The 55448-nt window shown below is 74.6% G+C and carries 56 protein-coding genes (1 of these 56 running past the window's edge); 28 read left to right on the top strand and 28 right to left on the bottom strand.

Annotated features, from left to right (window positions below):
* Positions 1–588, bottom strand: the 5' end (the start) of a protein-coding gene (gene glgX, locus AB0F58_RS14140) for a glycogen debranching protein GlgX (RefSeq protein ID WP_357142500.1). The gene continues 1530 nt to the left of window position 1, outside the view; the window shows 588 of its 2118 coding nt (coding positions 1–588); it begins with the start codon at positions 586–588; its stop codon lies off the left edge, out of view.
* Between the two features lie 323 nt (positions 589–911).
* Here glgX and AB0F58_RS14135 point away from each other — a divergent pair, with 323 nt between their 5' ends.
* The 4 genes from AB0F58_RS14135 (at position 912) to AB0F58_RS14120 (ending at position 6330) form a co-directional block, all read left to right on the top strand.
* Positions 912–2312 carry a glycosyltransferase family 4 protein gene (locus AB0F58_RS14135; protein ID WP_357142499.1) on the top strand — a complete coding sequence of 467 codons (1401 nt, stop codon included), beginning with the start codon at positions 912–914 and terminating at the stop codon, positions 2310–2312.
* 314 nt (positions 2313–2626) lie between these two features.
* A complete protein-coding gene (locus AB0F58_RS14130) occupies positions 2627–3292 on the top strand; it encodes a response regulator transcription factor (RefSeq protein WP_357142498.1) in 666 nt (221 codons plus the stop codon).
* 131 nt (positions 3293–3423) lie between these two features.
* The gene (locus tag AB0F58_RS14125) at positions 3424–5550 is read left to right on the top strand and encodes a M14 family zinc carboxypeptidase (RefSeq protein ID WP_357142497.1); all 2127 of its coding nucleotides are present in this window, start codon (positions 3424–3426) and stop codon (positions 5548–5550) included.
* 96 nt (positions 5551–5646) lie between these two features.
* On the top strand, positions 5647–6330 hold the full coding sequence (locus AB0F58_RS14120) for a fasciclin domain-containing protein (protein WP_357142496.1): 684 nt from the start codon (positions 5647–5649) through the stop codon (positions 6328–6330).
* Positions 6331–6403: 73 nt separating this feature from the next.
* Here the strand turns inward: AB0F58_RS14120 and AB0F58_RS14115 are convergent, their stop codons facing one another.
* The 4 genes from AB0F58_RS14115 to AB0F58_RS14100 all read right to left on the bottom strand — a co-directional run bounded on the left by AB0F58_RS14115 (position 6404) and on the right by AB0F58_RS14100 (position 11827).
* Entirely contained in the window at positions 6404–7687 is a 1284-nt protein-coding gene (locus tag AB0F58_RS14115; protein WP_357142495.1) for a citrate synthase, read from the bottom strand.
* A gap of 528 nt (positions 7688–8215) precedes the next feature.
* On the bottom strand, positions 8216–10249 hold the full coding sequence (locus tag AB0F58_RS14110; RefSeq protein ID WP_357142725.1) for a sulfatase-like hydrolase/transferase: 2034 nt from the start codon (positions 10247–10249) through the stop codon (positions 8216–8218).
* Positions 10250–10256: 7 nt separating this feature from the next.
* Positions 10257–11672: a methyltransferase gene (locus AB0F58_RS14105; protein ID WP_357142494.1), complete on the bottom strand. Its 1416-nt coding sequence runs from the start codon at positions 11670–11672 to the stop codon at positions 10257–10259.
* Positions 11673–11677: 5 nt separating this feature from the next.
* On the bottom strand, positions 11678–11827 hold the full coding sequence (locus AB0F58_RS14100) for a hypothetical protein (protein ID WP_357142493.1): 150 nt from the start codon (positions 11825–11827) through the stop codon (positions 11678–11680).
* Positions 11828–12033: 206 nt separating this feature from the next.
* Between AB0F58_RS14100 and AB0F58_RS14095 the strand changes: the two genes are divergently transcribed.
* Positions 12034–12447, top strand: coding sequence for a VOC family protein (locus tag AB0F58_RS14095; RefSeq protein ID WP_357142492.1), 414 nt, complete (start codon positions 12034–12036; stop codon positions 12445–12447).
* On the opposite strand, the gene AB0F58_RS14090 is transcribed toward AB0F58_RS14095, so the two are convergent.
* From AB0F58_RS14090 to AB0F58_RS14070, 5 genes are all read right to left on the bottom strand, one after another.
* Positions 12408–13163 carry a helix-turn-helix transcriptional regulator gene (locus AB0F58_RS14090; RefSeq protein ID WP_357142491.1) on the bottom strand — a complete coding sequence of 252 codons (756 nt, stop codon included), beginning with the start codon at positions 13161–13163 and terminating at the stop codon, positions 12408–12410. The genes AB0F58_RS14095 and AB0F58_RS14090 overlap by 40 nt on opposite strands.
* 34 nt (positions 13164–13197) lie before the next feature.
* Positions 13198–14730: a HAMP domain-containing sensor histidine kinase gene (locus tag AB0F58_RS14085; protein WP_357142490.1), complete on the bottom strand. Its 1533-nt coding sequence runs from the start codon at positions 14728–14730 to the stop codon at positions 13198–13200.
* Positions 14708–15454 (bottom strand): response regulator transcription factor, encoded by a 747-nt coding sequence (locus AB0F58_RS14080; protein ID WP_357142489.1) that lies wholly within the window; start codon positions 15452–15454, stop codon positions 14708–14710. The genes AB0F58_RS14085 and AB0F58_RS14080 overlap by 23 nt, the downstream gene beginning before the upstream one ends.
* 92 nt (positions 15455–15546) lie before the next feature.
* Positions 15547–15801 carry a flavin reductase gene (locus AB0F58_RS14075; protein ID WP_357142488.1) on the bottom strand — a complete coding sequence of 85 codons (255 nt, stop codon included), beginning with the start codon at positions 15799–15801 and terminating at the stop codon, positions 15547–15549.
* The gene (locus AB0F58_RS14070) at positions 15798–15995 is read right to left on the bottom strand and encodes a hypothetical protein (RefSeq protein WP_357142487.1); all 198 of its coding nucleotides are present in this window, start codon (positions 15993–15995) and stop codon (positions 15798–15800) included. The genes AB0F58_RS14075 and AB0F58_RS14070 overlap by 4 nt, the downstream gene beginning before the upstream one ends.
* Before the next feature lie 192 nt (positions 15996–16187).
* On the opposite strand from AB0F58_RS14070, the gene AB0F58_RS14065 reads away from it, so the two are divergent.
* The 8 genes from AB0F58_RS14065 to AB0F58_RS14030 all read left to right on the top strand — a co-directional run bounded on the left by AB0F58_RS14065 (position 16188) and on the right by AB0F58_RS14030 (position 22678).
* The gene (locus AB0F58_RS14065; protein WP_357142486.1) at positions 16188–16955 is read left to right on the top strand and encodes a DUF5753 domain-containing protein; all 768 of its coding nucleotides are present in this window, start codon (positions 16188–16190) and stop codon (positions 16953–16955) included.
* Positions 16946–17137, top strand: a complete 192-nt coding sequence (locus AB0F58_RS14060) for a DUF397 domain-containing protein (protein WP_357142485.1) — start codon at positions 16946–16948, stop codon at positions 17135–17137. The genes AB0F58_RS14065 and AB0F58_RS14060 overlap by 10 nt, the downstream gene beginning before the upstream one ends.
* A gap of 66 nt (positions 17138–17203) precedes the next feature.
* Positions 17204–17977 (top strand): methyltransferase domain-containing protein, encoded by a 774-nt coding sequence (locus AB0F58_RS14055; protein ID WP_357142484.1) that lies wholly within the window; start codon positions 17204–17206, stop codon positions 17975–17977.
* Between the two features lie 72 nt (positions 17978–18049).
* The gene (locus AB0F58_RS14050; RefSeq protein WP_357142483.1) at positions 18050–18931 is read left to right on the top strand and encodes an FAD:protein FMN transferase; all 882 of its coding nucleotides are present in this window, start codon (positions 18050–18052) and stop codon (positions 18929–18931) included.
* Positions 18932–18940: 9 nt separating this feature from the next.
* A complete protein-coding gene (locus AB0F58_RS14045; protein ID WP_357142482.1) occupies positions 18941–19888 on the top strand; it encodes an SDR family oxidoreductase in 948 nt (315 codons plus the stop codon).
* A gap of 161 nt (positions 19889–20049) precedes the next feature.
* On the top strand, positions 20050–20997 hold the full coding sequence (locus tag AB0F58_RS14040; RefSeq protein ID WP_357142481.1) for a serine/threonine-protein kinase: 948 nt from the start codon (positions 20050–20052) through the stop codon (positions 20995–20997).
* A gap of 86 nt (positions 20998–21083) precedes the next feature.
* Positions 21084–21509, top strand: a complete 426-nt coding sequence (locus AB0F58_RS14035; protein ID WP_357142480.1) for an OsmC family protein — start codon at positions 21084–21086, stop codon at positions 21507–21509.
* Between the two features lie 338 nt (positions 21510–21847).
* Positions 21848–22678 (top strand): hypothetical protein, encoded by an 831-nt coding sequence (locus tag AB0F58_RS14030; protein ID WP_357142479.1) that lies wholly within the window; start codon positions 21848–21850, stop codon positions 22676–22678.
* A 105-nt stretch (positions 22679–22783) separates the two neighbouring features.
* Here AB0F58_RS14030 and AB0F58_RS14025 read toward each other — a convergent pair whose 3' ends face one another.
* The 4 genes from AB0F58_RS14025 to AB0F58_RS14010 all read right to left on the bottom strand — a co-directional run bounded on the left by AB0F58_RS14025 (position 22784) and on the right by AB0F58_RS14010 (position 26581).
* Positions 22784–23230 carry a response regulator gene (locus AB0F58_RS14025; RefSeq protein ID WP_357142478.1) on the bottom strand — a complete coding sequence of 149 codons (447 nt, stop codon included), beginning with the start codon at positions 23228–23230 and terminating at the stop codon, positions 22784–22786.
* A 69-nt stretch (positions 23231–23299) separates the two neighbouring features.
* Positions 23300–23668: an STAS domain-containing protein gene (locus AB0F58_RS14020; protein WP_357142477.1), complete on the bottom strand. Its 369-nt coding sequence runs from the start codon at positions 23666–23668 to the stop codon at positions 23300–23302.
* Between the two features lie 64 nt (positions 23669–23732).
* Positions 23733–24782, bottom strand: a complete 1050-nt coding sequence (locus AB0F58_RS14015; RefSeq protein ID WP_357142476.1) for a cobalamin-dependent protein — start codon at positions 24780–24782, stop codon at positions 23733–23735.
* Positions 24783–24787: 5 nt separating this feature from the next.
* A complete protein-coding gene (locus AB0F58_RS14010) occupies positions 24788–26581 on the bottom strand; it encodes a SpoIIE family protein phosphatase (RefSeq protein ID WP_357142475.1) in 1794 nt (597 codons plus the stop codon).
* Between the two features lie 239 nt (positions 26582–26820).
* Here AB0F58_RS14010 and AB0F58_RS14005 point away from each other — a divergent pair, with 239 nt between their 5' ends.
* Positions 26821–27159 (top strand): STAS domain-containing protein, encoded by a 339-nt coding sequence (locus tag AB0F58_RS14005; RefSeq protein ID WP_357142474.1) that lies wholly within the window; start codon positions 26821–26823, stop codon positions 27157–27159.
* A gap of 40 nt (positions 27160–27199) precedes the next feature.
* Positions 27200–27583 (top strand): STAS domain-containing protein, encoded by a 384-nt coding sequence (locus tag AB0F58_RS14000; RefSeq protein WP_357142473.1) that lies wholly within the window; start codon positions 27200–27202, stop codon positions 27581–27583.
* 21 nt (positions 27584–27604) lie between these two features.
* Here AB0F58_RS14000 and AB0F58_RS13995 read toward each other — a convergent pair whose 3' ends face one another.
* Positions 27605–27913 carry a hypothetical protein gene (locus AB0F58_RS13995; RefSeq protein WP_357142472.1) on the bottom strand — a complete coding sequence of 103 codons (309 nt, stop codon included), beginning with the start codon at positions 27911–27913 and terminating at the stop codon, positions 27605–27607.
* A 198-nt stretch (positions 27914–28111) separates the two neighbouring features.
* On the opposite strand from AB0F58_RS13995, the gene AB0F58_RS13990 reads away from it, so the two are divergent.
* The 3 genes from AB0F58_RS13990 to AB0F58_RS13980 all read left to right on the top strand — a co-directional run bounded on the left by AB0F58_RS13990 (position 28112) and on the right by AB0F58_RS13980 (position 31111).
* Positions 28112–29086, top strand: coding sequence for a DUF2267 domain-containing protein (locus AB0F58_RS13990; protein WP_357142471.1), 975 nt, complete (start codon positions 28112–28114; stop codon positions 29084–29086).
* A 142-nt stretch (positions 29087–29228) separates the two neighbouring features.
* Positions 29229–30014, top strand: coding sequence for a fused MFS/spermidine synthase (locus AB0F58_RS13985; protein ID WP_357142470.1), 786 nt, complete (start codon positions 29229–29231; stop codon positions 30012–30014).
* Between the two features lie 44 nt (positions 30015–30058).
* Complete coding sequence (locus AB0F58_RS13980) at positions 30059–31111, top strand: AI-2E family transporter (RefSeq protein WP_357142469.1); 1053 nt, start codon at positions 30059–30061, stop codon at positions 31109–31111.
* A gap of 63 nt (positions 31112–31174) precedes the next feature.
* Here AB0F58_RS13980 and AB0F58_RS13975 read toward each other — a convergent pair whose 3' ends face one another.
* Positions 31175–32476, bottom strand: coding sequence for an NAD(P)/FAD-dependent oxidoreductase (locus AB0F58_RS13975; protein WP_357142468.1), 1302 nt, complete (start codon positions 32474–32476; stop codon positions 31175–31177).
* Positions 32477–32791: 315 nt separating this feature from the next.
* On the opposite strand from AB0F58_RS13975, the gene AB0F58_RS13970 reads away from it, so the two are divergent.
* Positions 32792–34324, top strand: coding sequence for a glycosyltransferase (locus tag AB0F58_RS13970; RefSeq protein WP_357142467.1), 1533 nt, complete (start codon positions 32792–32794; stop codon positions 34322–34324).
* A gap of 87 nt (positions 34325–34411) precedes the next feature.
* Entirely contained in the window at positions 34412–34912 is a 501-nt protein-coding gene (gene smpB, locus AB0F58_RS13965) for an SsrA-binding protein SmpB (protein ID WP_357142466.1), read from the top strand.
* Between the two features lie 117 nt (positions 34913–35029).
* On the opposite strand, the gene AB0F58_RS13960 is transcribed toward smpB, so the two are convergent.
* The 3 genes from AB0F58_RS13960 to AB0F58_RS13950 form a co-directional block, all read right to left on the bottom strand.
* A complete protein-coding gene (locus tag AB0F58_RS13960) occupies positions 35030–35302 on the bottom strand; it encodes a DUF6510 family protein (RefSeq protein WP_357142465.1) in 273 nt (90 codons plus the stop codon).
* Positions 35303–35425: 123 nt separating this feature from the next.
* The gene (locus tag AB0F58_RS13955; protein ID WP_357142464.1) at positions 35426–36160 is read right to left on the bottom strand and encodes a ferredoxin reductase; all 735 of its coding nucleotides are present in this window, start codon (positions 36158–36160) and stop codon (positions 35426–35428) included.
* Positions 36161–36191: 31 nt separating this feature from the next.
* A complete protein-coding gene (locus AB0F58_RS13950; protein WP_357142724.1) occupies positions 36192–36782 on the bottom strand; it encodes a sulfite oxidase-like oxidoreductase in 591 nt (196 codons plus the stop codon).
* Between the two features lie 197 nt (positions 36783–36979).
* On the opposite strand from AB0F58_RS13950, the gene mtnA reads away from it, so the two are divergent.
* The gene (mtnA, locus tag AB0F58_RS13945) at positions 36980–37993 is read left to right on the top strand and encodes an S-methyl-5-thioribose-1-phosphate isomerase (RefSeq protein ID WP_357142463.1); all 1014 of its coding nucleotides are present in this window, start codon (positions 36980–36982) and stop codon (positions 37991–37993) included.
* 132 nt (positions 37994–38125) lie between these two features.
* On the top strand, positions 38126–40093 hold the full coding sequence (locus AB0F58_RS13940; RefSeq protein ID WP_357142462.1) for a bifunctional aldolase/short-chain dehydrogenase: 1968 nt from the start codon (positions 38126–38128) through the stop codon (positions 40091–40093).
* 55 nt (positions 40094–40148) lie between these two features.
* On the opposite strand, the gene AB0F58_RS13935 is transcribed toward AB0F58_RS13940, so the two are convergent.
* The 3 genes from AB0F58_RS13935 to AB0F58_RS13925 form a co-directional block, all read right to left on the bottom strand.
* Positions 40149–41165 (bottom strand): TerC family protein, encoded by a 1017-nt coding sequence (locus tag AB0F58_RS13935; protein WP_357142461.1) that lies wholly within the window; start codon positions 41163–41165, stop codon positions 40149–40151.
* Between the two features lie 139 nt (positions 41166–41304).
* On the bottom strand, positions 41305–42336 hold the full coding sequence (locus AB0F58_RS13930; protein WP_357142460.1) for a glycosyltransferase family 9 protein: 1032 nt from the start codon (positions 42334–42336) through the stop codon (positions 41305–41307).
* Positions 42329–43516 carry a glycosyltransferase gene (locus AB0F58_RS13925; RefSeq protein WP_357142459.1) on the bottom strand — a complete coding sequence of 396 codons (1188 nt, stop codon included), beginning with the start codon at positions 43514–43516 and terminating at the stop codon, positions 42329–42331. The genes AB0F58_RS13930 and AB0F58_RS13925 overlap by 8 nt, the downstream gene beginning before the upstream one ends.
* Before the next feature lie 298 nt (positions 43517–43814).
* Here AB0F58_RS13925 and AB0F58_RS13920 point away from each other — a divergent pair, with 298 nt between their 5' ends.
* Entirely contained in the window at positions 43815–44984 is a 1170-nt protein-coding gene (locus AB0F58_RS13920; RefSeq protein ID WP_357142458.1) for a CaiB/BaiF CoA-transferase family protein, read from the top strand.
* Positions 44985–45068: 84 nt separating this feature from the next.
* Here the strand turns inward: AB0F58_RS13920 and AB0F58_RS13915 are convergent, their stop codons facing one another.
* A complete protein-coding gene (locus tag AB0F58_RS13915; RefSeq protein WP_357142457.1) occupies positions 45069–45479 on the bottom strand; it encodes a DUF2267 domain-containing protein in 411 nt (136 codons plus the stop codon).
* A 201-nt stretch (positions 45480–45680) separates the two neighbouring features.
* On the opposite strand from AB0F58_RS13915, the gene AB0F58_RS13910 reads away from it, so the two are divergent.
* Positions 45681–45950 carry a DUF2795 domain-containing protein gene (locus tag AB0F58_RS13910; RefSeq protein ID WP_357142456.1) on the top strand — a complete coding sequence of 90 codons (270 nt, stop codon included), beginning with the start codon at positions 45681–45683 and terminating at the stop codon, positions 45948–45950.
* Positions 45951–45989: 39 nt separating this feature from the next.
* Positions 45990–46652, top strand: coding sequence for a DUF1345 domain-containing protein (locus AB0F58_RS13905; protein ID WP_357142455.1), 663 nt, complete (start codon positions 45990–45992; stop codon positions 46650–46652).
* A gap of 287 nt (positions 46653–46939) precedes the next feature.
* Here the strand turns inward: AB0F58_RS13905 and AB0F58_RS13900 are convergent, their stop codons facing one another.
* Together AB0F58_RS13900 and AB0F58_RS13895 are read right to left on the bottom strand one after the other, a co-directional pair.
* Entirely contained in the window at positions 46940–47605 is a 666-nt protein-coding gene (locus AB0F58_RS13900; protein WP_357142454.1) for a hypothetical protein, read from the bottom strand.
* Positions 47606–47678: 73 nt separating this feature from the next.
* Positions 47679–48644 (bottom strand): pirin family protein, encoded by a 966-nt coding sequence (locus AB0F58_RS13895; RefSeq protein ID WP_357142453.1) that lies wholly within the window; start codon positions 48642–48644, stop codon positions 47679–47681.
* A gap of 239 nt (positions 48645–48883) precedes the next feature.
* Here AB0F58_RS13895 and AB0F58_RS13890 point away from each other — a divergent pair, with 239 nt between their 5' ends.
* Positions 48884–50194: a sulfite oxidase gene (locus tag AB0F58_RS13890; RefSeq protein WP_357142452.1), complete on the top strand. Its 1311-nt coding sequence runs from the start codon at positions 48884–48886 to the stop codon at positions 50192–50194.
* A 219-nt stretch (positions 50195–50413) separates the two neighbouring features.
* The gene (locus AB0F58_RS13885; protein ID WP_357142451.1) at positions 50414–51241 is read left to right on the top strand and encodes an MOSC domain-containing protein; all 828 of its coding nucleotides are present in this window, start codon (positions 50414–50416) and stop codon (positions 51239–51241) included.
* A gap of 19 nt (positions 51242–51260) precedes the next feature.
* Here AB0F58_RS13885 and AB0F58_RS13880 read toward each other — a convergent pair whose 3' ends face one another.
* The 3 genes from AB0F58_RS13880 to AB0F58_RS13870 form a co-directional block, all read right to left on the bottom strand.
* Entirely contained in the window at positions 51261–52964 is a 1704-nt protein-coding gene (locus AB0F58_RS13880) for a protein kinase (protein ID WP_357142450.1), read from the bottom strand.
* A gap of 190 nt (positions 52965–53154) precedes the next feature.
* Positions 53155–54042: a helix-turn-helix transcriptional regulator gene (locus AB0F58_RS13875; RefSeq protein WP_357142449.1), complete on the bottom strand. Its 888-nt coding sequence runs from the start codon at positions 54040–54042 to the stop codon at positions 53155–53157.
* A gap of 127 nt (positions 54043–54169) precedes the next feature.
* Entirely contained in the window at positions 54170–54409 is a 240-nt protein-coding gene (locus tag AB0F58_RS13870; protein ID WP_357142448.1) for a DUF397 domain-containing protein, read from the bottom strand.
* Between the two features lie 269 nt (positions 54410–54678).
* On the opposite strand from AB0F58_RS13870, the gene AB0F58_RS13865 reads away from it, so the two are divergent.
* Positions 54679–55341, top strand: coding sequence for a GGDEF domain-containing protein (locus tag AB0F58_RS13865; RefSeq protein WP_357142447.1), 663 nt, complete (start codon positions 54679–54681; stop codon positions 55339–55341).
* Positions 55342–55448 lie beyond the last annotated feature (107 nt).

Below are 55448 nucleotides of genomic sequence, written 5' to 3'. Positions count from 1 at the left end.
GAGCCGGGTCAGGTACTCGATCATCGGCGGCGAGGCGATCCCGGCGTACGTGCCGCGCAGCTCCTCGGGGATCCCCGGGTGCCGCATGGTCAGCCCGCGCACGTGGGCCTCGTAGATCACCGAGTGGTGGTACGGCGTCCGGGGCGGCCGGTCGTTGCCCCAGTCGAAGTACGGGTTGACCACGACCGACTTGGGCATGAACGGCGCGGAGTCGGCCTCGGACATCCGGTCCGGCTCGCCCAGTTCGTAGTCGTAGACCGCCCGGTCCCACTGCACGTCCCCGTCGATCGCCTTGGCGTACGGGTCGAGCAGCAGCTTGTGCGGGTTGCAGCGCAGCCCGTTCGCCGGGTCGTACGGCCCGTGCACCCGGTAGCCGTACCGCTGCCCCGGTTCGATGCCCGGGATGTACGCGTGCCAGACGTGGGCGTCGACCTCGCGCAGCCGGACGCGCCGCTCCGCGCCGGTGTCCCACTCGTCGAAGAGGCAGAGGTCGACCGCCTCGGCCAGCTCCGAGAAGATCGCGAAGTTGGTGCCCATCCCGTCGTAGGTGGCCCCCAGTGGATAGCGGTCCCCCGGCCAGACCTGCATGTCGCTCCTTCGGGCATGGTTCGGCTGCGGCGTCGTCACCGGCGGAGCCCGCCGACGCGCAGGCCGGTATTGCCCCGCGGCACCCCACGCCAATCCCTCCGGTGGACCCGTGTCCTGAAATACACCCGCTCGGGCGGCTTAAACCTGAAAGTGTCGCTGGTCACCTTCCACCCCGCTCGGGATGCGCGTTTCCCCCTGATGCCTTTTCCTTGGTGCGGGCGCGCGTGACCCGCGCGCCCGCACCCGGCCGTTCGGCCCACCAGCATCCCTTCTTTTCGACACCGCCGTCGGCGTGTGCCTTCCTGCCTGGACGGAGACCAACTGTGACGACCCCGCGGGTCGGCGAGCACCTCGCGAGCCCCTCGGACCGGCCCTGCCGGCCCACCCTCACCTCCCGCCCCCAGATCCCGCAGCCCGCCGGGTCGACATCCCGTCCGCGCCGCGTCCTGATGCTGTCCTGGGAGTACCCTCCGGTGCTCGTCGGCGGGCTCGGCCGGCACGTGCACGCCCTCTCGGTGGCCCTGGTCGCCGCCGGGCACGAGGTCACCGTGGTCACCCGGCACGCCGAGGGCGCGCCGCTGGAGGAGTACGCCGACGGCGTGCGGATCGTCCGCGCCGCCGAGGACCCGGTGACCTTCCCGCTGGCCACGGATTCGCTGCTGGCCTGGACGATGGCCTTCAACCACACCCTCACCCGGGCCGCGCTGCGGGCCGCCGAGTCCGGCGGGTACGACGTGGTGCACGCCCACGACTGGCTGGTCGCGCACACCGCGATGACCCTGCGCGAGCACCTGGACGTGCCGCTGGTGAGCACGATCCACGCCACCGAGGCCGGCCGGCACCAGGGCTGGCTGCCGGAGGAGATGAACCGCACCATCCACGGGGTCGAGCACTGGCTGAGCAACGAGTCCGGTCGGGTGATCGTCTGCTCCGGGTACATGCGCGACGAGGTCACCGGGCTGTTCGGCGTCCCCGCCGAGCGGGTCGACGTGGTGCCCAACGGGGTCGAGCCGCACCGCTGGCGGGCCCCGGTCGCCGCGGTCGCCGCCGCCCGCCGGCGGTTCGCCGGGGACGGCCCGCTGGTCACCTTCGCCGGCCGGCTGGTCTACGAGAAGGGCGTACAGCACCTCCTCGCCGGCCTGCCCCGGCTGCGGGACCGGCACCCCGGGCTGCGCGCCGTGATCGTCGGTGACGGCCCGTACCGGGGCGAGCTGGAGGCCGAGGTGCACCGGCTCGGGCTGGGCGGCACGGTCAGCCTGCCGGGCTTCCTCGGTGGCACCGACCTGCCCGCGGTGATGGCCGCCTCGGACTGCTTCGCGGTGCCGAGCATCTACGAGCCGTTCGGCATGGTGGCGCTGGAGGGGGCGGCGGCCGGCGCGCCGCTGGCGGTCGCCGCGACCGGGGGGCTCGCCGAGATCGTCGAGCCCGGGGTGACCGGCATGACCTTCCGCCCGCAGGACCCGGAGGGGCTCAGCGAGGCGGTCGACGCGCTGCTGTCGGACACCGAGCGCGCCCGGGTGCTCGCCCGCCGGGCCCGCGCCATGGTGCACGAGCAGTACGGCTGGTCGGCGATCGCCCAGCGCACCGTGGACAGCTACGCCACCGCCATCGCCGGCTCGTCGTCCTTCACCACCGGGCAGGCCGCCCTGCGCATGACGATCGGCCGGCCGGCCGCGCCGGTGTTCTCCGGCGGCAACCTGCTCGCCGCCGCCGGCCTGCGCTGAGGTGGTGGCCGGGGACCCCGGTCACCGCGTTCCGCCGGGCAGGGGGCCCGGCGACCACCACCGTGCCGGGCAGGGGGCCCGGCGACCACCACCGTGCCGGGCAGGGGGTCCGGCGACCACCACCGTGCCGGGCAGGGGGCCCGGCGACCGTCCGATGCGGGCCGGCCGCGCGACGATGGGCCGATCGTCGCGCGGCCGGTCCCGTCCGGACCTCCTGATCTGCCCTTACGATCTTGCATCCGCACTGGTCGACGCCGGTATGCATCGGACAGACTCGCAGCATCCGACCGGGACTAGGTCCGAGGGGGTTTCGGGTGCGGGTGCTGCTGGTGGAAGACGACCTGCGGGTCGCGGCGGGCCTCACCGCAGCGCTGCGGCGGCGGGGGCACGAGGTGGTCCAGGCGCTGACGGCCGCGGAGGCGGTGCGGGCCGAGCCGGTCGACCTCGTCCTGCTCGACATGAACCTGCCCGACCAGGACGGCCTGGAGGTGTGCCGGCGGATCCGCCGGGTCAGCGAGGAGGTCGCCATCATCGCGGTGACCGCCCGCGGCGAGGAGCACGACCGGGTGGCCGGGTTGCGGGCCGGCGCCGACGACTACGTGGTGAAACCCTTCTCGATGGTCGAGTTGCAGGCGCGCATCGAGGCGGTGATGCGCCGCACCACCCGCGCCGCCGGGACCGCCCGCGCCGCCACCGCCCTCCAGGTCGGCGACCTGCGCGTCGACCTCGACGCCCGGCGGGTCTGGCTGGCCGGCCGGGAGATCGGCCTGGCCCGCAAGGAGTTCGACCTGCTGGTGGTGCTGGCCCGGCAGGCCGGCACGGTGGTGTCCCGGGACCGGTTGCAGATGGAGGTCTGGCACACCACCTGGGCCACCCGGCACAGTCTCGACGTCCACGTCGCGGCGCTGCGCGGCAAGTTGGACGACGCCGGTCTGGTGGAGACGGTGCGCGGGGTCGGCTACCGACTCCGGGCCGGTTGATCACCGACCGTGACGGGCTCTGGTGCGGCAATCTCAGTTCATCCTCAAGAATCCCAGCTAGCGGCCCCATGGGCGGCCGATTGCGGGTGTGCTGTCGGTACCCCAGCCCTCCCTCCTGTTTGGAGATCCCCTTGAGATACAGACGGACCACGGCCGGTGTCTTCTCCACCCTCCTCGCCGTCACCCTCGTCGCGACGGCGCTGCCCGCCCAGGCGCACGGTCGCCCGGCGCTCGCCGCGGCAGCGCCGCAGGTGGAGCCGAACCAGGTCCGCGACCTGACGGTGGTCCAGGGCGACGGGTACGCCACCCTGGCCTGGACCCCGGTCGACGGGGCCACCGACTACCAGATCGAGCGGACCCCGGTCGCCGACGACGACACGGCCAGCGGGCCGTCGGTGATCAGCGGTGTCTGGCGGCCGAACCGTCAGATCAACAACTCCTCCCCCACCTTCGCCGATGCCGGCTTCGCCCCCGGCGGTCGGTTCCAGTGGCGGGTCCGCGCCCGTCTCGGCACCACCGCGCAGCCGTACTCGGTGCCGGTCGCCGGCACCACCAGGGCGCACTGGGGCGACCCGGACACCCCGGGTCAGAGCCTGCGCACCCAGTGGGAGACCACGCTGGGCGCGCAGTACACCAGCGACGTCGACGAGTACGCCTACACCGCGGCGGTCGACGGGCTGAGCGACCGGGTACGGGTGGTGGAGATCGGCCGCACCATCCAGAACCGACCGATCAACATGTTCGTCATCGGCTACCCCACCCCACCGGCGACGCCGGAGGCGGTGGCCGCGACGAGGCCGCTGCTGGTCAACTGCAACGTGCACGGCAACGAGCCGGGTGACCGGGAGGCCTGCCTCATCATGGCCCGGCAGCTGGCGTTCACCGACGACGCGGGCACGCTCGACCGGCTGTCGAAGACCACCATGCTGATCGTGCCGACGATCAACGGTGACGGCCGGGCGGCCAACAGCCGGGGCAACTCCACCGGGCAGGACCTGAACCGGGACTACTCCCTGATCCGCCAGCCGGAGACCCACGCCTTCGTGGAGATGGTCCGCGACTACCGGCCGATCGCCAGCTACGACGGCCACGAGTACGGCAACAGCAACACCGGTGACCTGCCGATGCTGCCGCCCCGGCACCAGAACGTGGCGCAGGGCATCTTCGACACCTCGCAGGACATGATCGAGGGGCACATGTACACCGAGGGGGCCCGGGACGGCTGGTGGGCCTGCCCGTACGGGTGTACCGGCGCGGGCGTGGGCCTGAGCGAGGAGACCATCCTGCGCAACACCCTCGGCCTGAAGAACGTGGTCAACTCCCTGCTGGAGCTGCGCAGCTCCGGTGGCCCGACCCGGCCGGACGAGGGCAACACCGCCAACAACCGCCGGCGCAAGACGTACTCCGCGCTGTGGACGTTCCACCAGTTCCTGACGTACCACGTGGCGAACCTCCCCGGCATCGCCAGGGCCCGCGCGGAGGGGATCACCTTCCAGTCCGCCAACACCGGACGGATCGTGTTCCGGGGCTCGCGCCCGATCGAGGCGTACCCGGCACCGCACCCGGGTGAGGCCCCGCCGCCGCTGGACGCCCCCACCCCGGAGCGGATCCTGGAGCAGCCGCCGTGCGCGTACCGGCTCACCGAGGAGCAGTACCACGGCGCGCGCAGCGACGGCCCGGCCGGCCGGCAGACCACGGTGGCCCAGCGGCTCGCCGCCCACGGCTGGAAGGTGATCAAGGTCGCCGGCGGGTACCTCGTCCCGCTGTCGCAGCCGGAGCGGGGTCTGGTGCCGCTGCTCCTCGACGGGCAGGCCGTCGAGGGCCTGGTCGACGGCGAGCGGATCGCGCCCACACTGACCGGCACCCACAACGGCCCGCTGACCGTCACCGGCGTGGCCTGCCTCGCGGGCGCCACCGTCCGGGGCCCGATCCGGGTCCAGCCGGGCGCCACCCTGATCCTCAACGGCGGCGCGATCTCCGGGCCGGTCGACGTCAGCGGCGCGGCCGGGTTCGTGCTGACCGGCAGCACGGTGCACGGGCCGGTCAACGTCTCCGGCACCCGGGGACCGGTGGTCCTGGTCGGCAACCGGATCAGCGGCCCGGTCACCGTGGTCAACAGCGCGGGTGCCGCCCCGCTGCTGGCCGGCAACACCGTCTCCGGCCCGCTGGGCTGCACCGGCAACGCCACCGCGCCGGTCAACCTGGAGGTCGGCAACTCGGTCAGCGGTCCCAGGTCCAGCCAGTGCGCACGGCTGTGAACCGCTGACCCTCGTACCGACGACCGTCGTACCGGCAGGCCGGTCCCCCGACCGGCCTGCCGGCGCCCCCTGGACGCCAGTGGAGTGGAGAATCCCGTGACCGACACCCTTCCCCGGGCCGCGACGCCGGCACCCCGCCGCGCCCGGCGGCGCGCCACCCCGCTCGCCGGGGTCCTCGCCCTGCTGGTCGCGGTCGCCGGGTGCACCGGCGGGGGCGACGGCGGTTCCGGTACGACGCAGGCCGACCCGCCGGCCGCGGTCACCGTGACCGGGCCGCTGTGCGACGTGCTGCCCTCGGGCACCGAACCGGGCAACCCGACCTCACTGGCCGGTCAGCCGGCCGACCGGGCCCTCCAGTGGATTCCCGTGCTCACCACCTTCGAGGCGGCGGTCCGCGCCAGCGGCATGGCCGCCGAGCTGACCGGGACCCCGGGGGTGACCATCCTCGCCCCGACCGACGACGCGTTCGCGGCGAAGTTCTCCCGGACCAACCTCGACGAACTGCTCCTGAAGGACACCGCGACGCTGCGCGGGCTGCTGCGCGAGCACGTGGTCACCGGCGCGCTGCCGGTCTCCGGGCTGGTGGCCGCCGGCACGGTGACCACGCTCGCCGGCATCCGGCTGACCGTCACCGGGCAGGGGCAGGGCGCGCGGGTCGACGACGAGGCCGACCTGGTCTGCGCCGACTACCGGGCCGCCGGGTCCCGGATCCACGTCATCGACCACGTGCTGGGCAGCCTGCCCACCACCGCGAACGGCGACGACCACCCGGCGCACTGAGCGGGTACGCCCCGCGCCCGGCACGCCGACGGCCGCCGACCCGTGGGTCGGCGGCCGTCGTCGGGTCGTCGGGTCAGCGCTGCGCGAACGGCACGTAGTCCCGCTCGGTGGCACCGGTGTAGAGCTGCCGCGGACGGCCGATCTTGGTCTCCGGGTCGCCGATCATCTCGCGCCACTGGGCGATCCAGCCGGGCAGCCGGCCGAGCGCGAAGAGCACGGTGAACATCTTGGTCGGGAAGCCCATGGCCTTGTAGATCAGGCCGGTGTAGAAGTCCACGTTCGGGTAGAGCTTGCGGGAGACGAAGAAGTCGTCGGCGAGGGCGATCTCCTCGAGCTGCATCGCGAGGTCGAGCAGCGGGTCCGGCTTGGCCATCCGGCCGAGCACGTCCTGGGCGGCCTTCTTCACGATGGCGGCGCGCGGGTCGTAGTTCTTGTAGACCCGGTGGCCGAAGCCCATCAGCTTGACGCCGTCGGCCTTGTCCTTGACCTTGCGGACGAAGGACTGCACGTCGCCGCCGTCGGCCTGGATGTGCTGGAGCATCTCCAGCACCGCCTGGTTGGCGCCGCCGTGCAGCGGGCCGAAGAGCGCGTTCACCCCGGCCGAGACCGAGGCGAACAGGTTGGCGTTGCTGGAGCCGACCAGGCGGACGGTGGACGTCGAGCAGTTCTGCTCGTGGTCGGCGTGCAGGACGAAGAGCATGTCCAGCACGCGCGCCATCACCGGGTCGACGTCGTACGGCTCGGCCGGCACCCCGAAGGTCATCCGGAGGAAGTTCTCCACGTACCCGAGCGAGTTGTCCGGGTAGAGCATCGCCTGTCCGATGGACTTCTTGTACGCGTACGAGGCGATGGTGGGCACCTTGGCCATCAGCCGGACGGTGGACATCTCGACGTGCTCGCCGTCGAACGGGTCCAGGCTGTCCTGGTAGAAGGTGGAGATCGCGCTGACCGCCGAGGAGAGCACCGCCATCGGGTGCGCGTCGCGCGGGAACCCGTCGAAGAAGCGCCGCATCTCCTCGTGCAGCATCGAGTGCCGGCGGATCCGCTGGCTGAAGTCGTTCAGCTGGGTTTCGGTCGGCAGCTCACCGTAGATGAGCAGGTAGGAGACCTCCAGGAAGGAGGACTTCTCGGCCAGTTGCTCGATGGGGTAGCCCCGGTACCGCAGGATGCCCGCGTCACCGTCGATGTAGGTGATCGCCGAGGAGCAGGCGGCGGTGTTGACGAACCCGGGATCGTAGGTGACCAGTCCGGTCTCCTTCAGCAGCTTGCTGGCCCGGATTCCGGCGGGGCCTTCGACCGCGGACTGCACCGGCATCGAAAGCTGCCCACCGGGGTGATCGAGCTTGACTTCCGTCATCTGTCCCTCGCTTCGCCGGCAGAATCTACGTTGAAGGTGCCTCCGCTTTTTGACGAAGGTGTCTTCGCTTTTACCGTAAACGCGTTCCCTGTGACACCGCCCGTCGTGGCTGAGCGGTGAGGGATGCGTCACGCGATTCCCTACCAGCGCAGGTGGAAACCCCGTCGTGCTGGGACGAAGCAGACGACCGCCGGCGATCGGACGGATTCCGGCAGTGACGACGGATGATGAGCGGAAATCGCCCGAAACCATCCCGACATCGACGGTAATCAGCCGCTGGCGCGGTACGGGAAACACCGTCGGTGACCTGTGGCGGGCGACGACCCGCGCGGTCGGCGCACCCGGCGGTACGTGGGCGAAATCACTCGATGGACGGCCGTCGACCGCCGGGTCGCGGCGGGCCGCCGGAGGAGCTTCCGACGGGCCGGCGGCGGGTCGACCGCGGCCCCGGCAGCGGGCCGGTGGCGGGGCGACGGCGGGGCCAGGACGGGTGGCGGCCTCGGCCGGGTGGCGGTCGGCGGTCGGCGCTCAGGCGACCGGGGTGAGCCGGCGCAGCGAACCGTCCGGGGCGACCCGGTGGACGTGAAGCCGGTTCGGTCCGGCCCGGAAGAGGGCGTCGTCGGTGAGCAGCGCGGCGAACCGCCGTCCCCCCGCGTCGGGTGGGACCACGGGCACGACCGCCCCGACCCGGCCGTTGACCGCGACCGCCAGCAGCGTGCCGTCGGGCACCCGGTCGGGCACCGTCCCCCAGACCAGCGCCGGCAACCGGCCGGCGGCCGGGTCGACGGCGCGGAACGCGTCGAGGTTGGCCACCCGGACCGTACCGTCGGTCGGCGGGTCGCCGACGGTGGTCCCCAGCAGCGGGTGGGGCGCGGGTGGGACCGGCGGGGCGGGCACGCCGCCGGAAAGGGTCACCGGCTGCCCCGGTCGGTCGTAGAAGAGCTTCTCGGCCCGTTGCCGGGGAGCCTGCCGCGCGGAGCGCCCGTCGACCCGCCACGGCACCTCGATCCGGGCCGCCTCGGCCACGGTCGGCAGCAGGTCGACATGCTCCCAGTTCCGGTCGTCGACCCGGCCGGTCCGCTGGCCGGGTTCCTTCACGAACGTCGGCACCCAGGCCACCTCGTCCGGGGCGGCGCGGATCGCGCCCATCCCCCGGCCCTGCGAGCCGGTGGTGAAGCTGACGCCGTGGTCGGCGGTGACCACCAGCAGCGCCCGGTCGTAGAGGCCGGTGGCGCGCAGGGTCCGCAGCGTCTCGCCGATCAGCCGGTCGGTGTAGCCGAGCTGGGCCAGGTGCCGCTGCCGGCCCAGGTCGGCCCAGCCGGGGCCGTCGTCCGGCAGGTCGTCCGGGGACTCGTACCGTGCCCCGGAGGGCAGGTACGTCCACGGGCTGTGCGGCATGAGCAGGTGCAGGAAGTGCAGCGTGGGCCGCGCGGCGGGGCGCAGGTCGGCCAGGAAGCGGGTGAACCGGGCCGGCTGGTGGTCGTCCAGGCTGTCCCACCGGAACTTCGGGTCGGTCGGGGGCGGCTCGGCCGCGTCGAGTCCCGCCTCGGCGGCGGTGGGCTCCCGGTAGCTCGCCTCCGGGTCGATCCGGCTCTCCACCGGTGCGACGAGCTGGCGCAGCAGGTCGGCGCTGGACCGGACCAGCACCCCGAGCCCCTGCTCCGGGCTGCTCGGCTGGTCACAGCGGCTCGGTGGGCAGAGCCGGGTGATGCTCTCCTGCGCGCGGACGTCGTAGAGGCCGCCGAAGGCGGTGAAGAGGTTCTCCGGGTACCGGGAGTAGTGCGGGGCGTCCGGTCGGGCCGGGTAGCGGCCGGTCAGCATCGCCGGCAGGGCGTAGGGGGTCCAGCCGCTGACCCCGGTGGCGTTGCGGTACCAGGTCGACCCGGCGGCCAGTTCGGCGAAGTGCGGGAACCTTGCCGCGTCGATCCGGCCGTCCGGGCCGAGCAGCGAGACCAGGGGCAGTTCGTCGAGGACGAGCAGGACGACCGGTGGGTGACCGCCGGGGCCGGTCGCCGCCCCCGCCCCCGCGCCGTCGTCGCGCGGCAGCACCACCGCCGAGGCGGGCGAGACGAGGACGAACAGGGCGACGAAGAGCGGCGGTCCGGCCGCCGCGACCCGGAGCACCCGGCCGGGCGTGCGCCAGCGCCGGTGCGCCGCCGTCCCGGCCGCACCCACCACGCCGGCCAGCAGCAGCAGCGGCACGCCCCGCAGCGGGGTCACCTCCCGCCCTACCTGGACGGCGAGGGCGGCGAGCAGGAGCGCGACGAGCACCCGGTGCGCCGCCAGCCGGACCCGGCCGCCGGCCAGCCGGGTCAGCGCGCCGAGCCCGGCCAGCGTCCCGGTGGGCACCAGGGCGACCAGGGCGAGCAACGCCACGACCTGCCCGGCCGTCGCCCGGTGGAACAGGAAGAAGTCGGGGCTGCGGCCGAGCACGTCCAGCAGCGGTTGGGTGACGGTCAGGCCGACCAGGGCGGCCACCTCCAGCAGCAGGGCCAGCTCGGCGCGCCAGGCCGGCGGCGCGGGCGCGGCGGTCGGGGCGGTCCCGGTGACCGGGCGTGTGATCGTCCGCTCAGCCACCCACGGTCCCCAGGTACAGGGTCCGGGTTCCCGACGGCAGGTCGAGACGGCGGCTGATCCGGCACCGCGCGGCGAGCAGCCGCTCGAAGACCTCGCACCGGTAGTCCGGGAAGATGCCCACCGGCTTGTTCGCCAGCAGTTGTCGCGCCATCGGGTCGCGGGGGTGCACGAACTCCACCACGATCCGTCCGCCCGGACGGGCCAGCCCGACCAGGGCGTCGACCACCTCCGGCAGGGGCACGTTGCGCCCGATGGCCAGGTGGTGCACGACCGCCAGGGCGAGCACCGCGTCGGCGGCGCTCCGGGCCGCGAAGGAGGCCCGTTCCACCCCGCGCCAGCCACCACCCGGGGACGGGTCGGCGAGGTCCATCACCAGCGGCAGGATCCGCCGTTCCCGCTCGGCGCGCAGCCGGCGGTAGAGCCGGTCGGCCACCGCCGGGTCCTGTTCGACGGCGATCACCGCGTCGGCGTACCGCGCGGCGATCCGGGCGTACCGGCCGTCGTTGGTCCCCAGGTCGAGCACGAGCCGGGGACGCGGCCCGGCCGCCAACGCGGCCTCGACGAAGCGTTCCTTGCCGGCCCGGTCCTCCGCCGAGTAGCCGCAGGTGCGCTGGTAGTCGGCCCAGTGGCTGTCCGACGGCGGGCGGTCCAGCCGGTCGACCAGCCGCTCGATGCCGCCCACCGTGGCCAGCGCCAGGTCCCGCGAGTACCCGGCGGCCCGCAGCTGGTCGCGGACGTCGGTGGTGGTGGCGGAGGCGTGCCGCCGCTGCATCGCCCCGTGCAGGTGCACGTGGGTCGGCACGCCGGGCAGCAGGCGGCGGACCCCCCGGAACAGCGGTCGGAGCTGGTCGGCCTCGATGCCGTCGACGCGGGCGCGTAGCCAGGGCTGGAAGTCCACGCCGAGGTGGGCCTGGAGCAGCAGCGGATACAGCAACGTCTGGCAGAACTGCCGGTAGCCCGCCCAGGGCTCGCCCTCGCGGGCCGGCTCGAACGACCCCACGTCGATGAAGACCGGCGCGGCACCCCGCCACTGCACGTTGTAGGCCGACCCGTCCTTCAGGGTGAACCCGTGCGCGAGGGCGCTGCGCAGGATCTCCAGGTGCAGCAGCGCGGCGTCGCGCAGCATGCCGAACGTCCACTCGTAGGGGTGGGCGACGAACGGGATCCGCTCGTGCCGCAGCACGGCCGTCCAGGGTGTACCGGGGACCGGTGCGATCGGCTCGGTGCCGCAGACCTTGCCGGCGGCGAGCAGGGCGCGGAAGAAGTCCGTGCCGGCCAGCGCCCGGTAGTCGCGGGCGGCCTGCTCGTCGAGACCGCGCAGGACGTCGCCGTCGAGGTGGAAGACCCGGTTGGCCGGGTCACGGAACGAGGCCGGCTCGGCCCGGAGCCCGGTGTCGGGGATCGTCATGCCGGTCAGCGCCGGTCGGCGCGCTGCCGCCGGAACCGGTCGGTCAGCCGGCGCCAGTAGAGCTTGGCGGCCACGGCCGCCCCGGCCACTCCGCCCACCACCGCCTGCACGATCAGGCTGCCGGATCCCGCGTCCAGGTAGGCCAGGTGCATCACCGACCGCTCCCTTCCCTCGCCGTCGTGGAGTGCGTCCGGACGGCATGCATCGCCGGGGATTTGTCCCCTTAAAGCCGGACTTGTCTGCACGTCCACCGTACGCCGCGATCCGCCCGTACGGGGCCACACCGGGCAGCCGGCACCCCTGCCGGTGGTGTCCGATCCGTTCAAGACCTCCGGGCCGCGCCGGCCGTACCGTCGGCGCCATGACACCACGCATCGACCTGGTCGGGATGGCGACCACGGACCTGCCCCGCACCCTGGACTTCTACCGTCGTCTCGGCGTCGACGTGCCGCCCGGCGCGGAGACCGAGCCGCACGTGGAGGTCACCCTGCCCGGTGGGATCCGGCTGGCCTGGGACACGGTGGAGACGGTCCACTCCTTCGACCCGCAGTGGCAGCCGGGCAGCGGCGGTCCCCGGATGAGCCTGGCGTTCCGCTGCGCCGATCCGGCCGAGGTCGACCGTCACTACGCGGAGCTGACCGGGGCCGGCTTCACCGGACACCTCGCGCCGTGGGACGCCTTCTGGGGGCAGCGGTACGCCGTCCTGCACGACCCGGAGGGCAACGGCGTGGATCTCTACGCCCCGCTGCCGGACCCGGCACCGCCGGCGGACTGACCGGGCGACACGACGCCGCCGGCCGACCGGACGGGGGACAGGAGGGCGGTCGGCGGCACCCCGGCCAGGTCCCGCACGTCGCGGGTCAGGTGCGCCTGGTCGGCGTACCCGCTGCGGACGGCCACCTCGGCCAGCGGCGTACCGGCTCGGGCCAGGGCCAGCGCCCGCTGCATCCGCAGGATGCGGGCGAGGGTCTTCGGGCCGTACCCGAACAGGGCCCGGCACCGGCGGTGCAGGACGCGCGGATCGAGCCCCTCCTCGGCGGCGGTCGCGGCGACGGTGGCACCGGCGCGCAGCCGGGCGGCGACCCGGACGCCGAGCGGATCCACGCCCCCGACCCGGCGCAGCCGCGCCAGCGCGACCGATTCCAGCGCCTCCCCCGGTGCCCGCGCCGCCCGCTCGGCCAGCTCGGCCACCGCCCGGTCCCCCCAGAGGTCGGCCAGCGGCACCCGACGGTCCCGCAGCGCGTCGGCGGGGAGGCCGAACACCGCCGGCCCGGCGCCGGGCGGCAGCCGCAGGCCGACCCACCGCTCCCCCGACCCACCGGCGGAGAGCTGCGCCCGCCGGTCCGGCCCGGCCACCAGCAACCCGGCCCGACTGGACCAGAGCAGGTCGAGGCAGCCGTCGGGCAGGACCCGGGTCGGGTCGGCGTCCGCCGGGGCGGTGCTGGTCCACAGCACCGCCCCGGCGAGGCGCGCGGGACGTTCCCGGTACATCCCGCCAGCCTGCCACCCGGCCGACGGTCAGCGGTCAGCGGTGGGGGCGCGGCCCGTCCCGGTCGGAGGGCGGTGGAAGCGCCGTACGACCCGGCAGCCGGACGGCGAACACGGTCCGGCCGGGTCGGCTGTCCACGACGACCTGACCGTGGTGGGCCTCCACCACGGCCGCCACGATGGCCAGGCCCAGACCGGTGCTCCCGTGCGTCCGGGAGCGGGAGCCGTCGCCCCGGGCGAACCGTTCGAAGACCTCCGGCAGCAGCTCCGGCGGCACGCCGGGACCGTCGTCGGCGACGGTCAGCACGGCGTGCTCCGGGTCGGCCCGCAGCGTGGTGGTGACCGCGCTGCCGGCCGGAGTGTGCACCCGCGCGTTGGTCAGCAGGTTCGTCACCACCTGGTGCAGCCGGGCGGCGTCGCCCGGCACCTCGACCGCCTCGTCCGGCAGGTCGAGCTGCCAGCGGTGGTCGGGACCGGCCACGTGCGCGTCGCTGACCGCGTCGACCACCAGCGCGGACAGGTCCACCGGCTCGGTCACCAGCGGCCGGCCCGAGTCGAGTCGGGCCAGCAGCAGCAGGTCGTCGACGAGGCTGGTCATCCGGACGCTCTCCGACTCCACCCGGCGCAGCGCGTGCGCCACGTCGGGCGGGACCTGCGCCCGCCCCCGGCGGGTCACCTCCGCGTACCCCCGGATGGCGGCCAGCGGGGTACGCAGTTCGTGGCTGGCGTCGGCGACGAACTGGCGTACCCGGGTCTCGCTGGCCTGCCGGGCGGCGAGCGCGGCGGCCACGTGCCCGAGCATCCGGTTGAGCGCGGCACCGACCTGGCCGACCTCGGTGCGCGGGTCGGTGTCGACGGCCGGCACCCGGACCGACAGGGCGACCTCGCCCCGGTCCAGCGGCAGCTCGGTGACCCGGGTGGCGGTGGCGGCGACCCGACGCAACGGACGCAGCGTGGCCTGGACGATCACCGCGCCGACCGAGCCGGCGAGCAGCAGGCCGAGGGTGGCGAGCCCGGCCTGCGCGGCGACCATCCACCAGACGGTCTCCTGCACGCCGGCCAGGGGCACCCCGAGGGCGCGGACGCCGCCGTCCCGGCTCTCGTGCGCCACGAACCGGTAATCGCCCCGGTCACCGAGGTCGACGGTGCGGGGCCGGCCGTCGGGAGGCAGGGCGGTGACCGCCGCGACCTGGTCCGGGGAGATCACTTCGTCGTCGCCGCCGGAGGTGAGGGTCCGGGCGGTGACGACCTCGCCGTCGACGGTCCGGGCGACGATCGTGCCGGTCGGGAAGCCGGGCGGGATGCGCAGGTAACGGCCCTCGACGACGGCGGGCGGCCCGCCGGGCGAGGGGTCGGCGGGCCCCCGGGACTGCCGCGTCGGGGCCAGCTCCTCGTCGACCTGGGCGATCAGGAAGTGCCGCAGGGCCACCGTGGTGACGCCGCCGACGCCGACGCTGACCAGGGCGAGCAGCACGACCAGGATGGCCACCAGCCGGGTACGCAGGGACCAGCCGGTCAGCCGGCGCCGCAGCGACCACCGGCCGGTCTCACCGGGCCGGCTTGAGGACATACCCCGCCCCGCGCAGCGTGTGGATCATCGGCTCGCGGCCGGCGTCGATCTTCTTCCGCAGGTACGAGATGTACAGCTCGACGACGTTCGCCTGGCCGCCGAAGTCGTAGTTCCACACGTGGTCGAGGATCTGGGCCTTGCTGAGCACCCGCCGGGGGTTGCGCATCAGGTAGCGGAGCAACTCGAACTCGGTGGCGGTGAGGGTGATCAGGTCCTCGCCCCGGCGTACCTCGTGGCTCTCCTCGTCCAGGCTCAGGTCGCCGACGGTGAGGACGGCCTCCTCGCGGGCGGCCACGGCCAGCCCGGCACGGCGCAGCAGCGCCCGGAGCCGGGCGATCACCTCCTCCAGGCTGAACGGCTTGGTGACGTAGTCGTCGCCGCCCACGGTCAGCCCGGCGATCCGGTCCTGCACCGCGTCCCGCGCGGTCAGGAAGAGCACCGGCACGTTCGGGGCCTGCTCGCGCAGCCGGCGCAGCACCTGGAAGCCGTCCAGGTCGGGCAGCATGACGTCGAGCACCACCACGTCCGGGCGGACCTGCCGGGCACTACTCAACGCAGCCATGCCGTTGCCGGCGGTGGCCACCTGCCAGCCCTCGTAGCGCAGCGCCATGGCGAGCAGGTCGGTCAGGGTCGGCTCGTCGTCGACCACCAGCACCCGGACCGGTCCGCCGTCCGGGCGGCGCAGCTCGACCCGACCGGGCAGGGCAGGCCCATCGGTCACCATGGCTCCCATCCTGACCCGTGAGGCTGTGCGCCGTCTCGGTCTTCGCTGTGCGCCACCTGTACGGCGCGTCGCCACCCGGACGGCTGGCGGGGTCAGCGGGACCGGGCCCAGGCGAGGAAGCGGAACGCCAGGTCGGACCGGGCGGGCTCGTCCGGGCGCTCGGGCAGGTCGGCCGCCGCGTCCGCCATCATGGCGTTCAGGTACATCATCAGGGTGGGCCGGTTCCCCCGGTACTCGACGATCAGCCGCAGCCGGGCCGACGAGCAGGGCCACGGGGCACCGCAGGCCCGGCACCGCCAGGAGGGACGGGCGGCGGTGTGCTCGGGCCGACCACGCCCGGCGGTCATCGCGGCTCCTCCTTCGGGGTGAAGGGCCAGGTCCGGAAGGTGACCGTGCCGCACCCCCGCCACTGCTCGTGCGGCAGGTCGTGGTCGGGGGCCAGGTTGCAGACCGCCCGCCACCGTCCCTCCCCGATGGTGTCCCCGCAGGTCTCCCCGAGGGCGAGGGCCCGCTCGTAGTCCCGGATGCCCAATCCGTCCACCCACCTTCGTGCTGTCGTCCGTCGTGGAGGGCCGCCCCGCCTCCCCTCGGGGCGGCCCGGCAGGCACGACCGCCGCGTTCCACCGCCACCGGCCGCACCGCCTCCCGACCACCCTCCCCCACAGTGGTCAGACAACTACAGCCCGTGAGAAGGTGGCAGGCAGACGTCTTCGCCATCCCGAAGGGAAGCCGAATGAACGATGCGTTCCGGGCCGCCCTGCACGCCACCGGCCACACCACCGAGTCCCTCGCCGCAGCGATAAGAGTCGATCCGAAGACCACTATGCGATGGCTGACCGAGGGACGCGTGCCGTACCCCCGGCACCGGGCGGCAGCCGCCGAGGCCCTCGGCCGAGACATCTCGGACATCTGGCCGGACACATTCCGGCGGAAGGTGCCGCTGTGGTTCCGTCCGTGGCAGGAGATCGAGCGGGAGGCGGTGTCGCTGCGCTCGTACGAAAGCACGGTCCTGCCGGGGCTGCTCCAGACCGAGGCGTACGCCCGCGCTGTGCTGACCGGCGGCGGGCTGCTCGCCCGGGGCGAGGTGGAACGGCACCTGGCCACCCGGCTCGCCCGGCAGGGCATCCTCGCCCAGGACGACCCGCCCCAGTTCACCGCCGTGATCGACGAGGGGGTGCTGCGCCGCCCGGTCGGCGGCCGGGAGACCATGCGCGAGCAACTGTCGGCCCTGGTCACGGCGTGCGCCGCACCGCATGTCCGGGTGCACGTGGTGCCGTCCACCGTGGGCGCCTACGCCGGGCTCAACGGCCCGTTCGTGGTCGCCGAGAGCCCCGACCACCGGCTCGCCGGCTACCTGGACAACCAACTCCAGGGACACGTGGTCAGCGAGGCGGACGAACTGGCGGCGATACTGGCAGCGTGGGAGAACGTGCGCGGCGAGGCGTTGTCCCACTGGCAATCCGTCGACCTCATCACGGAAGTGGCGAAGACATGGACCTGACCGGCGCACGGTGGCGGAAGAGCAGTCGGAGCAGCGGCAACGGCGGCAACTGCGTCGAGGTCGCCGACAACCTGCCCGGGGTGGTCGGCGTCCGCGACAGCAAGGACCCGGACGGCCCGACGCTGGCCTTCTCCCCTACCGCCTGGCGGGCCTTCGTCACCCGGCTCGCCCCACCCGGCTGACCCGCCCACCGCCGCGTCGGCCTCCACGGTGGACGTCGACGCGGCGGTTCGTGGTGGGATGGCCGGATGAGTGGACTCGCGGACCTGACCGCCGCTCCGGACCAGATCGCGTACCTGGACGCCGCCGCCCGTACTCCGGTGGGCCTCGACTACAAGCAGCGCCTGCTCGCCGCGCTCGACGTCCGGCCCGGTCAGACGGTGGTGGACCTGGGCTGCGGGCCGGGCACCGACCTGGCCGCGCTGGCCGACGCGGTCGGCGCGGACGGCACGGTCGTCGGGATCGACCACCAGCCCCGGATGGTGGCCGAGGCCGCCGGCCGGCTCGCCGACCGGCCGACCGTCGACCTGCGGGAAGGGGACCTGCACGACCTGCCGTTGCCCGACGCCAGCGTGGACCGGCTCCGGGTGGACCGGGTCCTGCAACACGTCGAGCATCCGGAGCGGGCGGTCGCGGAGGCCCGGCGGGTGTTGCGGCCGGGTGGACTGTTCGGCATGGCCGAGCCGGACTGGGACACCCTCGCCGTCGCCGACGCCGACGTCACCACCAGCCGCCGCTTCGCCCGGTTCACCGCCGGCCGGGTCCGCAACGCCACGATGGGTCGGCACCTGGTCCGGCTGGCCGACGCCGCCGGGTTCCGGATCCGGTCGGTCGAGCCGGTGGCGGTGCTGTTCCAGGACTTCGCCACCGCCGACCAGATCCTCGGCCTGCGGCGCAACGCGGCACGGGCGGTGGCGGCCGGCGAGCTGACCGAGACGGACGTCGCGCCGTGGCTGCGCCGGTTGGAGACCGGCCCGCTGGTCGCCGGCTTCACGTTCTACCTGGTCGTCGCCGAGGTCTGAGCCGCCCCGGCGCACAGCGGGCACACAGCGTGGACCTGCTCCGGTCCCAGTCTCGCCCGGCAGGCTCCGCCCGTGGAGACCATCGATCGGATCTGTGAGACACGCTGGTCGTACCGGGGTCGCCCGGTCCGGCTGGCGGTGACCGGGGCCCGACGGGCGACGGCGGCGCGGCGGGTGGTGACCGGGGCGCTGGCCGCCCTGGACCGGATCGCCGCGCCGGGGCAGGGTGAACTGGCCCGGGTGCATCGGGCGGCGGGCCGTCCGGTTCCGGTGGGTCCGCTGCTGCGGGACCTGGTGGCGGTCGCCCTGGACGCGGCGCGGGCCAGCGACGGCGCCTGCGACCCCACGATCGGCGCGGCCCGGATCCGGCTGGCCGCCCGGAGTGGACCGCTCCCCGGCTGCGGTTTCGGCACCGGGGTTCCGCCCCCGGTCGACGGCTGGCGGGCGATCTCGCTGCACGGCGACCGGCTGACCGTGCCATCGACGTTGCTGCTGGTGCTGGGTGGGACGGCAACGGCGTACCTGGCGCAACGCTGCGCCACGCGGATCGCCGAACGGTCGGCGGGCGGGGTGCTGGTCGCGATCGGCTCCCGGGTGGCGACCGCCGGTCCGGTGCCACCCGGCGGCTGGCCGGTGCCGGTGGGTGGCCGGACGATCCGGCTCACCGGCGGCGGGCTGGCCACCGCGTCCGCGTACCGCCCCGACGGTGGCGACGTGCTCGATCCGCCGCCCCGGCCGGCTCCCGGGCTGCCCGCGACGGCGGTGACCGTGGCCGCGCCGGACACGGTACGGGCCGCCACCCTCGCCGTCACCGCCCTGGTCCGGGGGGTGGACGGGCCCGGCTGGCTCGCCGGCCAGGACTGTTCCTGGTGGGTCGACCCGGATCGGACGGACGGCCGCCCCGGCGGCGAGGTCGGGGCCGACCCGGCACGGCCGGGGGTTACCCGGTGGTAGTTTTCGGTGATGCGGCAGCGGCGAGGCGGTACGGCGGGCCCACTGGCCGGCAGGGTCGTCCTGGTGACCGGGGCGGCCCGGGGTATCGGTGAGCACACCGCCCGGGTCGCCGCCGCCCGGGGAGCGCACGTCGCCCTGGTCGGCCTGGAACCGGAGCGCCTGGCCGCGCTCGCGGCCGACCTCGGCCCCGGGCACGTCTGGTTCCCCGCCGACGTCACCGACCAGGCGAGCCTGACGGCAGCCGTGGACGGCACCCTGACCGCGCTGGGCCGCATCGACGCGGTGGTCGCGAACGCGGGCGTGGCGAACCGGGGCACCCTGGCGGTCGGGGACCTCGACGCGATGGTGCGGACCGTCGAGGTGAACCTGATCGGGGTGATGCGGACGGCGGCGGCGACCGTCGACGCGCTGATCGACCGTCGGGGCCACCTGCTGCTCGTCTCCTCGGCGGCGGCGTTCGCCGCGCCACCGGGGATGGCCGCCTACTGCGCGTCGAAGGCGGGAGTGGAGCAGTTCGGCACCTCGATCCGGCTGGAGCTGGCCCACCACGGGGTGACCGTGGGCACCGCCCACCCGTCCTGGATCGACACCGACCTGGTGCGCGACGCGCGTGCCGACCTGCCCGCCGTGGCGGAGCTGCTGGCGAAGCTGCCCTGGCCGATGCGGCGGACCACCTCGGTGCGGGAGTGCGCGGAGGCGTTCGTCCGGGGGATCGAGCGACGGCAGCGTCGGGTGTACGTGCCCCGCTCCGTGGGCCTGGTGCAGGCCAGCCGCACGCTGCTGGTCAGCCCGCTGGCCGACCTGGTGATGGCGCGGCACGCCCGGCGGGCGGTACCCGAGTTGGAGGCGCAGGTGCGGAGCCTGGGGCGCGGGTTCGGTGGGACCACGGCGCTGCCCGACGTCCCGGGCCGCACCGGCCCTCGGCCCGACCCGGCGGTGGACGACCCCGCACGGTGAACGTTCGGCCCGACCCGCCGGTGGACGCCCCCCCACGGTGAACGTCAAGATCGCCGGTCGGCGGTTTGTCCTGCTCCGGCCCCGGGTACCGGCTCGGGAGCGGCATGCCCGGTCGACGAGTCATGGCCGGCGGGCACCGGACGAGGGCGAGGAGCGGCGCGATGAGGACGCTGGACGGGCGGTACCGGCTCGAACAGCGGATCGGCCTCGGTGGCATGTCGGAGGTCTGGCGGGCCCACGACGTGGTGCTGGACCGGACGGTGGCGGTGAAACTGATCCTTCCGGGCCAGGACGACGGACCGACGTCCGTGGAGCGGATCCGCGCCGAGGCACGGTCGGCGGCCCGGCTGGTACACCCGAACGTGGCGAGCGTGCACGACTTCGGCACCTCGTCGACGGCGACCGGGCAGCCGGTGCCGTACATCGTGATGGAGCTGGCCGAGGGGGAGACCCTCGCCGCCCACGTCCGCTCCGGTCCGCTGGACTGGCGGATCGCGGCCCGGGTCTGCGCCGAGGTGAGCGCCGCGCTCTCCGCCGCACACGCCCAGGGCATCGTGCACCGGGACGTGAAGCCGGCGAACGTGGTGCTCACCCCGGCCGGGGTGAAGGTGCTGGACTTCGGGATCGCCACTCCCACCGGGACCCGCGACCAGGTTCCGGAGGGCATGGTGGTGGGCACCCCGGCGTACCTGGCCCCGGAGCAGTTGGCACACCACCCGGCCACCACCGCCGCCGACATGTACGCCCTCGGCGTGCTGTTGTACTACTGCCTCACCGGCCGCCTGCCGTACCCGACAGCGTCGGCGGCCCAGCTGCTGGCGACGGGGCGCCGGCAGGCTCCCGAGCCGCTGCCACCGATCGACGGGTTGCCCACCGAGGTGGCCGACCTCTGCCAGCGCTGCCTGGCCGAGGACCCGCTGGCCCGCCCCACCAGCCTGGTCGCCGCGCTGGTGCTGGCCGAGGCGGTGGACGCACGGGTGTACGTGCCGCTGGCCGTGGTGCCGCCCCGGCCCCGCTCCGGGGGCAGCGTGTCGCCGTGGTGCGACCGGGCCGCGGCCGAACCGACCGAGGTGGCGGTGTCGGCGGAGGCCGGCGGCCCACGGTGCTGACCCCGTCCGGGCGTCCGCCCTGAGCCCCGGGGCGGTTTCGCCGGGCGGGTGCCGGGTAGCCGTGCCGGGATGACGGGAGGACCGCGATGTCAGACCCGAGTTCCTGGTTCCACGAGGCCATGGCGACCGCCGAGGGGGGTCACGTCCGCACCGACGACGGCGGGCTCTCCACGGCGCTGGCCTCCCCGCTCGCGCCGCACTGCTCCGGGCTGACCCCGGAGCAGCTGCTCGCGGCGGCCTTCGCCTCGTGCCTGCACCACGCGGCCGTGGAGGCGGCCAAGGACATCACCGACGAGGCGCACACCGTGCAGGTCCGCGCCGAGGTCCGGCTGGGACGCGCCGACGACGGTCGCTACCAGGCGGACGTGCACGCCTCGATCTCCTCCACCGGGCTCAGCCGCGACCAGCTCGCCGGCCTGGTGGCGCACGCCGACCGGCTGTGGCCGTTCTCCAGCGACGACCTGAGCCGGCACCGGCTGACGGTGACCGCGGCGGAGAACGGCCGGCACTGACGGCACCGGCTGACGGTGACCGCGGCGGAGAACGGCCGGCACCGGACGGACGCCGGAGCGGGCCGGCGCGGCGACCTCCGCCGTACGGTCGATGGGGGCCCGGCCGGTCGGCGCTGCCACCGGGCCGGGCGGTGGAGGTGGGGGTCACGCGGCACCACGTGCCGGGTCGCACCGGAAAGGCACCCGAAAGTGCGGCCTAAGGGCTTTTGTCGTTGATGCCGGTCCTGCCGGTTCCGGCGGGACATCAGGGGATATCGAGGACACTACTCCGCTCGATTGTGGTTCATGCCACTGTTCACGCCGATGGCAGCGGTCCCGATCCTTTCTAGCCTCGGCGGGTGCGCCACGACGACTCCGTTGACCAGAAGCTGTCCCCCGTCCGGCCGGGTACCCGTTCGGTCGAGGCAGCCTCCCCCGAACGACGCGTCGGCCGGCACCGCGCCGAGGACCGCCGGCCCCGGGGCCGGGCCTGGCCCGCCACCACCGGCGTCCGGGTGGCGCTCGCCGCCGGGGTGACCTGCTGCCTCGGCGTCGGCGTCGTGGTCGGGACGCAGGCCGTCGGTGGCGGCGAGGAGCCGCTGCGCGAATCCCTGGCCGACCGGGCGGTCAGCGCCGCCGAGGCCGACCGGCGGGCGTCCCGCTCGTACCAGCGCGGGCCGGCGTCCACGCCGAGCGCCTCCACCAGTCCCTCCCTCGCCGCGAAGCCGACGGCCCGGCCACCGCGCCCCGCCCGGCCACAGCCGGTCGCCGGCCTCACCCAACGCCAGATGGACAACGCGAAGGCGATCGTGGACGTCGGCGTCGAGCTGCGGATGCCCCGCCGGGCGCTGGTGGTGGCGATCGCCACCGCGATGCAGGAGAGCCACCTGCACAACCTCGCCAACGACCGGATCGCCGAGTCGTCCCGGTACCCGCACCAGGGCAGCGGCGACGACCACGACTCGGTCGGTCTCTTCCAGCAGCGACCGAGCAGCGGCTGGGGCAGCGTCCGCGAGCTGATGCAGCCGGCCTACGCCGCCCGGGTCTTCTATCAGGCGCTGCGCGAGGTGCCGGGCTGGCCGGAGCTGAGCGTCACGGCCGCCGCGCAGGCGGTGCAGCGGTCGGCCTACCCGGGCGCGTACGCCAAGCACGAGCGCCGGGCCACCACCGTGGTCGACGCGTTGACCTGACCGGCCCCCTCCGCGGTCGGGCCCGGGGATCGGGCGGCAGCACGCCACGGGCGGGACGGCGCCGATGTCTCGGGCCGCCCGGCGACCGGGGCCGCGCCGAGCGCGTCAGGACCGCTTGGGCAGCACCACGACACGGCCGAAGAACTCGTCGATGCGGCGTACCACGTCGTTGAAGTCGTCGAGGTCGATCGGCTTGGTCACGTAGGCGTTGGCCTGGAGGGTGTAGCTGCCGACGATGTCGGTGTCCGCGTTGGACGTGGTGAGCACGACGATCGGGATGGTCCGCAGGTCGTCGTCGCTCTTGACCTCACCCAGCACCTGCCGACCGTCCATCCGGGGCATGTTCAGGTCGAGCAGGATGACGTCCGGGCGCTGGGCCTCGGTGTGCCGGCCCTCCTGACGGAGGAACTCCATCGCCTCCTGGCCGTCACTGACCACGTCGATGACCTTCTCGACGTCGGAGTCCTCCAGCGCTTCCTCGATCATCAGGACGTCGCCCGGGTCGTCGTCGACCACCAGGATGCGGACCGGTCCGGACCTCTCTGCGCCCATGACTACCTGCCTCTTCGTGCTGGTGGGACGATGACCGTGCGATCACTGCCGGCGGGGAAATCTAACCGATCAGTGGTGGGCGTGCGACGCCGGGTCGGCGGTCGGTTCGTACCGGAGCACGTCGGCCAGACCGGTCATCCGCAGCACCCGGTCCACCCGTCCGGTGGCACCGGTGAGTCGCAGCCAGCCACCGGCGTCGGCGCAGGCGTTGTCGCCACGGACGAAGGCGGCGATACCGGTGGAGTCACAGAACGTCAGCTCGCCCAGGTCCATCAGGAGGTGAACCCGGCCGTCGGCGAGCAGACCGTCGATCGCCGTGGTCAGTCGGGGCGCGGTGCTCAGGTCGAGCTCACCGGCGAGCCGCAGGCAGACTTCCGTGCCATCCCGCTGGGCGTGCGTGACGGTGAACGTCAACGTGTTCCCTCTCGATCCGGCCACAGGCGGATGCTTGCGGTGGAGCAAGTATAAGCAGGCCCGAACGGTGCGCCACCAACGACGGGCCTCAGTGGCGGGTGACCGTCGGGGACGCGGACGCCACGGCGTGCCCCGCGGCGAGGAATCGGCCCGCCCGGGGGAAGTCCCGCAACAGCTGCTGGAAGTGGGCCAGGGTCAGTTCCACCGAAACCGCCGGAACGCCCCGGCTGGTGAGGATCATCGTCAGCCAGTCGACGAACTCGGTGAAGAGGTCGCCGTCGTCGACGTAGACCGCGGCGGCGAGGAAGTCGACGATGTGGCCGAGGTCGCTGACGGTGGAGTCGAGTTGGACGGCGGTGTACTCGGCCAGCTGCGGAAACCGGTCCCGCAGGTGGGCCAGGGCCGCGTCGATCAGTTCGACGCGCCGCCGCAGCAGGCCGGCGTACTCGTCGTCGGCCAGGTGGGCCAGGTCGGCGGCGGGCACCCGGCGCAGCGCACGCTCGTCGGCGACGAGTTCGGCGGCCGTCGGCGCGTCCGGCGCCCACGCGACGCCGAGCCGCCGGGCCCACCGCCCGCCCGTCCCGAAACCCCGCCCGCCGACCAGGACCGGCACGTCGGAGCGGCGGCAGGTCTCGATCATCCGATGGGCGTACGGCAGCCGCATGGGCAGCGCGCAGGCCAGGGCGACCGCGTGCGCGTCGTACCGCTGGAGGTACGCCACCAGGTGCGCGGCGGGCACGCTCGCCCCGAGGAAGGTGGCCTGCCAGCCACGCAGTCGCAGGACCTCGGCCACCAGCCGGGCGGGCAGGCCGTGCCACTCCCCGTCCATGCAGGCCACCACGACGTGACCCCGGTCCGGGCGGGGGCCGGCCGTCGAGGAGACCGCCGCGACCACCCGCTCACTGATGTGCGTCGCGGCGTGTTCCTGCGCCACGCTCCACTCGTTGCGGGCCCAGCGCTCCCCCACCTCGGCCTGGGCCGGGGCGACCAGATCCAGCAGGATCCGCTCGGCCGGCACCCCGTCGGCGAGCAGGTCCATCGCCACGTCCACCGCGCCGTACTCGTCGGCGCCGTCCAGGCAGCGCAGGTACGCCGGGTAGACGGCGGTGAGGTCGGTCCGGGCGGCGGTGCTGGTCACGGTCGTCACGTCCTCGGATCTCGGTGACCCCGGCCGATCGGCTGCGGGACGGGGGCGGCGCCGGCCAGGTCGGGCACCGCGTGCAAGTGCCGGGACGCGCGGCCGGTGGCCTCGACCGCCCGTAGCGCCAGCACGGCGATGTCGTCGTGGTCGCCGTGGGCGAGCCAGTCTCCGGTGACCTGTTCGATCCGTTCGGCGAGCGCGGGCGCCGGCATCCGGTGGCAGCCGCTGACCGCGTGCACCAGCCGATCGACGCCGAACAGCTCGTCGCCCCGCCGGCCGCCCCGGGCCTCGGTGACCCCGTCGCTGTAGAGCAGGCAGGTTTCGCCGGGGGCGAGCTGGACCGTCACCTCGCCGATGCGCGGGTCCGGCACCACGCCGATCAGCATGCCGCTGAGGGCGACCGGTTCCACCTCGCCGGAGGCCCGCAGCACCAGCGGTGGCAGGTGACCGCCGCCGGCCATGGTGAGTGACAGGCCGCCGTCGCGCAGCGACCGGACCACCCCCAGCACCATCGTGGCGAACCGGCCCTGACCGTTGGCCAGGGTGGTTTCCAGGAGCGCGTCGTTGAGCAGCCGCAGCAACCGGGCGGGCTGGAACTCGACCCGGTGCAGCGCCTGGAGGCACTGGCGGAGCTGGCCGGTGAAGACAGCCGCCTCGACGCCCTTGCCGGAGACGTCGCCGAGGTAGAACAGACACCCCCCGTCGGGCAGCCGGTGGGCACCGTAGAAGTCCCCGCCGATCCGCAGCCCGGCCTGCGCCGGACGGTAGGCGGTGCCCCACTGGACCCCGCTCGCCTCGGTCGGCTCGACCGGCAGCAGGCTCGCCTGGAGGGTGTCCGCCACCTCGGCCTGGTCGCGGTAGAGCACCGCCGACGTCAGGGCCGCGCCGGCCCGGGAGGCGAACGCCCGGACCAGGTCCACGTCGGCCTCGTCGTAGGGACGGGTCGTCCGGCGGGCGACGAGCAGCACGCCCGTCGGTGTGCCCCGGCCGGGCAACGGCACGAGCCGGGCGCAGATGTCCGGGATCGCCAGCCCCGGCAGCCAGCCGGCCTCGGCCGCCTGCTCGACCAGCCAGTCCACCGCGTGCGGCTCGACCCCGGCCAGTCCCTCGTCGATCGCGGGCGGCAGGTCGGCGGTGCCGAGGACGCCGCTGTCCACGGTGGGTACGTCCTCGTCCGTCCGGGCGGCCCGCCACCAGCGGGCCCGGCCGGCACGCGGGGCGAGGACCAGCACCGCCACGTCGCCCAGGGTGGGTACGGCGAGCCGGACCGTGGCCGCCGCCGCCCGGTCGGGGTGCAACGGGTTGCCGAGCTTCTCCCCCGCGGTGGCGAGGAACGCCGAGCGGGCCCGTTCGGCCAGCAACGCGTCCGCCCGGCTGACGCTCTCGGTGACGTCCTCGACGTACCGGCAGCAGCGGTTGGCGGAGAGCGGCACGCGGCGGACCCGCAGGCGCCGTTCGTGGTGGGTGAACTCGACCGGGCCGTCGTCGGCGGCGAGCGCGGCCACCCCGGCGGAGGCCAGGACCTGTCCGACGGTGACCTCGGGGAGCAGCCGATCGGCGACCGGGCTCAGATGGCGCACCACCCCGTCGGAGTCACACACGACGAAACCCTCGCGGAAGTACTCGACGACCTCGGACCAGTCCGGTCCGGTCGCTGCGTGGTCCGGGTCGAGGGGTGGCAGCGGCAGCGCAGGGTGTTGCGGAACGTCGGCGGACCACGCCGGAGCCCGTGCGGCACTCGGCGTGGAGATCCGTCCGTCGCCCGGGTCGCAGCCCCTGACGTCGGCAGCAGTCACCAGCTAAGCCCCACTCCTTCTCGACACCCTCGCTCCGCCGGTCGTGGCGTGTGTGATCCAATCTCTTCGCCCCAGCCTACGCCGGTATGCCGGTAACGCCACCCGTGGTCAGCACCGGCGTACCCGGCGGGCGGCCCGGCCGGTTGTTACGATTTCGGGAAACTGCCTGACCGGCAGCCCTGCGGAGAGGCGTAATACTGGTGCTCCACCGGAGGAAACCCGAATCGACGCCGTTGACGATGTCGATCGACGACACCGACTCCGCAGCCCCCCTGATCACCGTCGCGGGGGACCTGGACTTCACCACCGCCCCACCGCTGCGCACCGCGCTCGATCACCTGCTGGCCGCCCGACCGCCGGCGGTCGTACTGGACTTCGGCGGTCTGCTGTTCATCGACAGCACCGGACTCGCGGTGATCGTGCACGCCTGGCGCGAGGGGCATCCGAACGGCACCGTCATCCGGCTCCGCGCCACCCCCCGCTTCCTGGAGGCCATCCTCGACATCACCGGCGTCAGCGGGCTGCTGGCCCGGACGACTCGCGAGGACGAACGTGAACGGCCCGTCACGCTGGCCTGACCGAACCCCCGGTGTTTCCCGGCCCACGTCCCCTGGGAACATGGTGCAGATGCCACGCCAGCTGTTGACGATCGAGGTCAGCCGGATCGCCCCCGGGCACGCCCTGCTGCGGCTGGCCGGCGAACTCGACTTCGACACCGCCCCGGAGCTGATCCTGGTGGCGAACCAGGTCCGGTCCGAGGGACACGACGACCTCACCCTCGACCTGACCGACGTGACGCTCTGCGACTCCTCCGGGCTGAGCGCGATCGTCCTGCTCTACCGCAGCGGGGCGCGGTCGGTCCGGCTGGTCGGCATGAACAAGCAGGTCCAGCAGCTGCTGGCCCGTACCGGGCTGGCCGAGCTGCTCGCCGGTCCGCGTCCCGGTGAGGGCGACGTGACCGGTCCTTCCGCACTCGGCGACGGGGCGCGCCAGGTCGGCTGACCGGGCACCGCCGCGTCCCCGTCACCCCATGACGACGGCCTGCGAGGCGACCGGGAGGCCCCGGCCCTCGGGTTCGGGCACGAGGTCGTCCGGTCGTCCGGCCTCGGGAGCCTGGAAGAGGTACCGCACGAACTCCGCGCCCACCTCGTTGTCCTCCCCGCCCGGCCACTGCCCGACGCAGTCGACGCCGATCACCTCACGGCCGGCACCGTCGGCCTCCTCGAGCAGCGCCCAGACGGTCACCGGGTAGCAGCGGGTGGTGTCCGGCGCGAGTTGCCAGCGGGCGTACCAGCCGGGTCGAGCGGGGACGATCTCGACGATCCGTTTCATGACGACCTTTCCTTCCGCGTGCCTCGGAAGTTCTCAGGGTCCGGTATCGATCATGTGCCCCGGTGGGGTGAGCGCTCGTCACCCCACCGGCATGAACCCGGCGCCGACACCCCTCGGCCGGCCGGCCGGGCCGGTTTCGGGTCGCGCGGGGCCGGGAAGCCGCCGGGAGCCAGCCGAGACAGGAAGTGAGGTCAGCGGATGCGGAAGCAGATGGAGGGGGACAACCAGCGGCGCCGGGCGCTCGCCCGCCAGGCCCGGGAACGGGGCCGGCAGGCCAGCAGCGACGCCGCCACCCTCGGCGCCTCCAAGCAGCTCACCCACCTGGACCGGGGCAAGCGCGCGGGTCCACCGCCGGCCGGTGTCCACAAACCGGACAGCACCCGGGGTGGTCCGGCGCCGCCGCCGGCCGGTCGCCCGACCGCTGCCCGGCCGGGACCCCGTCCGGGTCCGGGCCGGCCCGAGGCCATCGGCCTGGGCTACCGGGAACTGGTCGCCGACGTCAGCCGCCGGACCGGGGTGGACTTCCGCGAGGCCAAGGTCGGCGCGGAGGCGACCGTGCTGGTGCTCTCCCGGGCCCTGGAGGAGACCGACCGGCAGCGGCTGCTGCGGGCGGTGCCGGTGTCGTTGCACGACGTGACCCCGGTCGACGGGATCAGCCGGCACCGGGACCTGCCGGGCTTCCTCGGTGAGGTGGCCCGGATCAGCGGCCGGACCCCGGAACAGGCCCGCTACCAGGCCGAGGCGACCATCGCCGCACTGGCCACGCGGGACGGGAACCTGGTGGCGTCGCTGCGCGTACCGGAGGGTCTGCGCGACCTGCTCTACCCGCCGGAGGCCGGTGGGGGCCTGGTCGGACCGACCGGGGCGACCGCCCCGCTGGCCGCGGACGAACTGCGCGCGGCGCTGGCCGACCTGCCCTACTGGTCGGCCCGGGGCCCGACGTTGTCCCGCAGCATCGCGCTGCCCCCGCCGAACCTGGACCGGGTGCTCGACCGGATCGACCGGTTGCGCCGGGACACCGGCCGGGGGCCCACGATCAGCCGGCAGACCGCGTCCAGCGCGGTACTCACGGTGCGGAGCCGCCAGGCGGACGAGGTCACCGCGCGCGACGTCGACCTGGCCCACCTGGTCGACGACGCGATCGAGGAGGCGGGCGCCGGTATCGCCGGCTGAGCGCCGGTCGCGTACCCGGCCGGCGCTCCCGCCGACGGCAGGGGACCGGCGCCGGACCGGGTCGGCGGCACGCGCGCCGCCGACCCGGCGCGCCAGGGCCCGGACGGCGACGCGGTCCGGCGGGTCGGCTAGCGTGCCGGTCGTGGACGGGGACGACGGGCCGGTGCTGGTGGTGGATCCCACCCGCCGGACCGGGCGGACCCTGCTCGCGGCGGGGGTCGAGCAGTCGTACGTCGACGTCGCGGACCCGACCCACCTCCGGTTCGAGTACGTGCGGCGGATGGCTGCCGGGCTCGACCTGGCGGCGCCGCCCGGCGTACCGCTGCGGGCGCTGCACCTCGGCGGCGGGGCGCTCACCCTGCCCCGTTACCTGGCCGCCACCCGGCCCGGGTCGACGCAGCTCGTGGTGGAGCGGGACGCGGCCCTGCTCGACCTGGTGGTGCGGGAACTGCCCCCGCCACCGGAGGTGCGGACCGAGGTCGGCGACGCGCGTGCCGCCCTGGCCGGGCAGCCGGCCGGCGGGTACGACGTGGTGCTGGCCGACGTCTACAGCGGGGCCCGGATGCCGGCGCACGTCTGCACCGTCGAGTTCGTCGCCGAGGTGGCCCGCGTCCTGCGTCCGGACGGGCTCTACCTGGTCAACCTGACCGACCTTCCGCCGCTGGTCTTCTCCCGGGTGCAGGCGGCCACCCTCGGTACGGTCTTCGCCGAGGTGTGCCTGGTCGCCGCCCGGCGCATGCTCGGCGGCCGGCGGTACGGCAACGTCGTGCTCGCCGCCGCCGCGCGCCCCGGACGCCTGCCGGTACGCCGCCTCGCGGCGCGGGTGGCCCGGGATCCGCTGCCCGGCACGGTGCTGCACGGCGCGGAGCTGGCCGCCTTCGTGGCCGGCGCGGCACCGGCCACCGACGCCGGACGACCCGCCAGCTGAGGCGTCCACCGTTTCCTCCGGCCCCGACCGGGTAGCCGCGCCGGATGAGCAGCACCTCCGACGACCGGCTCACCGCCCGCCGGGTGGTCATCGTCATCGGTCTGGTGCTGGCCACCCTGCTCGCGCTGGCGCTGCTCTGGGCCGCCCGTCGGGTGCTGGTCTGGATCCTGGTGGCCGCCTTTCTCGCCGCCGCCCTGAAGCCGGCGGTGGACCACCTGCAACGCCGGTTCGTCCGCCGTCGGACGATCGCCACGCTGCTGGTGTTCCTCGCGGCCACCGGACTGCTCGCCGCCGTGGGAACGCTGATCGTGGTGCCGCTGGTGGACGAGGTGGCCCGGTTCGTGGAGCGGGTGCCGGAGCTGGTCCGGGACGTCCGGACCGGCCGGGGACGGCTCGGTGAGCTGGCGAACCGGTTCGGGTTGCGCCGGTACGCGCAGACCCACGGGGAGCAGCTCCAGGAGTACGGCGACCGGCTGGGTCGACCCGCCCTGGGCCTGGTGCGCGGGGCGTTGGAGGCGGTGGTCGGGACGGTCACCGTCATCGTGCTGGCGTACCTGATGGTGCTGGAGTCGCCCCGGCTGGGCGGCGCGCTGCTCGCGGTCACCGGGGACGGCACCGGGGACCGGTTGCGGCGCGTCGGCCGGGAGTGCGGTCGTACGGTCACCGGATACGTCACCGGGAACCTGGTGATCAGTCTGATCTGCGGCAGCCTGACGTTCGTCGTCCTCGCCGCGCTGGGCGTCCCGTTCGCCGCCGTGATCGCCCTGGTGGTCGCGGTCACGGACCTGGTGCCCCTGGTGGGAGCGACGATCGGCGCGCTGCTGGCGACCGGGGCGGCGTTCGTGCACTCCCCCACCGCCGGCATCGTCACCCTGGTCTTCTTCGTGCTGTACCAGCAGGTGGAGAACCACATCCTGCAACCCGTGATCATGGGTCGGGCGGTGCGGCTGAATCCACTGACAGTGCTGGTCAGCGTGCTGCTCGCGGCCGAACTCGCCGGTCTGGTCGGCGCGCTGCTGGCGATCCCGGCGGCCGGGATCCTCCAGGTGCTGCTCCGGGAGGCCGGCCTCCCCCGCGGGTTCCGCCGAGGGAGGTGAGCGCGGTGGGGACGGGCGCCGGGCCCGTCCCGCTCACCGACACCGGACCGCCAGCCGTCCCGCTCACCGACGCCGGACCGCCACCTCGGGCGACGAGCTCTCCAGCGGTACGGCGTTCGCCGGCACCAGGCCGAGTTGCACGGCGGGACGGGGCAGGGTTGCGTCGAGCACCCAGTCGGCCCCCACCCGGGCGCGGTTGCCGGGCATCGCGAGCAGGTGGTAGCCCCGGGTGACCACCTTCGCCGGCAACCCGGACAGCGACACCTTGAGCGGGTTCGCGGCGGCGTCCCGACCGCCGAGGTCGACCACCCAGCCAAGGTCGTGGTGCTTGTACGGCCTGCGCCGGCCCTGCCCGTACGAGGCGGCGATGTTGTGGGCGACCAGTTTGCCCTGTCGCTGGGCGTGCTGCGCGGTCATCGCGCAGATGCCGCCCGGCTTGGTCAGGTCGGGTACGGCGGCGGCGTCGCCGCAGGCGTAGACCTCGGGGAACCCGGGGACGCCGAGGTACTCGTCGACCACCAGCCGGCCCTTCTCGGTGCGCAGCCCCAACTCGGCGACGAACGGGTCGGGGCGGACGCCGACGCACCAGACCAGCGTGCAGGTGGGTACGTAGTCGCCGTCGGTGAGCCGCACCCCGTCCGCGGTGGCCTCGGCCACCGAGGTGCCCATCCGCACGTCGACACCCCGCCGGGTGAGCACCCGATGCGCGGTCTCGGACATCCGCTGGTCCAGCTCGGGCAGGACCCGGGGGGCGATGTCGAGCAGCAGCCAGCGGGGCCGGATGGTCAGCCGGGACCGGGTCGCGGCGAGCTGGTCGGTGAAGAGCTGGCCGTGCGCGGCGACCTCGGTGCCGGTGTAGCCGGCTCCGACCACGACGAAGGTGGCCCTGGCCTGCTGCTCCGCCGAATCGGCGGCCTGCTCGGCCAGCTCGATCTGACGGATCACGTGGTCGTGCAGGTAGAGCGCCTCGGGCAGGCCACGGAAACCGTGCGCGTACTCGGTCACGCCGGGGATCGGCAGGAGTTTGTTGACGCTGCCGACCGCGAGGACCAGGCGGTCGTAGGCCAGGCGCCCCCGGTCGCCCTCGGGCTGGGTGAAGCCGACCCAGCGGTTGTGCAGGTCCACCTGGTCGGCCTCGCCGACGATCACCCGCACCCCGTCGAGGGTGCCGTTGAGCGGTACCGAGACCCGCTTCGGCTCGACCACCCCGGCGGCCACCTCGGGCAGCAACGGCAGGTAGAGGAAGTAGTCGGTGGAGTTCAGCACCACGATCTCGGCCCGGCCACGGGCGAGCCGGGCGAGGGTCTTCGCCGCGTGGTAACCGGCGAACCCGGCTCCCACGATCACCACACGAGGTTTCGTCATGTCCGGTGCCCTTCCCGCCGTCGACAGGTACAAACCTGGCAGATCAGGCGAATCTGCCGGCCGACGCGCCTCTGCCTCGGTTTCGCCGGTATCGGGTCGACGGAACGGCCCGGACCGCCCCGGATCAACGAAACGGAGTCGACCACCCCCGGCCGACCGGCCGACACCCGGGCCGACACCGCGCGCCGCCCCACCTGACCTGGGGAAACCGGGGCCCGAGCGGGCTGTGCAGGGCATCCTCGAACCGGGGGCGGCGCCCGGTGCCGTCCGCTGCCCCGCGCCCGGCCGCCGCCATTGGTGCCCGAAGGAGCGATCGTGCAGGTGCCCGACGTCAGTGTCGTCGTCCCGGTCTACGACACCATGCCGTACCTGCGGGCGTGCCTGGCGTCGCTGCTCGGGCAGACGATCGGCCACCGGCGGATGGAGGTCGTCGCGGTCGACGACGGCTCCACCGACGGCGGGGGGCGGCTGCTCGACCAGCTCGCCGCCCGGTACCCGGACACCGTGCGGGTGCGTCACCAGGCCAACTCGGGCGGCCCGGCGAGCCCCTGCAACCGGGGCCTGGAGCTGGCCGCCGGCCGGTACGTGTTCTTCGTCGGCTCCGACGACCGGCTCGGCCCGGAGGCCCTGGAACGCCTGGTCGCCGCAGCCGACCGGTACTCCTCGGACGTGGTGCTGGGCCGGGCGGTGGGCGTCAACAGCCGGCACATGTTCCAGGAGGTCTTCGCCGAGAGCCGGGTCGACGTGGACCTGTTCGACTCGGCGCTGCCCTGGTCGCTGGCGAACATCAAGCTGTTCCGCCGGGAGCTGGTCGAACGCCACCACCTGCGGTTCCACGAGGACATGCCGATCCTCAGCGACCAGCCGTTCACGCTGGCGGCCTGCTGCCGGGCCCGGCGGATCTCCGTGCTGGCCGACTACGACTACTACCACGCGGTACGTCGGCTCGACGCCCGCAACATCACCTACCGCAGCCGGCTGGAACAGCGGTTGCGCTGCGTGGAGCTGCTGGTCGACCGGGTGGCCGAGCTGATCCCGGCCGGCCGGCAGCGCGACGCGGTGCTGCGGCGGCACTTCGGCCTGGAGGTGGCCCACCTGGTCGGCGACGACCTGCCCCGGCTGGACGGACCGACCCGGGAACGGGTGTACGACGTGGTACGGCGGCTGGTCGGCCGCTACCTCACCGACGAGCTGCGCGACCGGCTCGACGTCGAGACGCGGATGCGGCTCTCCGCCGTCGGCGGGGGCGGCCTGGCCGACCTGCTCGCCGTGATCACGCAGGACGCCGAGCGGGGCGTCCCACCGACCGTCGTGGCCGGGGGCCGCTGGCACGCCGGCTACCCCGGGGTGGGGCTGCCCGCCTGGACCGACGTGACCGGGGTCCGCGCCGACTGGCTGGCCCGCCTGGACGCGGTCGCGGCGAGCTGGGAGGGCAACCGGAGCCTGACGCTCACCGCCCGCAGCCCCCATCCCGACCTCGCCGCCACCGTCGGTGGCCGGGTGCGGGTCCGCGCCGGCCGGATCGCCGGTGACACCCTCGACGTGACGGCCGACGAGCGGGGCAGCCTGGTGCGGGTCCGCTTCCCGGTGCACCGGCTGCTCGGCGGCAGTGTCCCGACCGGCCAGCGCCATCCGCTGCGGGTCGAGGTCGACGGCGCGGTCGGCCGGGGCAGCGCCGCGCTCCGCGCCCCCGGGCTGGCCCCGGTCCGGCCCCGGATCCGTCGGCACGGCACCCGGCTGTACGCGGTCACCACCAGCGTCGACGCCCGGACCGGGCACCTGGTGCTGGGGGTGGTGCCGGTGACCGCGGCCCGGCTGGCCGCCCGGCTGCGCCGCGCCGGACGGTGACCCGGACGGCCGCGACGCCCGGGGCGGGCCGGCGCGGCGGGCGGGGTGAGCGGTACCGTCGGGCCGGGACAGCGGAGTTCACCGACGGTGGAGGCGGTCACGGCCAGGGAGAAGGGACGCGCGCTCATCGCGTCCAACAAGAAGGCGCGCCACGACTACACGATCCTCAAGACGTACGAGGCGGGCATCGTGCTGGTCGGCACGGAGGTCAAGTCGCTGCGGGCCGGGCGGGCGTCGCTGGTCGACGCGTTCGCCCAGGAGCGCGACGGCGAGATCATGCTCTACGGGCTGCACATCGCCGAGTACGGCTTCGGCTCGTGGACCAACCACGCGCCCCGGCGCACCCGCAAGCTGCTGCTGAACCGGGTGGAGATCGCCCGGATCCTGGAGAAGCTCCGCGACGGCGGGGTGACCCTGGTGCCGCTGTCGATGTACTTCGAGAACGGCTGGGCCAAGGTCGAACTCGCCCTGGCGCGCGGGAAACGCTCGTACGACAAGCGGCAGGCCCTGGCCGAGCGGGACGCCAACCGGGAGATCGCCCGGGAGCTGGGCCGGCACCTCAAGGGCCGACGCCGGGGCCGGGACTGACCCGACCAGCGCCCCGGCCGATCCACGGAGCTGTCGACGTAGACGGTCCGGCCGGTCCCGGTCCCGGTCCCGGTCGCCGGGTCGGGACGGACCGGTGCCGGCTCCGTGCCGGTGCGCTCACCGGTCCGGCAGGGGCACCTCGAGGAAGGTCGCACCGCGCAGGTCCAGCCAGGCCCGGGTGGGCGCACGGACCAGGCGCAGCATCACCGCCGCGCAGGTGGGGCAGCGGGCCACCAGACCGGGCGCGTGGGAGAAGACGTGCAGTCCGCCCACCGCGCCGACCCGGCCGCACGACTCACACCGGCCGGTCGCGCCGCTGAGGTCCACCGCGAACACCTCGCGCAGCGGTCCGTCCAACATGTTGCCGTCCAGGTACGACATCCCGGTCATCCACCCTCCTCCTCCGGTGCCCGTCCGGCCGGACCGGTCGGCCCGGACCCACGCATCCCGGGCCGCTCGGCCGGGACCGCCGGCCCGTCGGACCGAACCGTTCGGCCCGGTGGGGCGCTTCGCTCAACCCGTCGGGCCGAACCGCTCGGTGCGTACCCGCCGGGCCGGATGGCCCAGGTCCACCAGCAGGTCCGCCACGGTCTCCACGAACCCGGTCGGGCCGCAGACGTAGCAGAGCGGCTCCAGCTCGGGCGGCCAGCCGTGGCGGTGCACGTCGGCCGGGCCGATCCGGTGCGGTTCGTCCCGCCAGCCGTCGGGCGCCTGGCGGGTGTAGACGTACGTCACGTCGAGACCCCGGTCGTCCCGGATCCGGCGGCGCAGCTCGTCGGCGTAGAAGACGTCCGCCGGGGTCCGCACCGAGTAGATCAGCCGGAACGGGGCCCGGTTGCCGGCGTCGCGACGGGCCCGGACCATCGCCGCCAGCGGTACCACCCCGGAACCGCCGGCCACCAGCAGCACCGGCGCCGTGGAGTCGGTACGCCAGACGAACCAACCGCCCACCGGGCCGCGCACCTCCACCGGATCGCCCTCGGCGTACACGTCGGTCAGGTACGGCGAGACCTCGCCGCCGGGCACCCGCTGGACGGTCAGCGCGATCCGGTCGTCGTCGGCCGGCGCGGCGAGGGAGTACGACCGGGCGGCCCGGTACCCGTCGGCGGCGGTGAGCCGGACGTCGACGTGCTGTCCGGGCAGGTGCCCCGGCCAGCCGGGCACCGACAGGACGAGGGTCTGCGCGGTCGGGGTCTCCACCCGGCGTTCCCGCAGCCGGGCCACCCGCCAGGTGAGCGGGACGCCCACCCGGCCGCCGCCTCCCCCGGCCGTGGCCACCTCAGTCGCCCTGGTAGCGCTGCTCGCGCCACGGGTCGCCGTAGTCGTGGTAGCCGGCGGTCTCCCAGAAGCCCGGTTCGTCGTCGACCAGCAGCCGGATGCCGCGCACCCACTTGGCCGACTTCCAGAGGTACAGGTGCGGCACCAGCAGCCGGGCCGGCCCGCCGTGTTCGGCGGGCAGCGGCGCGTCCGCGTACCGGTGCACCACCCAGGCCCGGCCGCCGCGCAGGTCGTCCAGGGGCAGGTTGGTGGTGTAGCCGCCGTACGAGTGGACCAGCGCGTACCGGGCGGCGGTGTCCACCCCGGTCAGCAGGGTGTCCAGCGAGACACCCTGCCAGGTGGTGCCGAGCTTGGACCAGCGGGTGACGCAGTGGATGTCGACCGTCGGCGTCTCCTGCGGCAGGCCGAGCAGCTCGTCCCAGGTCCACCGGAACTCCGCGCCGCCCTCGGTGGCCACGACGAACTCCCAGCTCGCCAGCTCGACGCGGGGGGTGGGGCCGGCGGAGAGCACCGGGAAGTCCGGGGTCAGGTACTGGCCGGGCGGCAGGTCCCCGCCGGAGGGCCGGGGCCTGCCCCGGAAGCCGGGCGACACGATTCCCACCGGTCAGTCGTACCACTCCGGCCGGCGACCGGGGCACCGTTCGCGCCGGCGGTCACCCGCCCGGCGGGCCCGCTCCGGCCGTCGTCTCCACCGGGCGGGAGGGGCGATCGCCGATGCCCGCCCGCCGGACACGTTGATCTGGAACCGGTTCCCGCCGTAGATTTGGGCACCATCAGTGAGGAGCGTGGATGCGGACCATCGACTGGCGGGACGGGCGGATCGTCGCCATCGACCAGACCCGGCTGCCGCACGAGGTCGAGTTCCTGGAGATCGAGACCATCGAGGCGCTGGTCGCCGCGATCCGGTCGCTGGCGATCCGCGGCGCGCCCGCGATCGGCGTGGCCGGGGCGCTGGGGGTGGCCCTCGCCGCCCGCCTGTACGGCGACGACCCGGCCGAGCTGCGCCGGGCCACCGACGCGGTCCGGGCGGCCCGCCCCACCGCGGTCAACCTCGCCTGGGGCGTGGACCGGGTGCGGGCCCGGCTGGACGCCGGCGGCCCGGAGGCCGCGCTGGCCGAGGCGCTGACCGTGCTGGAGGAGGACGTCCGCTGCTGCCGGGAACTCAGCGAGCGGGGCGCCCGCTGGCTGGTCGAGACGGTCGGGCCGACGGTGGCGGTGCAGACCCACTGCAACGCCGGGGCGCTGGCCACCGTCGAGTGGGGCACCGCGCTGGGCGTGGTGCGTTCCCTCCAGGAGCACGGCGCGCTGGGCCACGTCTACGCTGCGGAGACCCGCCCCCTCCTCCAGGGGGCGCGGCTGACCGTGTGGGAGCTGGCGCAGATCGGCGCGTCGCACACCCTGGTGGTGGACTCCGCCGCCGCGTCCGTCCTGGCTCAGGGGCTGGTCGACGCGGTCGTGGTGGGCGCGGACCGGATCACCGCCAACGGCGACGTGATCAACAAGGTGGGCACGTACCCGCTGGCCCTGGCGGCGGCGCGGGCCGGCGTGCCGATGGTGGTCGCCGCCCCGGAGTCGACCGTCGACCTGGCCACGCCGTCCGGTCGGGACGTCACCATCGAGGTGCGCGCCCCCGAGGAGATCACCGCCCTCGGCGCGGCGGCGCTGGCCCCCCGGGGCACCGGGACGCTCAACTACGCCTTCGACGTGACCCCCGCCGACCTGGTCACCGCGATCGTCACCGAACGCCGGATCATCCTGCCGGCCGCCGGGGGCCGCCCCGACGACCCGATCGACCGGTCCTGACCGGGCGGCCCACCCCGCGACCGGCACCGGCCCGTCCGGTCGTGAGACGGGACGGGACCGGCCCGTCGACCCCACCCCGTCGAACCGGCCGCGACCGGCCGGTCGCGACCCACCCCGCGAGGAGCCACCGTCATGCTCAACCGCTGGTCCGCCGCTGACGCCCCGGATCGGTCCGACCCGGTCGCATCCCTCGTGTACGCCTCCCGGCTGCTCGGCGCCGACACCGGCCTGGTGCTGCACGGCGGGGGCAACACCTCGGTCAAGACCACGGTCACCGACCTCACCGGCGAGCCGGTGGAGGTGCTCCACGTCAAGGGCAGCGGCTCCGACCTCGCCACGATGGACGCCTCCGGCTTCACCGCGCTGCGCCTGGCCCGGCTGCGGGCGCTGCTGCGGCTGGAGCGGCTGCGCGACACCGAGATGATGAACGAGCTGCGCTGCGCCCGCCTGGACGCGACCGCTCCGGACCCGAGCGTCGAGTCGCTGCTGCACGCGCTGCTGCCGCACCCGGCGGTGCTGCACAGCCACGCCGACGCGCTGCTCACCCTGACCAACCAGCCCGAGGGCCGCCGGCTCGTCGAGGAGGTCTACGGCGACAGCGTGGTCGTCGTCCCGTACGTGATGCCCGGTTTCGACCTCGCCCGGGTCTGTGCGGAGCTCTTCCCCACCCGGTCCCACCCGGGCACCGTCGGGATGGTCCTGCTCAACCACGGCCTGTTCACCTTCGGCGCGGACGCCGAGGAGGCGTACCACCGGCACATCGAGCTGGTCGGGCGGGCCGAGGAGCGACTGGCCCACCGGAGCGCGCCGCCCCGGGCCGCCGCCCCGGCCGGGCCGCGCCCGGCCGACCGGGTCCGCCTGGCCCGGCTGCGCCGGGAGATCTCCACGGTGGCGGGGGCCCCGATGGTGCTCAGCCGGTACGACGACCCGACGGTCCGGGCGTTCGTCGAACGTCCCGACCTGGCGGCGGTCGCCAGCCGCGGCCCGGTCACCCCGGACCACGTGCTGCGGACCAAGCGCGTCCCCCTGGTCGGCGCCGACGTGGCCGGATACGCCGAGGAGTACCACCGGTACGTCGCCGAGCACCGGGAACGGGCCCGCGCGGCGCTGACCGTCCTCGACCCGGCTCCCCGGGTGGTCCTCGACCCCGACCTGGGTCTGCTCACCGCCGGCCGGCGGGCGGCCGACGCCCGGATGGCGCAGGACATCTACCGGCACACCATCGACGTCATCGAGGCGGCCGAGGCGATCGGCGGCTACCGGGCACTGCCGGCGGGTGACATCTTCGACGTCGAGTACTGGGAACTCGAACAGGCGAAGCTGCGGCGCGGCGGCCCGATGCCCGAGTTCGCCGGCGAGGTGGCGGTGGTCACCGGGGCCGCCTCGGGCATCGGCCGGGCCTGCGCCGAGGCGCTCCAGGCGCGCGGGGCATGCGTGGTGGCCCTGGACCGGGACCCGTCGGTGACCGAGACCGGCGGGGTGGCCCGCCTCGGCCTCCAGGTCGACGTGACCGACCGGGCGGCGGTGGACGCGGCGCTCGACAGCGCGGTGGAGCGCTTCGGCGGCGTGGACATCGTCGTCGCCGCCGCCGGGATCTTCCCGGCCAGCCAGGAGATCGCCGGGCTGGAGCCGGAGGCGTGGCAGCGGACCATGGCGGTGAACGCCGAGTCGGTGGCCCACCTCTTCTCCCGGACCCACCCGCTGTTGGCGCTGGCGCCCCGGGGCGGCCGGGTCGTCGTGGTCGCCTCGCGCAACGCCCTGGCCCCGGGGCCCGGCGCGGTCTCCTACTCCGCCTCGAAGGCCGCGGTGGTGCAGGTGGCCCGGGTGGCCGCGTTGGAGTGGGCCTCGGACGGCATCCGGGTGAACGTCGTGCACCCCGACGCGGTCTTCGACACCGGGCTGTGGACTCCCGAGGTGCTCGAGGCGCGGGCCCGGCACTACGGGCTGAGCGTGGCGGAGTACAAGCGACGCAACCTGCTCGGTACGGAGATCACCAGCGCCCGGGTGGCCGACCTGACCGCCGCCCTGTGCGGCGAGACGTTCGCGGCCACCACCGGGGCGCAGATCCCCGTCGACGGCGGCAACGAGCGGGTCATCTGACGGCGGGTCACCACCGGAGCGCGGGCGGGTTGGCCCGTCCGCGCTCCGGTGGCGTTCACCGCCGTTCGATGACCTCCCGCGTGCCCGGCTCGGCCTTGCGGGTGGCCCGCAGACTGGTCAGCGTGACGATCACCAGCACCCCGATGATCACGCCGAGCGAGGCCAGCGTCGGGATCTCCGGCACCCCCGACCAGATGCCGTGCGCCCAGTGCAGGCCGAGCTTGACCCCGATGAAGGCCAGGATGACCGCGAGGCCGTAGCTGAGGTGCACCAGCCGGCTGAGCGCGGCGTGCAGCACGAAGTAGAGCGCCCGGAGCCCCAGCAGGGCGAAGGCGTTGGTGGCGAAGACCAGGTACGGGTCCTCGGTGATGCCGTACACGGCGGGCACCGAGTCGACGGCGAAGACCACGTCGGTGGCGAGCACCGCGACCACGACCAGGGCCATCGGGGTGAGCGCCCGCCGGCCGTCCTTCAGCCGGGTGGTCAGGTTAGGGCCGTCGTACTCGTCGGTGACCGGCATGAACTTGCGCAGCAGCCGCACCGACCGCATGTTGGCGATGTCGACCGTCTGCTCGTGGCCGGAGACCGCGTCGCGCAGCAGCTTGACCGCGGTGGCGAGCAGGATGATCGCGAAGAGCAGGAAGGCGAAGTCGAGGGTCTGCAGGGCCGCCGCGCCGAGGGCGATGAACACGCCCCGCAGCACCAGCGCACCCGCGATGCCGTAGAGCAGCACCCGCTGGGCCAGCGCCGACGGCACCGCGAAGGCGGCCAGCAGCAGCATGAAGACGAAGAGGTTGTCGACCGACAGCGACTTCTCGACCAGGTAACCGGTGAGGTACTCGACGCCCTGCTGGGAGCCGTACCGGGACCAGACCCAGCCACCGAAGGCCAGCGGCAGGGCGACGTAGAACGCCGACCAGCCGAGCGCCTCCTTCATCGTCACCTCGTGCGGCCGACGGGTGACGACGAAGTCGAGCACCAGCAGGACGAGCACACCGACGAGAGTGACCGCCCAGAGGGTCGGCGTGCCGACCGAGGACAAGCCGGCGGACAGGTACGTGATATCGCTCATGGAGCCTCCTCGAACACCATTCCATGTTCGAGGTCTCCTTCACCCACCGTTCGTGGGCAACCACCCGAGGCCGCTCCGGGCGGCCGTACTGACCGGAATGGTTCGTGGGAAGTACTCCCCTCGTGAGGGCAAGGTTAGGTCAGCCGTCCGGGGCCCGCCACACCAGGGACGCCTGGCGTGTCGCGGCCCGTACGACGGCGGTGACCAGGTTCACGTCCAGGTCGGTCATGCAGGCCGGACCGGTCGGGTCGAGCGGGCAGCACGCCCCCCACCAGCAGGGCTGTTCGGTGATCGCGGTGGCCCGGCGGTACGGGCACCCCGGCAGTCCCTGGAGGTCGGCGCCCCCCACGCCGTAGCGGCGGGCGTCGGTGGGACCGAAGAGCCCGACGGTCGCCGCGCCCGCCCCGGCGGCGAGGCGCAGCGGTCCGGTGTCGGGGCCGACGACGGCGCCGCCCCGACGGGCCACCGCGGCGAACTGTCCGGCGAGGGTGGGCAGGTCGCCCCGGGGCAGCGGCACGCCCGGCGGGGCGTCGTCCGCGCCGACGGTCAGGACCGGATGCCCGAGGGCGGCGAGCCGGCCGGCGAGGGCCCGCCAGGAGCGCTCCGGCCACCGTTTCACCGCCATGCCGACGTCGGTGACCAGCACCACCGGCCCGGCAGCCGGTCGCCGGCTCGGGTCGACCAGCCGGCCCACGCTCTCCTCCCCGGCGACGCGGGCCGACGCGGGCAGGTGCACACTCACCCGCGCAGGCAGGTCCGCGCGGGTGAGCAGCCCTTCGGCGTGCAGCAGGCGCAGGTAGCGGGCACCGACCGGCTCGTCCGGCGGCGGGCGGCGCCACAGGTCGGTGACGCAGCGGGCACCCGAGGCGAGCAGCAGCTCCGGGATGCCGTCGTAGCGGGTGGTGGTGACCGCGAGGTCCGGCCGCCGCGCGGCGAGCGCCTCGACCACGGCCGCCCGCTCCGCGCCGGGCCGGCCGTGCCGGGGGGTACGCACCTCGGCCACCGCCGGGTCGACGCGGAGCAGCTCGGCACCGGGGTCGTGGGTGAGCACCCGCAGCCGGGCGGTCGGGTGGCGGCGGGCCAGGCCGTGAATCGACGGCAGCAGCATGAGCAGGTCGCCGAGCCCGCCGAGCAGGTCCACCACCAGGATCTCGGCGTACCGGTCAGTCATCGGGCCGGCCGAGCAGTCGCCGGTACAGGTCGCGGTGCGCGGCGGCGACCCGGGGCCAGGCGTACCCGGCGGCCAGCGTGCGCCCCCGCTCGCCGAGCCGGCGACGCAGCACCGGGTCGGCCAGCACCCGCCCGAGGGTGACGGCCAGGGCCTCGCTGTCCCGACGTCGCGGGACCACCGCCACCGCGCCGCTGCGGTGCAGCCCGTCACCGCCGTCGTCGGGCACCGTGACCACGGTCGGTCGGCCGTGGGCCAGCGCGGCGAGCAGCGCCCCGCTCTTCAGGGTCACCCCGGCGGTGAACGGCAGCACCACCACGTCGGCGGCGTGCAGGGCCGCCGAGACGCGCTCCGGAGGCAGGTACCCGGTGAAGGTGACCGCGTGGGCCACCCGGTGCCGGTGCGTCAGCGCGGTCAGCTCGTCCCGGAAGGCGTCGGCCTGCGCCGCCGGCAGGGCCTGCGAGGTGAACCCGCCGGCCACCAGCAGCCGCAGGTCGGGATGGTCCCGGCAGAGCGCGGGAAGGGCCGCGATCAGGTGGCGGATGCCCTTGACCGGATGGACGAACCCGAAGAAGACCAGCAGCGGCGCGCCGGCGGACAGTCCGAGCTCCGCCCGCAGCCGCCGGCCGGTGGTGGTCGCGCCGGGCTGGTCGGTCACGTTCGGCGCCAGCGGTACGTGCACGGTCGGCACCCCGGTACGGCTCCGGACCACCGCGTCGTGCCCCTCGTTGGTGACGACCACCGCCGCGCTGGCCGGCACCAGCCGTCCGGTCTCCCGGTCCCAGAGCCGGGCGCGTTCGAGCAGCGACCACAGGGGGCCGGGCAGCCAGCCGGGCACCGCCCACCAGCCGTACTCGTGCACGGTGGTGACCAGGGGAACGGTTCGGGGCAGCCGGAACGGCAGCAGACCGGGCAGACCGGAGAACCGGTACGCCGAGGGGGCGAACTGGACGTGCACCAGGTCGACCCCGAGCCGGCGGACCTGCTCGGCGGCCCGGCCGGTGGCGGTGAGCCAGCGCAGGGGCGACCGACCGGCCGGACGGACCGGAACCGGGGTGACCGCCACCCCGGCCTCGTCCAGCGCGCTGACCAGGTGCGTGACGTAGTCGCTGACGCCGTCGCGGTCGGCGGGGGCCGGGCCGTGCGGCATCGCCACCCGGATCCGGTCGCTGCCGGCCACCACGCCGTTCCTCCCCCGTCGCCGATGTCCTCCCCGACCCGCCAATCTCCCCGGGTCGCCCCGCGGATGCGCCACCGGGGCAGGCTGTCTTCCCGACCGCCCAGCGGAAAAACCCCACCGGGCTGCGGTCGCCGCCGCGCACGCCGGCCACCGGCGACGGTCGAGCCGGCGCGCGGGCGGTCACGACCGCCCGGACGCGAGGCGGTCACGACCGCCGGACGGGCGCGGGAGCGGGAGCGAAGGTGGTGGCGGGCGGACGTGCGGGCCCCTACCGGGGACGGTGGTGCCCTATGGTGTGCCGGTGACCGACGACACTGCACCCGCCGGTCCGCTCACCGGGCTGCGGGTGGTGGAGCTGGCCGGCATCGGCCCCGGGCCGTTCGCCGCGATGATGCTCGCGGACCTCGGCGCGGACGTGGTCCGGGTGGACCGGACGGCCGAGGTCGACCCCGCCGCCTTCGGCACCCCGCACCCGGACCTGCTCAACCGGGGGCGCCGCTCGGTGGCGGTGGACCTGAAGTCCCCCGGCGGGCGCGAGGTGGTGCTGGCGCTGGTCCGGGGCGCGGACGCGCTCGTCGAGGGTTTCCGGCCGGGGGTGACCGAGCGCCTCGGCGTCGGCCCGGCCGACTGTCTGGCGGTCAACCCCCGGCTGGTGTACGGGCGGATGACCGGGTGGGGGCAGGAGGGCCCGAACGCCCCGCACGCCGGCCACGACATCGGCTACCTCGCGCTGACCGGCGCGCTGCACGGGATCGGGCGGGCCGGCGAGCGCCCCGTGCCGCCGCTGAACCTCCTCGGCGACTTCGGCGGCGGCGGGATGATGCTGGCGCTGGGCGTCGTCTCCGCGCTGTACGCCGTCCGGTCCGGAGCCCGGGGTCAGGTGGTGGACGCCGCGATCGTCGACGGCGTGGCGGTGCTGAGCACCCAGATCCACGGTCTGCGCGGGATGGGGCTGTGGCAGGACCCGCGCGGGGTGAACCTGCTCGACGGCGGGGCTCCCTTCTACGACACCTACGAGTGCGCCGACGGCCGGTACGTGGCGGTCGGGGCGCTCGAACCGCGCTTCTACGACGAACTGGTCCGGCGTACCGGGTTCCCGCTGTCGCCGGACGAGCCGCTGGACCGGACCGACCCGGCGAACTGGCCGGCGCTGCGGCGGGCCTGGGCCCGGCTGTTCCGGACCCGCACCCGCGACGAGTGGGCCGCGCTGGCCGGCGACTCCGACGCCTGCCTGGCTCCGGTGCTCGACTGGGCGGAAGCCCCGGCACACCCGCACATGGCTGCCCGGCAGACCTTCGTCCGGCATGCCGGCGTCGAGCAACCGGCCCCGGCGCCGCGCTTCTCCGGTACCCCTACCGGGCTGCGCCGTCCGCCACCCCACCCGGGGGAGCACACCGACGAGGTCCTCGCCGAGCTGGGTTATCCGTCCGACCGGATCGACGCACTGCGCGCCGCCGCCGCTGTCGCCTGAGGTCGGCGGCGGCGGCCGGCCCGCCCGGCCGCCTCGCGGTTCGCCGGCAGGGACGGTTGCTGCGGCGGCCGGCACACGGCCCGGTCAGGCATGGCGGAGGGTCGCGCCGGGAGCCATCGCCGGTTCGACGATGTCCCGGTAGTCGCGGGGAAGCTGCGCCGCCACGTCGTCGAACTCACCGCCGGTGATCGCCTCGCGCAGGGTGGTGAAGACGGCCCGGATGCCGGCACGGGCGGCCGGGGGGTCGGCGTCGGCGCGCTGGCCGACCCGGGCCACGAACTCCGCCGCGCCGAACCGGTCGGCGTACTCGGTGGTCGGGGTCTTCCGCAGCGGCAACTGCAACGGCTTGGGCAGTTGTGCGGCGAGGTCGAGGGCCTCTCCCCCGGTCAGCCGTTCGGCCAGCGTCTCCAGGATGGCGCGGGTCAGTTCGACCGCCCGGGTCGAGGGCACCCCGGCCCGCTGGGCGACCTGGTCGACGAAGGTGTCGTAGTTCATGCGGCACTCCCCTCGGCTGGGACGGACCCGAGGGCGTACCCGGCGGGTGGCCCGGGAAACGGCGGCGGCGGCTCAGCACCTGGAACGCCGGCCCACCACGACGGGTCGTCGGCTTTTCCCGGTACGCCGGGCGTGAGTGCGGGGTGGACGGGTAACCGCGGCCGGTCGTTGACCGACGAGAGGCGGCGGAGGAGTTCTGCCATGGTGAGTGACACCGACGTGCTGCGGTACCTGTCCCGCCTGGACTACCCGGCGAGCAAGGACGACGTGGTGGGCCAGGCCGAGCGGGAGGGCGCACCCCCGGAGGTGCTGCGGGCGCTGCGCGCCCTCCCGCCGGTGGACTACGCCAACGACAACGAGGTCGCCCGTTCGGCCGGGACGGACAGCGCGCCGGAACTCAGCCCCGCCCAGCGGGCGGCCCAGGCGCGCGAACCGCACACCCGCGTCGCGCAGCACCTGCGCCGGATCTGAGGACCGGCGGACGGGGCGGCCACGGGGACGGGCGTACCGGTGCGGCTGCTGAGGGCACGTCGAGCGGACCGGCCGACGCCAGCCTCGGTCCAGCTCACCGTGATGGGCCTGATCGGGGTCTGCACCGGGCTCCTGTTCGGGGTGCTCGTCTCGGCCCCGCTCGCCCCGCTCGTCGGTTGGGACGCGGCCGCGCTGACGTACCTGGTGCTGGCCTGGCGCGCCCTCTGGCCGATGGACGCGGCACGGACCGCCCAGCTGGCCAGTCACGAGGACCCGAGCCGGGCGATCCGGGACGTGCTGCTGCTGACCGCCTGCGTGGCGAGCCTGGGGGCGGTCGGGATCATCATGAGCACCGCCCGGGAGATACCGGCCGGCGTGTCGCGGGATCTCTACAGCGGGCTCGGGATGGCGAGCGTGCTGCTGTCCTGGCTGGTGGTGCACACCGTCTACACCACGCGGTACGCCCGGGTCTACTACTCCGGCCCGGACGGCGGCATCGACTTCCACCAGGACCAGCCGCCCTGCTACGTGGACTTCGCGTACGTGGCGTTCACCGTCGGGGCGACGTTCCAGGTCTCCGACACCGACCTGTGCAGCCACGAGATGCGCCGGACGGTGCTGCGCCACGTGCTGGTGTCGTACCTGTTCGGGGCGATCATCATCGCCGCGACGGTGAACCTGGTGGCCGGATTCGCCCGCTGAGGGGGCGGTCCGCTCCGGGCGGACAGGCGGACGGCGGCGGTCCGCTCCGGGCGGACAGGCGGACGGGGGCGGTCCGCTCCGGGCGGACAGGCGGACGCCCGGGCCACGAACCGCGACCCGGGCGTCACACGACAACACCACCGGCGATCTGCGCACCCCGCTCCCGGGGTGCCACCACCAGGCGGCCGGCATCCGCCCGAACCGGGCGGCCAGCTCTGCCACGACCAGCGTACGTTGCCATGTCCTCCGAATGGCCAGTTATCGGCAAACTGTGGGACAGGGCACGGTCAGCGGACCAGCTCGGCGTACCGCTTCTCCAGGTCGACCCGGGCGAGCGCGCCGACCAGCCAGGCCAGCCGCTCGGACTCGCCGCTGCCGGCCAGACCGGCCAGTTCCCCGGCGGAGCGTCCCAGCCCGAGCCGGCGGGCGGCGGTGAGCGCCCGGCGGTCGGCGACCGGCGCCACCTCCCGCCACAGCACCTGGACCTCGCGCAGGAAGAGGTCCACCACCGGGGCGTCCACGCCGGGCAACTCGCCCAGCAGCACCCGTTCGCGGGCCGGGTCCCGGTGGGCGAGGGCCCGGAGCCGTCGCAGGTCGCCCCGGTACCGCTCGACCACGGTGCGGGCGAGGTCGCCGAGGGTGTCGGCGAGCCGGTCCGGGTCCGTCCGGAACCCGCTGTCGCGCAGCAACCGGGTGCGGTGCTCGTGGCGGGACCGGGACATCCGGCCGGCGCTGTCCCAGCCGGCGTCCCGGAGGGCACCGGTGGCGGCCAGGGCACGCCGGAAGTCGCCGGGCCGGGCGAGCAGCACCGACAGCACCAGCACCTGGAAGAGGGTGCCCGGGTTGTTGGTGACCCGGAAGCCGTACGCCTCGGCGAAGCCCCGGCCCTCGGCTGCCAGCCGGCGCACCAGCCGCTTCTTCTCCTCGACGGAGGGGATCGCAGTCGTCGCCATGACCGCGACTACCCGCGCGCGGACCCGCCACGCCTGCCTCCTGCCGGCCCGGCTCAGCCGTGCAGCTGGCCGCTCAGCCGTGCAGCTGGCCGTGCCGGTCGCGGGCCCGGAGGCGGACCGTGGGCATGGTCGGTACGGGCAGGGGCGGGTCGGGGTCGTCGACCACGACGCCGAACCGGCGCCCGGCAGCCCAGTCCTCGGAGGCCGCCACGATCTCCTCGTGCGAACGGCCGACGAAGTTCCACCACATCACCAGCGGATCCTCGAAGGGCGCGCCGCCGAGCAGCAGCAGCCGGGCGTCCCGGCCGTGCGCGACGGTCACGGTGTCCCGTCCCGGTGGTACGTAGAGCAACGCACCGGGAGCCAGCCGGACGCCGTCCACCTCGACGGAACCGGACATGGCCAGCAGGCCGTGCTCGAAGTCCCGGCGCAGCGGCACCCGGACCGGCGCGGATCCCCCGGGTGTCAGCTGCGCGCCGAGCAGCGGGGTGTGCACGACCGCCGGGGAGCGGACGCCGGCCAGGTCGCCGACGAGCAGGGTCACGTCGAGGTCGCCGTCACGCCAGTTCGGCAGGTCCGGGTGGTGGTGGAAGGCGGGGGCCCCGGAGCGCGCCCCGTCGGGCAGCGCCACCCAGAGCTGGACGCCGTGCATCGCCGTCGGGCGCTGCGGCGGGGACTTCTCCGAGTGGGCGATGCCGTGGCCGGAGGTCATCACGTTGAGCTGACCCGGGCGGATCGACTGGACGTTGCCGAGGCTGTCCCGGTGCAGGATCTCCCCCTCCAGCAGCCAGGTGACGGTCTGGAGCCCGGTGTGCGGGTGGGGTGGCACCTGCATGCCCGACCGGCCGCCGACGTCGTCCGGCCCGAAGTGGTCGACGAAGCACCACGCGCCGACCATCCGACGGGCGCGCTGCGGCAGCAACCGACGGACCGTCGTGTACCGCCCGAGCGGCACGTCGTGCCCGAGCAGCAGCACGCTCTCCGGATCGACCGGGACGACCCCCGGGGGCCGGGTCTGCGCCGGCATGGCCTGCTCCATCCACCGACCCTACGTCACCCACCGGGGCCGGTCAGGCGGGTGTGTCCGACGCCGCCGGTACCGGTCCTCGCCAGGTCGCCACCCGTCCACGATCGCCCAGCATCGACAGTCGACGATGCCATCGTCGCCACGTCCGGTCGACATCGCGAGTCTCGCGACGGGATGCCGCTGGGGCCCGCCGAGGGAACACCTACTGCTCTAATAGGAATGCCAGCCGCCGACCCGGAGGGGGAACCAGGATGACGCGCTTCGTGCCCGGGGACGAGGCCGAGCATGACACCCGCCGCGCACGGCAGTGGCTCGACGGGCGGGCACGGGGTGAGGGCGTGCACCGCGAGCAGCTGATCGCGTTGGGCACCGCGATGGGCGCGCTCGCCGCCGCGGCCGGTGAACCCGACCCCGCCGATGGCACCGGGCCGGTCGGCGCGGCTCCGGGACCGCCCGGTCGGTCCGGGGCCCGGCCGGCGATCGTCAAACCGCTCGACCCGGCCCTGCTCACCTGTCACGACACCAACGCCGAGATGCGCTGGGAGGCGATGTCGGGCCAGGGGTACGTCGTGCCGACCGACCGGTTCTTCGTCCGCAACCACACCCACACCCCGCAGCTGGACCGGGACACCTGGCGGCTACGCCTGTTCGGCACCGGCCTGCGTGGCACGCCGACGCGGGAGAACCCGGTCGAGTTCGGGTACGACGACCTCACCGCGATGCCCGCCGAGGAGAGCACCGCTCTGCTGGAGTGCGCGGGGAACGGCCGCCTCCACTTCAGCGCCCAGCAGGGCCAGCCGATGCCGGGGGTGCCGTGGGGCCTCGGCGCGGTGGGGGTGGCCCGCTGGCGGGGCGTGCGGTTGTCCACCGTGCTCCGGCACGCCGGCCTGACCGACGCCGCCGTCGACGTGATGCCCGAGGGCCTGGACCCGGACTACGTCACCGGCGGAGTGAACCTCGGCCGGGTGCGCCGGCCGCTACCGATCGCCAAGGCCCTCGACGACGTGCTGCTGGCCTACGGGATGAACGGCCGCCCCCTGCCGGCCGACCACGGCTTCCCGGTGCGGCTGGTGGTGCCGGGCTGGATCGGCATCTCCTCGATCAAGTGGGTCGGTCCGGTCGAGGTCTCCGCCAGCGCGCTCTTCTCCCCGTGGAACACCCAGTTCTACCGGATGTTCGGTCCCCGCCACCCGGTCGACGGCGGACCGATCACGACGCAGGTCGTCAAGAGCGCCTTCGAACTGCCCTGGGACGCCCGGCTACCGGCCGGGGTGGAGGTGCTGCTGCGCGGCCGGTCCTGGTCGGGCAACGGCCCGATCCGTACGGTCGAGATCAGCACCGGCGACCACGACGACTGGCGGCCCGCGACCCTCGACCCGCAGGACGAGGGGAACGCCTGGCGGCGGTGGACGGCCGTCTGGCGCCCGCCGGGGCCGGGCCGGTGGACGCTGCGCGCCCGCGCCACCGACGTCAGCGGGGCGCGCCAGCCGGACCGGGCCGCGCCGAACCTCCTGGGCTACCTGTTCGACGGCATCGTCCGGCACCCGGTCACCGTCACCTGAGGACGCTCGGACACGCCGACGGGCCGGCACCCGACCGGGGACGTCCGGGCCGGTTCGGGACGCCGGACGCCGGTACGGTGGGCGGGTGCTGCCGACCGTCACTCCGCCGGGGCCGACCACCCGTACCGACCGGGTCAGGTCGGCGCAGGGTCCGCTCCCCGGGCAGGACGCCGACCGGAAGCGCCACCGAACGCCGGTGACCCGCCCCGGGCGGATACCGTGATCGTCGAGGAGATCTGGCGCTACCCGGTCAAGTCGATGCTCGGCGAGGCGTTGCCGCACACACAGGTCACCCCGGTCGGGGTGGCGGGTGACCGCCGGCTGGCGTTGCGGGATCTGGCTACCGGCCGTGTGGTCAGCGCGAAGCACCCGAGGCGGTGGCGGGACATGTTGACCCTCCGGGCCACCGGTGGTGACTCCGTCCCGGTCCGGATCAGCCTGCCGGACGGACGGGAACTCAGCACCGCCGACGACGTGGACGCCGTGCTCAGCGCGCTGCTCGACGCGCCGGTCGCCCTGATCGCGACCGTGCCGCCCGGCGCGACCCTGGACCGGGCCCGCCCGGAGGAGGTCCTGGCGGCCGGCGTGAACGCTGCGGTGACGGTCGACGAGACGCCGCTGGGCGGCGGAACCGCCCCGGAGACCTTCGTGGACTTCGCCCCGGTCCATCTGGTCACCACCGGCACCCTGGACCGGATCGCCGGGGCGGCCGGCGCGGGGCGGCCGGTCGCCGCCACGCGGTACCGACCGAACCTGGTGCTCCGGACCGTCGGCGTCCCGGGTTTCGTCGAGAACGACTGGGTCGGCCGGGACCTGCGGATCGGGGCGGAGCTGGTGCTCCGGGTGGTGGCGCCGACGCCGCGCTGCGCGGTGCCGACCCTGGCCCACGGCGAGCTACCCGCCGACCCGGACGCGCTGCGCGTACCGGCGCGACTGAACCGGGTCGCTCCGGTGCCGCAGCTCGGTCCGCTCCCCTGCGTCGGCGCGTACGCCCGGGTCGTCCGCCCCGGTCGGGTCGCCGTCGGGGATCGCGTCCGGCTCGACTGAGCAGCGGCGGGGCCGAGGGTCAGTCGTCGTCGTCCTCGTCGTCGTTCGTCCCGTCGTCGTTCGTCCCGTCGTCGAGGCCGGTGACCGGGAAACGTTCCAGCATGGTCAGCAGGCGGGCCATGGTGAGCACGTCGATCTGCTGCCGCTGGGCCGCCTCGCCCAGGCGTTCCCGCAGTTCCCGGAGTCGCTTGCCCTGGTCCTTCGGCTTCCCCGACGCGAGTTTGCCGACCGTGTCGCGCAGCCGCTCGGCGGTCCGGGACTCGACCGCGCCGCGCGCCTGCGCCTCGTCGATCACGGCCACGAACTGATCGGTCAGTTCCCGCAGGGTGCTCGGCCGGGGGCGGGCGGTGGTGGGGGCGGGACGGACGGTGCGGGTTCGGGTGGGCACCGCCGAGCTGGGCGCCGGATCGGTCCGGACGCCGGTGGCGCTCCGGTCCGAGGTGGAGCGGCCGGCCCGGTCGTCGCCGAGGGCGCGTACCCCGGTCAGCCCGACGAGCAGCGCGAGCCCGACCGCGACCAGGACCGCGATCCGGCGGGTCGGCCGGGGCGGCGGTGTCGCAGCCGGTCGGTGGGGCGCCGTCCGCGCCGGGCCGACGACACGCCGCGCGTGGCCGGACGGCAGCCCGGGGCCGACGAGAGTCGGGTGGACGGGGCCACGCGCCGGCCCGACGGGAGTCCGACCGACGGGGCCACGCGCCGGCCCGACGAGAGTCCGACCGACGGGGGCAGGCGGGGGCGCGACGGGAGTCCGTCCGACGGGGGCACGCCCAGGCCCGACGAGAGTCGGGTCGACGGGGGCTGGCGGGGGCGCGACGAGGGTGGGGGGCGACGCGACGGGAGCCGGCGACAGGGTGGGCAGGATCGTGGTGGGCGGGTGCGCGGGACGGCCGGCACCCAGCCGGGAGGCCACCTGCGCGGCGTCGGGTCGGCGGGTCGGGTCGGCGGCCAGGCAGGCCAGTACCAGGTGTTCGACGTCGGCGGGCAGCTCGGGGACGCCCAGTGGCGGCACCGGGGTACGCCGGCCGTGCACCGCCCAGGCGTCCTCCCAGGTCCGTACGGGCAGCGGCGCACGGCCGGTGAGCGCCCGGTAGAGCAGCGCGCCGAGTGCGTAGACGTCGCTGGCCGGGTCGGCTGGTCCGGCGACGAGCCGTTCGGGGGCGAGGTACGCGGGGGTACCCATCAGCGGTTCTCCCCCGCACCGCCCGGCGGACGGGTGGTGCGGGGCGGTGAGCGCGGCGATGCCGAAGTCGAGGACCTTCGCGCCGGTGTCGGTGAGCATGACGTTGCCGGGTTTGACGTCCTGGTGCACCACGCCGATCCGGTGCGCGGCGGCGAGGGCGGCGGCGACCTGCCCGCCGAGGCGGACGGCGTCGGGCCAGGCGAGCGGCCCACGGGCCAGCCGGTCGGCGAGGTTCTCCCCCGTGACGAGTTCCATCACCAGGTACGGCACCACGGCGCCGCCGGCCAGGGTCGCCTCGCCGTAGTCGTACACGTGGGTGACGTGGGGGTGGGTCAGCCGGGCCGCCGCGCGGGCCTCGCGCCCGATGGTGGCGCGCAGCTCCGGGTCCGCGGCGGGCTGACCGGCGAGGGCCTTGACGGCGACCGGACGGTGCAGCACCTCGTCGTCGGCGCGCCAGACCTCGGACATTCCGCCGAGGCCGATGCGTGCGCGCAGGACGAACCGGTCGTGCAGCCGGAGGCCGGGCGTGAACGGCGGCGCCATGGTGCTCCAGTCTGCCCGCCCCGGACCGTCGGCACCACCCGGTTGCGCCGGACCGGGCAGTGGCCGGCGGTCGGGTGGACTTCGCCGGTCGGTGCGGGAGCGGGCGGCGCGGGACCGGAAGCCCGACCGGTCCGCCGGGGCGCACGACCAGTCCGGAGGGCGCAGGTGCGTCCGGTCCGCCCCGGGGCGGTCACGCCCGGTGCAGGTCGTCCAGGATCCGGGTGAGGATGTCTGCGGTCCGCTCCGGCGGTTCGGCCTCCACGCAGAGCCGCTCCATCGCGGCGGCGTAGTGGTCGACGTCGTCCCGCTTGTCGAGGTAGAGCGCGCTGGTCAGCTGTTCGATGTAGACGATGTCCGGCAGGTCCTGGTCGCCGAAGCGCAGGATGGTGAAGGCTCCGCCCGCGGCGGCGTGCCCGCCGGCTTCGAAGGGCACGATCTGGAGCCGGATGTTCGGCGCCTTGGTCGCCTCGATCAACGCGGTGATCTGGCCGTGCATCACCACCGGCCCACCGATCGGCCGGCGCAGGACGGCCTCGTCCACCACCGCCCAGAGGTGCGGCGCGTCCGGGCGGTCCAGCAGCCGTTGGCGCTGCATGCGCAGGCCGACCCGGCGGTCGATCTCGCCCGCGCCGGCCGTGCCGTGCCCCAGCATGACCACCGCGCGGGCGTACTCACGGGTCTGGAGCAGGCCGGGGACGAACTGGACCTCGTAGCTGCGGATCAGGGCCGCCGCGGCCTCCAGGCCGAGGTACGACTGGAACCAGCCGGGCAGGACGTCGCCGTAGCGGTGCCACCAGCCGGGATTGTTCGCGTCCCGGGCCAGCTTGAGCAGCGCCTCCCGCTCCCCCTGCTCGGTGACGCCGTAGAGGGTGAGCAGGTCGGCGACGTCGCGCTCCTTGAAGCCGACCCGGCCCAGCTCCATCCGGCTGATCTTGGATTCGGAGGCGCGGATCTCCCAGCCGGCACCCTCCCGGGTGACCGCGCTGGCCTCGCGCAACCGGCGCAGCTGCGCGCCGAGCAGCATGCGCAGCACCGTCGGCCCCGTCGTCGGACCGCCCTCGGCTGGACCCGTCGTCACGTAACGACCTCCGCGTGCCCACTGTTCCAGCCGGACGCCCCCGACCGGCTGACGTGTAAGCATGCCATGAACCCAGAGTCAGGCGCAGTCGGCCGGACCGGTCGCGAGTCCCGGCTGCGGGACATGCTCAGGTGATCAGATGGTCGAAGTCGCCGTCCCGGGCGCCGAGCACGAAGGCGGCGATCTCGTCGACCGTGTAGATCAGCGCCGGCCCCTCCGGATGACGCGAGTTGCGCATCGCGATCCCGGCCCCACCCGGCAACTCGGCCAACTCGACACAGTTGCCGCTGGGGTTGCTCCGACGGCTCTTCTGCCAGTTCAGCGGAGGCAGGTCACGGGTGGGAACGCCGTTCTGTGGCTGCTGCATGGGGCGTCTCTCGTTCGGTTGGCCGTCCACCACCGCGTGCAGCGGGATGACGACGAAGGGTGCGCGAAATATCAACTCGCCGGCAGATGCACGTGCATCTGCTATTGCATCTGCATTGGACAGCGAGCATGATATCGCACGTGAGCGGTACCCAACCGTTCACTTTCAGTTACCCGAACCTGGGGTGCGACCAGGAAAAACGGGGCCTGACAGGGGTTCGTGTCGGGCCGCTGCACGGCGCACCGCGACGCGATGACGGGGGGACGTCGGTGCCGGATCCGTTCACCATCGTGTCCGGCATCTGCGCCGCCGGAGCCGTCGCCGCCGGTTTCCAGCTCCGGCAGCGCGCGGTCCGCGCCGAGGCGCGGATCGAGACGCTCCAGGCGGAACTCACCGCCGAACGACACGCCGCCAGCCACGACCCGCTGACCGGGCTGCCCAACCGGCGTGCCTTCTACCAGCTCGCCGCCACCCTGCTCACCGACGCCGCCGGGCGGCCGCTCATCGCCGTCGTCCTCGACATCGACGACTTCAAGCAGGTCAACGACCGGTACGGCCACGCCGCCGGGGACCAGGTGCTGGTCAGTGTCGCGGAGCGCTTCGCGGCCTTCGCCGGGGACAACCTGGTGGCCCGCCTCGGCGGCGACGAGTTCGCCGGGCTGCTGGCCAGCCCCACCGTGGACCGCCGGTGGATGGAACACGCCGCCCACCGGCTCGGGGACGCCCTCGCCACCCCGATCCAGCACGGCGCGGTCAGCCTGCGGGTCACCGCCTCGGTCGGCCTGGCACCGGTGCGCGGACCGGCCCAGCTCGCCGACGCGCTCTGCCGCGCCGACGCCGCCATGTACCGGGCCAAGAGCCTCGGCGCGGCCCGCCCGACCCGCCGGCTGGTCGACAGCCACCACGACGACCCGCTGACCCTCCATCACTGACCCGGCGACGGCGAACCCCCCCCCCCCCCCGAGCGGGATCGGGGGTGTGCGGCGGCCGGGCCGCGGGCGCGGGGGGGGCACACACCCGCGACGAAGTGAGCGGCGCA

Origin of the sequence: Micromonospora sp. NPDC023956 (assembly GCF_040639195.1) — a bacterium.
In the GTDB taxonomy this organism is placed as follows: domain Bacteria; phylum Actinomycetota; class Actinomycetes; order Mycobacteriales; family Micromonosporaceae; genus Micromonospora.
The sequence above is the reverse complement of the archived record's forward strand: the minus strand, read 5'-3'. Positions and strand labels throughout refer to the sequence as shown.

What these genes read in the sequence shown, in the direction of transcription:
- AB0F58_RS14085 (WP_357142490.1), bottom strand. Translation starts at nt 14,730, where the DNA reads ATGTCCTCAAGCCGGCCCGGTGAGACCGGCCGGTGGTCGCTGCGGCGC.
- AB0F58_RS13975 (WP_357142468.1), bottom strand. Translation starts at nt 32,476, where the DNA reads ATGACGAAACCTCGTGTGGTGATCGTGGGAGCCGGGTTCGCCGGTTAC.
- AB0F58_RS13915 (WP_357142457.1), bottom strand. Translation starts at nt 45,479, where the DNA reads ATGAACTACGACACCTTCGTCGACCAGGTCGCCCAGCGGGCCGGGGTG.
- AB0F58_RS13910 (WP_357142456.1), top strand. Translation starts at nt 45,681, where the DNA reads ATGGTGAGTGACACCGACGTGCTGCGGTACCTGTCCCGCCTGGACTAC.
- AB0F58_RS14035 (WP_357142480.1), top strand. Translation starts at nt 21,084, where the DNA reads ATGTCAGACCCGAGTTCCTGGTTCCACGAGGCCATGGCGACCGCCGAG.
- AB0F58_RS14040 (WP_357142481.1), top strand. Translation starts at nt 20,050, where the DNA reads ATGAGGACGCTGGACGGGCGGTACCGGCTCGAACAGCGGATCGGCCTC.
- AB0F58_RS13900 (WP_357142454.1), bottom strand. Translation starts at nt 47,605, where the DNA reads ATGGCGACGACTGCGATCCCCTCCGTCGAGGAGAAGAAGCGGCTGGTG.
- AB0F58_RS13990 (WP_357142471.1), top strand. Translation starts at nt 28,112, where the DNA reads ATGCGGAAGCAGATGGAGGGGGACAACCAGCGGCGCCGGGCGCTCGCC.
- AB0F58_RS13870 (WP_357142448.1), bottom strand. Translation starts at nt 54,409, where the DNA reads ATGCAGCAGCCACAGAACGGCGTTCCCACCCGTGACCTGCCTCCGCTG.
- AB0F58_RS14115 (WP_357142495.1), bottom strand. Translation starts at nt 7,687, where the DNA reads ATGACGGAAGTCAAGCTCGATCACCCCGGTGGGCAGCTTTCGATGCCG.
- AB0F58_RS13930 (WP_357142460.1), bottom strand. Translation starts at nt 42,336, where the DNA reads ATGACTGACCGGTACGCCGAGATCCTGGTGGTGGACCTGCTCGGCGGG.
- AB0F58_RS14090 (WP_357142491.1), bottom strand. Translation starts at nt 13,163, where the DNA reads ATGTACCGGGAACGTCCCGCGCGCCTCGCCGGGGCGGTGCTGTGGACC.
- AB0F58_RS14005 (WP_357142474.1), top strand. Translation starts at nt 26,821, where the DNA reads ATGTCGATCGACGACACCGACTCCGCAGCCCCCCTGATCACCGTCGCG.
- AB0F58_RS14095 (WP_357142492.1), top strand. Translation starts at nt 12,034, where the DNA reads ATGACACCACGCATCGACCTGGTCGGGATGGCGACCACGGACCTGCCC.
- AB0F58_RS13960 (WP_357142465.1), bottom strand. Translation starts at nt 35,302, where the DNA reads ATGACCGGGATGTCGTACCTGGACGGCAACATGTTGGACGGACCGCTG.
- AB0F58_RS14080 (WP_357142489.1), bottom strand. Translation starts at nt 15,454, where the DNA reads ATGGTGACCGATGGGCCTGCCCTGCCCGGTCGGGTCGAGCTGCGCCGC.
- AB0F58_RS13895 (WP_357142453.1), bottom strand. Translation starts at nt 48,644, where the DNA reads ATGGAGCAGGCCATGCCGGCGCAGACCCGGCCCCCGGGGGTCGTCCCG.
- AB0F58_RS14105 (WP_357142494.1), bottom strand. Translation starts at nt 11,672, where the DNA reads ATGACGATCCCCGACACCGGGCTCCGGGCCGAGCCGGCCTCGTTCCGT.
- AB0F58_RS13940 (WP_357142462.1), top strand. Translation starts at nt 38,126, where the DNA reads ATGCTCAACCGCTGGTCCGCCGCTGACGCCCCGGATCGGTCCGACCCG.
- AB0F58_RS13980 (WP_357142469.1), top strand. Translation starts at nt 30,059, where the DNA reads ATGAGCAGCACCTCCGACGACCGGCTCACCGCCCGCCGGGTGGTCATC.
- AB0F58_RS14055 (WP_357142484.1), top strand. Translation starts at nt 17,204, where the DNA reads ATGAGTGGACTCGCGGACCTGACCGCCGCTCCGGACCAGATCGCGTAC.
- AB0F58_RS14060 (WP_357142485.1), top strand. Translation starts at nt 16,946, where the DNA reads ATGGACCTGACCGGCGCACGGTGGCGGAAGAGCAGTCGGAGCAGCGGC.
- AB0F58_RS13880 (WP_357142450.1), bottom strand. Translation starts at nt 52,964, where the DNA reads ATGGCGCCGCCGTTCACGCCCGGCCTCCGGCTGCACGACCGGTTCGTC.
- mtnA (WP_357142463.1), top strand. Translation starts at nt 36,980, where the DNA reads ATGCGGACCATCGACTGGCGGGACGGGCGGATCGTCGCCATCGACCAG.
- AB0F58_RS14075 (WP_357142488.1), bottom strand. Translation starts at nt 15,801, where the DNA reads ATGACCGCCGGGCGTGGTCGGCCCGAGCACACCGCCGCCCGTCCCTCC.
- AB0F58_RS14000 (WP_357142473.1), top strand. Translation starts at nt 27,200, where the DNA reads ATGGTGCAGATGCCACGCCAGCTGTTGACGATCGAGGTCAGCCGGATC.
- AB0F58_RS14025 (WP_357142478.1), bottom strand. Translation starts at nt 23,230, where the DNA reads ATGGGCGCAGAGAGGTCCGGACCGGTCCGCATCCTGGTGGTCGACGAC.
- AB0F58_RS14045 (WP_357142482.1), top strand. Translation starts at nt 18,941, where the DNA reads ATGCGGCAGCGGCGAGGCGGTACGGCGGGCCCACTGGCCGGCAGGGTC.
- AB0F58_RS13995 (WP_357142472.1), bottom strand. Translation starts at nt 27,913, where the DNA reads ATGAAACGGATCGTCGAGATCGTCCCCGCTCGACCCGGCTGGTACGCC.
- AB0F58_RS13890 (WP_357142452.1), top strand. Translation starts at nt 48,884, where the DNA reads ATGACGCGCTTCGTGCCCGGGGACGAGGCCGAGCATGACACCCGCCGC.
- AB0F58_RS14065 (WP_357142486.1), top strand. Translation starts at nt 16,188, where the DNA reads ATGAACGATGCGTTCCGGGCCGCCCTGCACGCCACCGGCCACACCACC.
- AB0F58_RS13935 (WP_357142461.1), bottom strand. Translation starts at nt 41,165, where the DNA reads ATGAGCGATATCACGTACCTGTCCGCCGGCTTGTCCTCGGTCGGCACG.